Annotated in this window: 43 protein-coding genes; 31 read left to right on the top strand and 12 right to left on the bottom strand. The window is 66.3% G+C overall.

Going from position 1 to position 47,225, the window contains the following annotated elements:
* On the bottom strand, positions 1 to 993 hold a 993-nt coding region (locus NUU27_RS11685), incomplete at its 3' end, for a murein L,D-transpeptidase family protein (RefSeq protein ID WP_257762280.1).
* A gap of 428 nt (positions 994 to 1,421) precedes the next feature.
* Between NUU27_RS11685 and NUU27_RS11680 the strand changes: the two genes are divergently transcribed.
* The 3 genes from NUU27_RS11680 to NUU27_RS11670 all read left to right on the top strand — a co-directional run bounded on the left by NUU27_RS11680 (position 1,422) and on the right by NUU27_RS11670 (position 3,779).
* Positions 1,422 to 2,165, top strand: a complete 744-nt coding sequence (locus NUU27_RS11680) for an amino acid ABC transporter substrate-binding protein (RefSeq protein WP_257762279.1) — start codon at positions 1,422 to 1,424, stop codon at positions 2,163 to 2,165.
* A gap of 211 nt (positions 2,166 to 2,376) precedes the next feature.
* Positions 2,377 to 3,051, top strand: a complete 675-nt coding sequence (locus NUU27_RS11675) for an amino acid ABC transporter permease (protein ID WP_257762278.1) — start codon at positions 2,377 to 2,379, stop codon at positions 3,049 to 3,051.
* Positions 3,048 to 3,779, top strand: a complete 732-nt coding sequence (locus NUU27_RS11670; protein WP_257762277.1) for an amino acid ABC transporter ATP-binding protein — start codon at positions 3,048 to 3,050, stop codon at positions 3,777 to 3,779. The genes NUU27_RS11675 and NUU27_RS11670 overlap by 4 nt, the downstream gene beginning before the upstream one ends.
* Before the next feature lie 33 nt (positions 3,780 to 3,812).
* Here the strand turns inward: NUU27_RS11670 and NUU27_RS11665 are convergent, their stop codons facing one another.
* The 3 genes from NUU27_RS11665 to NUU27_RS11655 are packed head-to-tail and all read right to left on the bottom strand — an operon-like array spanning position 3,813 to position 5,469.
* Complete coding sequence (locus NUU27_RS11665; RefSeq protein WP_257762276.1) at positions 3,813 to 4,175, bottom strand: SHOCT domain-containing protein; 363 nt, start codon at positions 4,173 to 4,175, stop codon at positions 3,813 to 3,815.
* Positions 4,176 to 4,222: 47 nt separating this feature from the next.
* Complete coding sequence (locus NUU27_RS11660) at positions 4,223 to 4,621, bottom strand: rhodanese-like domain-containing protein (RefSeq protein ID WP_257762275.1); 399 nt, start codon at positions 4,619 to 4,621, stop codon at positions 4,223 to 4,225.
* The gene (locus NUU27_RS11655) at positions 4,618 to 5,469 is read right to left on the bottom strand and encodes a sterol desaturase family protein (protein ID WP_257762274.1); all 852 of its coding nucleotides are present in this window, start codon (positions 5,467 to 5,469) and stop codon (positions 4,618 to 4,620) included. The genes NUU27_RS11660 and NUU27_RS11655 overlap by 4 nt, the downstream gene beginning before the upstream one ends.
* 98 nt (positions 5,470 to 5,567) lie before the next feature.
* On the opposite strand from NUU27_RS11655, the gene NUU27_RS11650 reads away from it, so the two are divergent.
* The 3 genes from NUU27_RS11650 (at position 5,568) to NUU27_RS11640 (ending at position 7,747) form a co-directional block, all read left to right on the top strand.
* Positions 5,568 to 6,227: a metalloregulator ArsR/SmtB family transcription factor gene (locus tag NUU27_RS11650; protein ID WP_257762273.1), complete on the top strand. Its 660-nt coding sequence runs from the start codon at positions 5,568 to 5,570 to the stop codon at positions 6,225 to 6,227.
* Between the two features lie 275 nt (positions 6,228 to 6,502).
* Positions 6,503 to 7,168: a hypothetical protein gene (locus NUU27_RS11645; protein ID WP_257762272.1), complete on the top strand. Its 666-nt coding sequence runs from the start codon at positions 6,503 to 6,505 to the stop codon at positions 7,166 to 7,168.
* A gap of 87 nt (positions 7,169 to 7,255) precedes the next feature.
* Positions 7,256 to 7,747 carry a GNAT family acetyltransferase gene (locus NUU27_RS11640; protein ID WP_257762271.1) on the top strand — a complete coding sequence of 164 codons (492 nt, stop codon included), beginning with the start codon at positions 7,256 to 7,258 and terminating at the stop codon, positions 7,745 to 7,747.
* A gap of 170 nt (positions 7,748 to 7,917) precedes the next feature.
* On the opposite strand, the gene NUU27_RS11635 is transcribed toward NUU27_RS11640, so the two are convergent.
* The 4 genes from NUU27_RS11635 to NUU27_RS11620 form a co-directional block, all read right to left on the bottom strand.
* Positions 7,918 to 8,157: a hypothetical protein gene (locus tag NUU27_RS11635; protein WP_257762270.1), complete on the bottom strand. Its 240-nt coding sequence runs from the start codon at positions 8,155 to 8,157 to the stop codon at positions 7,918 to 7,920.
* A 285-nt stretch (positions 8,158 to 8,442) separates the two neighbouring features.
* A complete protein-coding gene (locus tag NUU27_RS11630) occupies positions 8,443 to 9,393 on the bottom strand; it encodes an acetyl-CoA carboxylase carboxyltransferase subunit alpha (protein WP_257762269.1) in 951 nt (316 codons plus the stop codon).
* A gap of 96 nt (positions 9,394 to 9,489) precedes the next feature.
* The gene (gene xerD, locus NUU27_RS11625) at positions 9,490 to 10,416 is read right to left on the bottom strand and encodes a site-specific tyrosine recombinase XerD (RefSeq protein WP_257762281.1); all 927 of its coding nucleotides are present in this window, start codon (positions 10,414 to 10,416) and stop codon (positions 9,490 to 9,492) included.
* Between the two features lie 8 nt (positions 10,417 to 10,424).
* Positions 10,425 to 10,574 carry a histidine kinase gene (locus NUU27_RS11620; protein WP_257762268.1) on the bottom strand — a complete coding sequence of 50 codons (150 nt, stop codon included), beginning with the start codon at positions 10,572 to 10,574 and terminating at the stop codon, positions 10,425 to 10,427.
* 149 nt (positions 10,575 to 10,723) lie between these two features.
* Between NUU27_RS11620 and NUU27_RS11615 the strand changes: the two genes are divergently transcribed.
* The 3 genes from NUU27_RS11615 to NUU27_RS11605 are packed head-to-tail and all read left to right on the top strand — an operon-like array spanning position 10,724 to position 13,733.
* The gene (locus NUU27_RS11615; protein ID WP_257762267.1) at positions 10,724 to 11,347 is read left to right on the top strand and encodes a shikimate kinase; all 624 of its coding nucleotides are present in this window, start codon (positions 10,724 to 10,726) and stop codon (positions 11,345 to 11,347) included.
* Positions 11,344 to 12,471, top strand: coding sequence for a 3-dehydroquinate synthase (gene aroB, locus NUU27_RS11610; RefSeq protein WP_257762266.1), 1,128 nt, complete (start codon positions 11,344 to 11,346; stop codon positions 12,469 to 12,471). Before NUU27_RS11615 ends, aroB begins: the two co-directional genes overlap by 4 nt.
* On the top strand, positions 12,468 to 13,733 hold the full coding sequence (locus NUU27_RS11605; RefSeq protein ID WP_257762265.1) for an HlyC/CorC family transporter: 1,266 nt from the start codon (positions 12,468 to 12,470) through the stop codon (positions 13,731 to 13,733). The genes aroB and NUU27_RS11605 overlap by 4 nt, the downstream gene beginning before the upstream one ends.
* A 67-nt stretch (positions 13,734 to 13,800) precedes the next feature.
* On the opposite strand, the gene NUU27_RS11600 is transcribed toward NUU27_RS11605, so the two are convergent.
* Entirely contained in the window at positions 13,801 to 14,082 is a 282-nt protein-coding gene (locus NUU27_RS11600) for a BolA family transcriptional regulator (protein ID WP_257762264.1), read from the bottom strand.
* 147 nt (positions 14,083 to 14,229) lie between these two features.
* Here NUU27_RS11600 and NUU27_RS11595 point away from each other — a divergent pair, with 147 nt between their 5' ends.
* The 5 genes from NUU27_RS11595 (at position 14,230) to NUU27_RS11575 (ending at position 19,174) form a co-directional block, all read left to right on the top strand.
* Positions 14,230 to 14,847, top strand: coding sequence for a J domain-containing protein (locus NUU27_RS11595; RefSeq protein ID WP_257762263.1), 618 nt, complete (start codon positions 14,230 to 14,232; stop codon positions 14,845 to 14,847).
* Positions 14,848 to 14,924: 77 nt separating this feature from the next.
* Entirely contained in the window at positions 14,925 to 15,911 is a 987-nt protein-coding gene (gene cobS, locus NUU27_RS11590; RefSeq protein ID WP_257762262.1) for a cobaltochelatase subunit CobS, read from the top strand.
* A gap of 10 nt (positions 15,912 to 15,921) precedes the next feature.
* Complete coding sequence (locus NUU27_RS11585) at positions 15,922 to 16,269, top strand: GFA family protein (RefSeq protein WP_257762261.1); 348 nt, start codon at positions 15,922 to 15,924, stop codon at positions 16,267 to 16,269.
* Positions 16,270 to 16,290: 21 nt separating this feature from the next.
* Entirely contained in the window at positions 16,291 to 18,174 is a 1,884-nt protein-coding gene (gene cobT / locus NUU27_RS11580; protein WP_257762260.1) for a cobaltochelatase subunit CobT, read from the top strand.
* Between the two features lie 7 nt (positions 18,175 to 18,181).
* The gene (locus tag NUU27_RS11575; RefSeq protein WP_257762259.1) at positions 18,182 to 19,174 is read left to right on the top strand and encodes an esterase-like activity of phytase family protein; all 993 of its coding nucleotides are present in this window, start codon (positions 18,182 to 18,184) and stop codon (positions 19,172 to 19,174) included.
* Between the two features lie 148 nt (positions 19,175 to 19,322).
* Here NUU27_RS11575 and NUU27_RS11570 read toward each other — a convergent pair whose 3' ends face one another.
* The gene (locus NUU27_RS11570; protein ID WP_257762258.1) at positions 19,323 to 21,074 is read right to left on the bottom strand and encodes a hydantoinase B/oxoprolinase family protein; all 1,752 of its coding nucleotides are present in this window, start codon (positions 21,072 to 21,074) and stop codon (positions 19,323 to 19,325) included.
* Positions 21,074 to 23,161, bottom strand: coding sequence for a hydantoinase/oxoprolinase family protein (locus NUU27_RS11565; protein WP_257762257.1), 2,088 nt, complete (start codon positions 23,159 to 23,161; stop codon positions 21,074 to 21,076). Before NUU27_RS11565 ends, NUU27_RS11570 begins: the two co-directional genes overlap by 1 nt.
* Positions 23,162 to 23,370: 209 nt before the next feature.
* Between NUU27_RS11565 and NUU27_RS11560 the strand changes: the two genes are divergently transcribed.
* The 8 genes from NUU27_RS11560 (at position 23,371) to NUU27_RS11525 (ending at position 32,597) form a co-directional block, all read left to right on the top strand.
* On the top strand, positions 23,371 to 24,198 hold the full coding sequence (locus NUU27_RS11560; RefSeq protein WP_257762256.1) for a ferredoxin--NADP reductase: 828 nt from the start codon (positions 23,371 to 23,373) through the stop codon (positions 24,196 to 24,198).
* Between the two features lie 259 nt (positions 24,199 to 24,457).
* On the top strand, positions 24,458 to 26,263 hold the full coding sequence (locus NUU27_RS11555) for a DEAD/DEAH box helicase (protein WP_257762255.1): 1,806 nt from the start codon (positions 24,458 to 24,460) through the stop codon (positions 26,261 to 26,263).
* Positions 26,264 to 26,394: 131 nt separating this feature from the next.
* A complete protein-coding gene (locus NUU27_RS11550; RefSeq protein ID WP_257762254.1) occupies positions 26,395 to 27,561 on the top strand; it encodes a diphosphate--fructose-6-phosphate 1-phosphotransferase in 1,167 nt (388 codons plus the stop codon).
* A 239-nt stretch (positions 27,562 to 27,800) separates the two neighbouring features.
* A complete protein-coding gene (cml, locus tag NUU27_RS11545; RefSeq protein ID WP_257762253.1) occupies positions 27,801 to 29,003 on the top strand; it encodes a CmlA/FloR family chloramphenicol efflux MFS transporter in 1,203 nt (400 codons plus the stop codon).
* A 123-nt stretch (positions 29,004 to 29,126) separates the two neighbouring features.
* Complete coding sequence (locus NUU27_RS11540; RefSeq protein ID WP_257762252.1) at positions 29,127 to 30,665, top strand: sensor histidine kinase; 1,539 nt, start codon at positions 29,127 to 29,129, stop codon at positions 30,663 to 30,665.
* Positions 30,662 to 31,261 carry a response regulator transcription factor gene (locus NUU27_RS11535; RefSeq protein WP_257762251.1) on the top strand — a complete coding sequence of 200 codons (600 nt, stop codon included), beginning with the start codon at positions 30,662 to 30,664 and terminating at the stop codon, positions 31,259 to 31,261. The genes NUU27_RS11540 and NUU27_RS11535 overlap by 4 nt, the downstream gene beginning before the upstream one ends.
* A gap of 98 nt (positions 31,262 to 31,359) precedes the next feature.
* A complete protein-coding gene (locus NUU27_RS11530) occupies positions 31,360 to 31,842 on the top strand; it encodes a heme-binding protein (protein WP_257762250.1) in 483 nt (160 codons plus the stop codon).
* Positions 31,843 to 31,922: 80 nt separating this feature from the next.
* Positions 31,923 to 32,597 (top strand): ankyrin repeat domain-containing protein, encoded by a 675-nt coding sequence (locus NUU27_RS11525; protein ID WP_257762249.1) that lies wholly within the window; start codon positions 31,923 to 31,925, stop codon positions 32,595 to 32,597.
* Positions 32,598 to 32,640: 43 nt separating this feature from the next.
* On the opposite strand, the gene NUU27_RS11520 is transcribed toward NUU27_RS11525, so the two are convergent.
* A complete protein-coding gene (locus tag NUU27_RS11520) occupies positions 32,641 to 33,522 on the bottom strand; it encodes a LysR family transcriptional regulator (RefSeq protein WP_257762248.1) in 882 nt (293 codons plus the stop codon).
* 223 nt (positions 33,523 to 33,745) lie between these two features.
* Between NUU27_RS11520 and NUU27_RS11515 the strand changes: the two genes are divergently transcribed.
* From NUU27_RS11515 to NUU27_RS11475, 9 genes are all read left to right on the top strand, one after another.
* Complete coding sequence (locus NUU27_RS11515; RefSeq protein ID WP_257762247.1) at positions 33,746 to 35,242, top strand: CoA-acylating methylmalonate-semialdehyde dehydrogenase; 1,497 nt, start codon at positions 33,746 to 33,748, stop codon at positions 35,240 to 35,242.
* Positions 35,243 to 35,605: 363 nt separating this feature from the next.
* Positions 35,606 to 36,535, top strand: coding sequence for a branched-chain amino acid ABC transporter permease LivH (locus NUU27_RS11510; protein ID WP_257762246.1), 930 nt, complete (start codon positions 35,606 to 35,608; stop codon positions 36,533 to 36,535).
* Positions 36,535 to 37,986 (top strand): high-affinity branched-chain amino acid ABC transporter permease LivM, encoded by a 1,452-nt coding sequence (livM, locus tag NUU27_RS11505; protein WP_257762245.1) that lies wholly within the window; start codon positions 36,535 to 36,537, stop codon positions 37,984 to 37,986. Before NUU27_RS11510 ends, livM begins: the two co-directional genes overlap by 1 nt.
* Positions 37,986 to 39,551: an ATP-binding cassette domain-containing protein gene (locus tag NUU27_RS11500; RefSeq protein WP_374566519.1), complete on the top strand. Its 1,566-nt coding sequence runs from the start codon at positions 37,986 to 37,988 to the stop codon at positions 39,549 to 39,551. The genes livM and NUU27_RS11500 overlap by 1 nt, the downstream gene beginning before the upstream one ends.
* The gene (locus tag NUU27_RS11495) at positions 39,548 to 40,282 is read left to right on the top strand and encodes an ABC transporter ATP-binding protein (RefSeq protein ID WP_257762243.1); all 735 of its coding nucleotides are present in this window, start codon (positions 39,548 to 39,550) and stop codon (positions 40,280 to 40,282) included. The genes NUU27_RS11500 and NUU27_RS11495 overlap by 4 nt, the downstream gene beginning before the upstream one ends.
* The gene (locus tag NUU27_RS11490) at positions 40,282 to 40,638 is read left to right on the top strand and encodes a DUF6867 family protein (protein WP_257762242.1); all 357 of its coding nucleotides are present in this window, start codon (positions 40,282 to 40,284) and stop codon (positions 40,636 to 40,638) included. The genes NUU27_RS11495 and NUU27_RS11490 overlap by 1 nt, the downstream gene beginning before the upstream one ends.
* 156 nt (positions 40,639 to 40,794) lie before the next feature.
* Positions 40,795 to 41,895 (top strand): branched-chain amino acid ABC transporter substrate-binding protein, encoded by a 1,101-nt coding sequence (locus NUU27_RS11485; protein ID WP_257762241.1) that lies wholly within the window; start codon positions 40,795 to 40,797, stop codon positions 41,893 to 41,895.
* A gap of 251 nt (positions 41,896 to 42,146) precedes the next feature.
* Entirely contained in the window at positions 42,147 to 45,614 is a 3,468-nt protein-coding gene (pyc, locus tag NUU27_RS11480) for a pyruvate carboxylase (RefSeq protein ID WP_257762240.1), read from the top strand.
* A 402-nt stretch (positions 45,615 to 46,016) separates the two neighbouring features.
* Positions 46,017 to 47,189, top strand: coding sequence for an MFS transporter (locus NUU27_RS11475; protein WP_257762239.1), 1,173 nt, complete (start codon positions 46,017 to 46,019; stop codon positions 47,187 to 47,189).
* Positions 47,190 to 47,225 lie beyond the last annotated feature (36 nt).

The following is a 47,225-nucleotide window of genomic DNA, read 5'->3' as shown; positions in this document are numbered from 1 at the left end:
CTCGGGTGCCGCCGCCACCGCAGCGGGCACGGGCGTCAGGCTCGGCGGCTCGCGCGAGACGCGTTCGCCGCGGGCGCGGCGCTTGCTCCAGTCGGCGACAAGAAGGGCCTCCTTGTGGCCGGCGATCGACGGGGCTGGGCCGCTTTTGGTGCGGGCGCCGAGCGCTGTGGAGAATGCCTTGTCATATTGGGTCTGGTACTGCTGATACGCCATCATCAGCGATTCGGGCTGGCTCGTCGGCGGGCAGGCACCGGTGGGCGAGAAGCTTTCGCCTTCGGGCGCCTGGCGGTTGAACACGTAGCGCTTCTCGCAGACGTCGACCTTCGGCGGCAGCTTGGTCAGCTCGAAATGATCGTAGCCTTCCTTCAGCATCTTCCAGAAGGCGTAATTCGGGTCGTCGCGGTAGCGCGCCATGTTCTCGGCGGTCATGCGGAAGGGGAAGGCCTGGATCTGGAACTCGCGCTGGCCGCCCTTGAAGGAGTCGCGCGCGAAGGCGTAGATCTCGGCGACCTGCTCGTCGGTCATCGAATAGCAGCCGGCCGAAGAGCAGGCGCCATGCACCATCAGATGCTGGCCGGTGCGGCCGTTGGCCTGGTCGTAGGCGTTCGGAAAGCCCATGTTGAACGACAGGTAGTAGCTCGACTTCGGGTTCATCTGCGCCGGGCGGACCGTGTAGAAACCCTCCGGCGCCTGGCGGTCGCCTTCGGTGAATTTGGGGCCGAGCTTGCCCGACCATTTGCAGATGTCGTAGCTGGCGATCAGGTCGTAGCGACCGGTCTGCTTGGCTTTCCAGACCTCCAGCTTTCCCTCTTCCTTGAAGATGCGCATCATGACGGGAGAGCCCTTGCTCATCCCCTTGGCCTTCATGGCCAGCACGATGCGCTCGGGCAGTTGCCGGTCGGCCTTGGGCGAGATGTCCTCGAGCGTCTCGTTGCAGCCGGCAAGTGCCAGCGCCGCAGACAGAAAGAGTGCGTGTATGACCAGGCGTTTCATAAGTGGCTTTGTGTCCCGCCTTAAATGGCGCCCTCGCGCAGAGATTCTAGAATGGCAGTTCGCTTATAGAAAATGAAGCGTCATGCTTTAAAAATCATTACCCGCACCGTTAGGCTTTTCGCCGAACCAGAGGTCTTACCGGGGCATTTTTCGGTAGTTTGTGGCGATTTCACGGCTTCTATTGGACCATGGCCTGGAACACAATCCCCACTCCGGGGGTTGATCGGCATCGCGGCGGAGATGCCCGGTGATGAAATGGCGATCGTCGGGATGCAGAAAATGAAAATTCCATCCTACGATGCGGCTTCTAATCGCTATCGATTTTCTTTTTTCTGGTTCCAATCGCCTCAGGCATGGAAAAAACTACTCAAAGCACTATTTTCGCCGCGCTTGTCAATCAGATGCGCTGCAGCGCGATGGAGATTTCGATGCGTAAACTGGCACTCGCCGCGGCGGTCCTCGCCGCCACCCTTTCGGCCTCTCAGGCGGAGACCATCCGTGTCGGCATGTCCGGCGGCTATTTTCCTTTCACCTTCGTCAAGCAGGATAAGCTGCAGGGATTCGAAGTGGATTTCATGAACGCCGTCGCCGAAGAGACCGGCGACACGGTGGACTTCGTCACGATGAGCTTTTCCGGCCTTGTGGGCGCGCTCGAATCGAAGCGCATCGACACGATCGCCAACCAGATCACCATCACGCCGGAACGCGAGGCGAAATTCGCCTTTTCCCAGCCCTATGTGATCGACGGTGCGCAGGTCGTGGTCAAGAAGGGCAACGAGGGCGAGATCACCGGTCCGGAAAGCCTCAAGGGCCGCTCGGTCGCCGTCAACCTGGGCTCGAACTTCGAGCAGCTGCTGCGCGATCTTCCCTATGCGGACGAGATCGACATCAAGACCTATGAGAGCAATCTCGAGCAGGACACGGCGCTCGGCCGCGTCGATGCCTTCGTCATGGACCGGGTGAGTGCCACCCAGGTGATCAAGGAGACGCCACTGCCGCTGGCGCTGGCCGGCGAGCCCTTCTCGGAGATCCGCAACGCGCTGCCCTTCCGCAACGACGACGAGGGCAAGGCCCTGCGCGACCGCATCGACGCGGCGATCACCAAGCTGAAGGAAAGCGGCAAGCTCAGCGAGATCTCGCAAAAGTGGTTCGGCGCCGATATCACCAAATAGGGGCTTGCGCCAAGGCTGCGGATGACGGGTGAGGCGATTGCCCGTTCCGGCATGGACCCTCAGGCCCCGACCCGAGGGTCCATGCCGGAACGGCAAATCTCCCGCGCCGGCGCCGCCTTTCCTCAACCCGCATCGATGAGGGGCAGCACCGGCATTTGCTGCTATGGTGCGACCGATTCCACGCTGCTCCGCCACGAAAGAAGCCAGGCCCGTGAGACCGCTTGATCTGGAATACATGCTGGGGCTCGTCCCCGTGCTCCTGAAATATGTGCCGCTGACGCTGGGCATGGCATCGGTGGCCATGCTGCTGGCATTGGCGCTCGCTTCGCTGATGGCCATCGTCAGGGTGCTGCGCGTGCCCGTGCTCGACGGCTTCACCCAGGTCTTCATCAGCTTCTTCCGCGGCACGCCGCTGCTGGTGCAGCTCTTCCTGTTCTATTACGGCCTGCCGCAGGTCTTCTCCTTCCTCACCGCCATCAACGGCGTGACGGCGGCCATCATGGGGCTGACGCTGCATTTCGCCGCCTATATGGCCGAGAGCATCCGCGCCGCCATCATCGGCGTCGACCGGTCGCAATGGGAAGCCTCGCTGTCGGTCGGCATGACGACGCCGCAGATGATGCGCCGCATCATCCTGCCGCAGGCGGCGCGGGTCGCCGCCCCGACGCTGGTCAATTACTTCGTCGACATCATCAAGAGCACCTCGCTCGCCTTCACGCTGGGCGTGACGGAGCTGATGGGCGCGGCGCAGAAGGAGGCGGCCGGCAGCTTCCTCTATTTCGAGGCGTTCATTCTCGTAGCGGTCATCTACTGGGTCATCGTCGAGGCGCTGACGGTGGTGCAGCGCCAGCTCGAGGCGCGGCTTGGAAAGGCACATGCGCGATGATCTCGGTCAGGGGCCTCATCAAGCGCTTCGGCGCCAACACCGTGCTCGACGGGATCGACCTCGACATCGGCCCGGGCGAGCGGGTGGCCATCATCGGGCCGTCCGGCACCGGCAAGTCGACGCTGCTGCGCTCGCTCAACTTCCTGGAAAAGCCCGACGAGGGACAGATCACCATCGGCTCGGTCGCCGTCGATGCGAAAACGGCGACACCGGCCGAGCAGAGGGCACTGCGGCGGCAGACCTCCTTCGTCTTCCAGAACTATGCGCTTTTCGCCAACAAGACCGCGCGCGACAACATCGCCGAAGGCCTGGTCACGGTGCGCGGCTGGAGCAGGGCGAAGGCGCACCAGCGTGCCGACGAGATCCTGGCGACGATCGGGCTGTCGGAGAAGGCGCACAGCTATCCGGCGGCGCTGTCCGGCGGCCAGCAGCAGCGTGTCGGCATCGGCCGGGCGATGGCGGCGGATGCGGAGATCATGCTGATCGACGAGCCGACCTCGGCGCTCGATCCTGAATGGGTGGACGAGGTGCTGCAGCTTCTCAAGCGCGTCGCGGACGCGCGCCAGACGATGCTGATCGTGACGCACGAGATGCAGTTCGCCCGCGACATCGCCGACCGGGTCCTGTTCATGGATGGCGGCCGCATCGTCGAGGAGGGACCGCCCGACGTGATGTTCACCGCGCCCAAGGATCCGCGCACCCGGGCTTTTCTCAGGAAGGTGCTTTAGGGTCAGGATTCAAGCGCCGGTTCGGCCGAGGGCTCATTCGCCGAGGATGCGGCGGCGCTCCTCGAAATCCTCCTTGTCGATCTCGCCGCGTGCGAAACGCTCCTTCAGAAGATCGAGTGGCGTGCGGGCCGACGGCGGCGGATAGGGCGCGAAGCTGTGCCACGATCCGCCGAGCCAGCGCACGAGGAGCACGGCAAAGGCGATCACCAGGGCCAGCACCAGGATCATGAAGATCGGGCCGAAGATCATCCCGAACCATCCACCGCCCCACCCCATCATGTGCGGGCCCCAGCCATAGCGTTCGAAGTCCGGCGATGCCTGTGACCATGCGTGCGCGGGCAGAAGCGTTGTGGCGATGCCCGTCAGGGCTGCGATCGAAATCGGGGTTTGCGTCATTTCCGTGCTCCTTCAGGCATTGCGCCGGAAGGCGACCGTTCGGCCGACTATTCGGCGGTGGCTGCACCGCCTTTCCCGACCGGTCTGCCGTCCCGGTTCCATTGCTCCATGCCGCCGCGCAGGACGCTGAGATCGCTGAAGCCGGCATCTTCGAGCAGAGCTACGGCGGTGACGGAACGCTTGTCCGTCCTACACACCAGCATGACAGGCATGCCTTGAAGCGCCTTGATCTCGGTCAAGCGGCCGGGCAGCTCGCCGATGGGGATGTTGACGGCGTTTTCGAGGTGGCCCAACGGGCCGGTGAACTCCTCCGGCGAGCGGACGTCGATGATGGCAAGGCTGTCCTTGCTCGGCCGGTCTGCCAGCGTCTCGGCATCGATCCAGCGCACGGTCCTGCCGCGACGCTGCCGGCGGACCAGCCGCGGCAGAAGACGCCACGGGTTCACAGCCGGTCTTCCTTCTCCTTCCGCCGGTTGATCGGGTAATCGCTTGCCGGGCCGCGCAGCGGCTGGATCAGCATGCGATCCAGCCAGAGATCGCGCCGGGTGCGGAACTGCTCGATGCCGATGGTCATGCCCTCGTGGCCTTCGCGCGGTTGCGGCCGGTATGTGCCGAGCAGCCGGTCCCACCAGGGCAGGTTGAAGCCGAAGTTGGAATTGGTCTCGTTCGGATGGATCGAGTGGTGGACCCGGTGCATGTCGGGCGTCACCACGAAAAGCCGCAGGACGCGGTCGATGCGCGCCGGAAGGCGGATGTTGGAGTGGTTGAACATCGAGCTGGCGTTCAGCACCACCTCGAACACGAGCACGGCGAGGGCCGGCGGTCCGAGAGCCGCGACCACGGCCAGCTTGATGCCCATCGACAGCAGTATCTCAACCGGGTGGAACCGCAGACCGGTGGACACGTCGAACTCGAGGTCGGCGTGATGCATGCGGTGCAGCCGCCAGAGCGCCGGTACGGCATGGAACATGACATGCTGCAGATAGATGGCCAGATCGAGCGCCAGCAGCGAAACCACGAAGGCGATCCAGGCGGGCGTCTCGACTATGTTGAACACGCCCCAGCCGCGCTCTTCGGCCAGCACGGCAAGCCCCACCGCCGCGACCGGAAAGGTGAGGCGCACCAGCAGCGTGTCGACGACGACGACGCCGAGATTGTTGCTCCAGCGGATCAGGCGCGGGATCTCCCGCCGCCGGCGTGGCGCCGCCACCTCCCACAGCGCCATCGCCAGAAGGACGCCGACAAAGAAGGCCATGCGGATCAGCGGTTCGTTCGTCAAAAGCAGCTCGCTCATCGGGTGTCACGGGCCTTGTATCATCAACCTTGCCAGACTGGTCTGAGCCGGTTACATTCAATAAATTAATTGAATGATGTAATATCAGGTGTCGGAGAATGTCAATCGGCCCGAAGCAGGCGCTCTATGCCGCGTTCGCCAGCGTCGCCCGCGCGCTCGGCTCGCAGCACCGCCTGGAAATCGTCGAGCATCTGGCCCAGGGCGAGCGTGGCGTGGAATCGCTGGCGGAGCGCGTCGGGCTGTCGATCGCCAACGCTTCGCAGCATTTGCAGCATTTGCGGCGCGCCGGGCTGGTGGCTTCGCGCCGCGACGGCAAATATGTGCTTTACCGGCTGGCGGACGAGTCCGTGCTCGGGCTGACGGCGGCGATCTCCGGCGTTGCGGAACGCCATCTCGCCGAGGTTGATCGCATCCGGCGCAGCTATTTCGACGATCGTGACGGCATGGAGCCGGTGTCGCGCGAGGAACTGTTGCGGCGGACGCGCGAGGGCCTTGTCACGGTGCTCGACGTTCGTCCGCTCGACGAGTTCGAGGCCGGACATCTGCCCGGCGCCGTCAACATCCCCTTGAGCGAGCTGGAGGCCCGGCTCGCCGAGCTCGATCCGGATCAGGAGATCGTCGCCTATTGCCGCGGCCCATGGTGCGTGCTCTCCTTCGAGGCCGTGGCGGCACTCAGGGCCCGCGGCTTCAAGGTCCGCCGCCTTGAGGACGGCCTGCCCGAATGGCGTGCGGCCGGGCTTCCCGTCGAGGGGGCCTGACGGCCGGATCGGCTTTGGCGCCGGTCATAGTCGCCGGGCATCCGGTTCCCTCTTCGCATCCTGCCAGGCGCCGGCCGCAATCGCCGGCCGGCTGGGGAACACATCCGCGAGCGAGGGGTTGGGGCATCCGAAGCACCACTCCGCAAACGCCGAGCCGAGGAGCGAGCGCCATGGCCCAAGCGACTGCCGCCGACATTACCGGGACCGTGCATTGCGCATGGTGAAGTCCAGGCATCCGATCGAGCCGCCGTCCGAAGGCAAACGGGATTAGGACGATGCCATCCAGACCCGACACGGTGCGCGTCCTGCTCGACCTCAACGGCCGCACCTACTCTTCCGAACTCGGCATCGATGTCGAGCGCAACACGCCCTCGCCGCTTTATCGGTGGCTGGTCGCCTGCACGCTGTTCAGCGCCCGCATCAGCCAGGCCCTGGCCCTGTCGGCGGCGAAAGCCCTGTCCCAACATAAATGGAACACGCCGCAGAAGATGGCGGCCAGCACCTGGGCCCAGCGCACGAAGGTCCTCAACCAGTCCGGCTATGCCCGTTATGACGAGAGCACATCGCGCATGCTCGGCGATGCCGCCGGACATCTGCTCGACGCTTATGGCGGCGATCTGCGCCGGCTGCGCGAGGCGGCCGGCCGTGACCCGCGGCGGGAGCGGGCCCTCCTGAAGGAGTTCAAGGGCATCGGCGATGTCGGTGCGGACATATTCTTCCGCGAGGTCCAGACCGTGTGGGACGAGCTTTATCCGTTCGTCGACAAGAAGGCGCTGGCCGCCGCCAAGCGGCTCGGTCTGCCGGCAAGCGGGCGGGAGCTGGCGAAACTGGTTCCGCGGCGCGACCTGCCGCGGCTTCTCTCGGCGCTCGTGAGAACGGATCTGGCGAAGGATGGCTATGAAGCCGTGAAAGAGCGTGCCGGGCAGGAAAAGGCCGGCTGAACGGGAACGGCCTGTGCCACCTGCGGATCGCGGCCTCGGCCCGTTCCGCGATCCGATGAAACGACCATGGCGGGGATGGAGACGCCGATGGACAGGTTCTATTCGATGATCGCCCTCGTATATTTCGTCGCGGCCACGGTCGTGCTCTTGGCGCTGGCCTTCCTGCTGCTGGCGATTGCGGTGAAGGTCGCCGTTGACACGTTGTGGGGCGGCGATCTCGTCGGTTCCGCCCTGAGCAGCATCAGCCTTCTGGTGATCGGCTTCGCCGTCGTGGAGACGGCGAAGTTCATCGCCGAGGAGGAGATCCTGCGCAAGCGGGAGCTGCGTTCTTCCAGGGAGTCGCGCCGGTCGATCACCAAATTCATCACCATCATCGTCATCGCCGCCAGCCTGGAGGCCCTGGTGATGGTGTTCCAGGCGACCAGGGAAGGCATACAATACGCCATCTATCCCGCCAGCCTGTTCGTGGCCGCGATGGTCGCGCTGATCGCTCTTGGCGTTTATCAGTGGCTGTCCAGTCGCATCGAGCACAACGGAAACACTTCCGACCACGGCAACGACGGAGACCCTGACTCGTGACCGCGCGTCACAAGCGGTCGGGCATCAGCCAGCGATGGGCATAGCAGGCACGCCGCCTTTCGTCGGACAGATTCAGCGTTTGGCCTCCTCTTCGCGGCAGATCTCGTCGCACACCCGTGCCGTTTCGTTGTCGCCCGCCCCGCAGCCATGGCCGGTCGCGGGGCTGAACTCTATCCGATGCGCAAGCGGCATCTGCCATCAAACAGGATTGGCCGCTTCGAGCATTCCATGATCTCTTTCGCAAGCAGGTCCTCGAGCTCGCCGTCTTCGATCTGTAGCTCCGGCATGATGTAGCGAACCCTCGCCATCAGGTCGGAGAGCGCCACGGGAACTGTGGTCGGGCCTTTCGATATGTAGTGTCTAAGGCCAGCGCTCAACCGGGGCGGAAGCACGTTTCGGTTGACCTTCATCGTCAGCCTCCGTTCCGCTGGTTGTTCACTGTGCGCCTGCCATACCGGTGTGGCGAATCACCTATTGTTTTAACGGCCGGATGTGAATGAGCGGCGCGGCCGTTCCACGCGTTGAAAAGATCGCGCGCCGGAAGATCGCGGGACGAGGGAACATGGGAGCGGCGCGATCGTTGGGAGCATGCCCGGCGAGATGCTCCTCAACTCACCGGGTGTCCCTTCGCCAAGACGGACCCCGCGGCCTTTTCGGGTCGCGGGGTCGAATCATCGGGCTGCCCGGCGGCAATCTTACAGCGTCCGGCCGATCGCCAGGAACTTCTCGCGGCGGTGCTCGCGGTAGTCCATGTTGCCGGTCGCCAGCTCCGAGAAGCCTTTCTCGATCTGCTCGCCGGTGGCCCTGACCACGGCTTCGCGGGCGCGGTGCGCGCCGCCGATGGGCTCGGCGATGATGCCGTCGATGATCTTCAGGCCCATGAGATCCTGGGCGGTGATCTTCATGTTGGTGGCGGCGTCCCTGGCGCGGGCCGCGTCGCGCCACAGGATGGATGCGGCGCCTTCCGGCGAGATCACCGAATAGATCGAGTGCTCCAGCATGTAGACGAGGTTGGCCGTGGCGATGGCGATGGCGCCGCCGGACCCGCCTTCGCCGATGATGACGGCGACGTTCGGCACGGTGAGGCTGAGGCATTTCGAGGTCGAGCGGGCGATGGCCTCCGCCTGGCCGCGCTCCTCGGCGCCGATGCCGGGATAGGCGCCGGCCGTGTCGACCAGGCTGATCAGCGGGATGCCGAAACGCTCGGCAAGCTCCATCACGCGCACCGCCTTGCGGTAGCCCTCGGGCCGCGCCATGCCGAAATTGTGCTTCAGGCGGCTCTGCGTGTCGTTGCCCTTCTCCTGGCCGACAATGGCGACGGATTCGCCCTTGAAGCGGGCAAAGCCGGCGACGACGGCTTCATCCTCGCCGAAGGCGCGATCGCCGGCGAGCGGGGTGAAGTCGGTGAAGAGCGCGCGGACGTAATCGAGGCAGTGCGGTCTGTCGGGGTGGCGTGCGACCTGCGCCTTCTGCCACGGGGTGAGGGAGCGGTAGAGGTCGCTCAGCGCATCCTTGGAGCGCTTTTCAAGGCGGGCGATCTCGTCGGCGACATCCACGGCTTCGCCATTGTCGGCAAGCTTCTTCAGTTCGAGGATCTGGCCTTCAAGATCGGCAACCGGCTTTTCAAAATCGAGATAGTTGTACATTCATTCGCCAAATCGGAACGAGATACTGCGAAAAAGGCATCTCACTGTTGAACACGGCTGCGGCCACGAATGAGGCTCCACATAACGGTGATGGAGCTAATCGGCAAGCGGATGGTGCTTTTGAACCAGCTCAGCAAGGCGTTTTTCGAGCACATGGGTGTAAATCTGCGTGGTCGAAATGTCGGAATGGCCGAGCAGTTCCTGCACCGCGCGCAGGTCGGCGCCGTTCTGCAGGAGGTGGCTGGCAAAGGCGTGGCGCAGGACATGCGGCGAGATCTTGGCCGTGGCGATGCCGGCGCGGGCGGCGACCGCCTTCAGCTCGCGCGCGAAGACCTGACGCGGCAGGTGCCCGCTCTGCGAGCCGGCGGGAAAGAGCCAGGGGCTGTCGGCCAGCGCCTCGTGCCTGGCGCGCTCCTCGAGCCACGCCTGCATGGCGGTGCGGGCCTTGGTGGAAAGCGGCACGATGCGCTCCTTTCCGCCCTTGCCGCGCACGGCGAAGAAGCGCTCGTCGCGCAACGCCACGGTGAGCGGCAAGCTCACCAGCTCCGAAACCCTGAGACCCGAGGCATAGAGCACCTCGAGCAAGGCGTGAAGCCGCAGGGCGGCCATACGCGCCGGCGTGCCGGCCGGGGCCTGGCGCGCTTCGGATGCCGCCCGTTCGAGCAGCGTCCCGGTCTCTTCCTCGCTCAGCGTCTTGGGCAGGGGGCGGCCCTTTTTAGGGCTGTCGAGCACGCCGGTCGGGTCGTCGCCGCGCAAACCCTCGGTGTAGAGGAAGTGGAAGAACTGCCTGAGCGCGGAGAGCTTGCGCGTCTGCGTGGTGGTGGCGAAGCCCTGCGCGGCGAGTGCGGCCAGGAACGCGCGCAGATCCTCGGGGCCGGCGTCTGCCAGCGCGGTACCGCGCGCCGCCAGGTGCTGTGCAGCGTCTGCAAGGTCGCGCCGGTAGGAGGCCAGCGTGTTGTCGCTGGCGCCGCGTTCGGCGGCCATCATCTCCAGGAAAGCCTCGATGCGCGCCGCGCTGCCGATCTTCGCCGTCATTCTGGCGGATTCAGTTTTTCCGGCGGGATGCGCACGCTCATCTCGCCGGTCTGCGGCTCGACGAAGGTCGCCAGCGCCAGCATGGCGCCATAGACCAGTCCCGCCAGAACCGCGATGATGACAAGTAGCCGAAAAAGCGTCGGCATGCGTCTCCTGCCCCGTCTTTTGCGTTCCTCGTCCCTTGCCTCGTTTATGGGATGCCGGTCCCTTCAATGCAAGGGCGGCTGCGGATAGCGCTCCGGGCGGCTTGACGCAACAGTGCTTTTGTGTCGAAACCGCACATAAAGGCGCGATCATGACAGTCACCGAAACTCCACCGTCCAAGGATCTTGCAGCGCTCGGCCAGCGGCTGGGCGCGCGATCGATCGTCTTCGTCGGGCTGATGGGCGCCGGCAAGACGGTCATCGGCCGCAAGGTGGCGGAGATGCTGGGGCTGCCCTTCATCGACAGCGACCACGAGATCGAGACGGTGTCGCGCATGACGGTGGCCGAGCTCTTCACCGCCTATGGCGAAGCGGAGTTCCGGTCGCTCGAGCGGCGGGTGATCGCCCGTTTACTGAAATCGGGACCGCGCGTGGTCTCCACCGGCGGCGGCGCCTTCGTCAACGCACAGACGCGGCGGGCGGTCGCGCGGCGTGGCGTTTCCATCTGGCTGAAGGCCGATCTGCCGACGCTGATGGAGCGGGTCGGGCGCAAGCCCACCCGCCCACTGCTCAACAACCAGGATCCGGAAGCGGTCATGAAGCGCCTGATGGACGAGCGCTACCCGCTCTACGCACAAGCCGACTTGGTCGTTCATTCGCGGAACGAACCCAAGGACGTGATTGCCGGCGAGGTGATCGAGGCGCTGCTGCACCATCTGAAGGAGGAAACCCTGAGACCGGAAAACGCACGCGAGCGCGATGGAGACGCCAAATGAACCGCGCCGCCGCTGAGCCGGTCTGTGTCGGGGTTTCTCTCGGCGAGCGTTCCTACGACATCCTGATCGGGGGAGGGCTGATCGGGCGCGCCGGCGCCGAAATCGCCCGGCGCCTGCCCGGCATCCGGGCGGCGATCGTCACCGACGCCAACGTGGCCGAGCGCCATCTTGCGGCGCTCCGCGAGAGCCTTTCGGCGGCCGGCATCGAGACGCAGGCCATCACCGTCGCGCCGGGCGAAAAATCCAAGAGCTTCGACACGCTGCAGCAGGTCGTCTCGGGCATTCTGGAGGCGCGGCTCGAACGCGGGGATGCGGTCATCGCCCTCGGCGGCGGCGTGGTGGGGGACCTGGCGGGGTTTGCCGCGGGCATCGTGCGGCGCGGCATGCTGTTCGTCCAGGCGCCGACCTCGCTCCTGGCGCAGGTGGATTCCTCCGTCGGCGGCAAGACGGGCATCAACACGGCGCACGGCAAGAACCTCGTCGGCGTGTTCCATCAGCCGCGGCTGGTGCTCGCCGACACCGATGTGCTCGACACGCTGCCGGCGCGCGAGTTCCGCGCCGGCTATGCCGAGGTCGCCAAATACGGGTTGATCGACCGGCCGGAATTCTTCGCATGGCTGGAAAAGAACTGGCAGGCCGTCTTTGCCGGCGGGCCGGAGCGCGTGGAGGCGATCGCGCAGTCATGCCGGGCCAAGGCCGACGTGGTGGCGCGCGACGAGCATGAGGCGGGCGACCGCGCCCTGCTCAATCTCGGCCACACCTTCGGCCACGCGCTGGAGGCGGCCACGGGCTACGACAGCGCGCGGCTGGTGCATGGCGAGGGCGTGGCCATCGGCATGGCGCTCGCGCATCGCTTCTCGGCCCGCCTCAACCTGGCGAGCCCGGACGACGCAGCGCGCGTCGAGGCGCATCTTTCGGCGGTCGGCCTGCCGGTGAAGCTTTCCGACGTGCCGGGCGGCCTGCCTGGCGCCGAGCGGCTTTTGACCTATATCGCGCAGGACAAGAAGGTGTCGCGCGGCGCGCTCACCTTCGTGCTCACCCACGGCATCGGCCAGTCCTTCGTGGCGAAGGACGTGCCGGCCAGCCAAGTGCTTTCCTTCCTTGCGGAGAACCTTTCGCCATGACAGCGGAGATGTGGATCACCGGTGGCGTCATCCTCGGCCTGATCGTCCTGTCCTTCCTGTTTTCCGGCACCGAGACGGGCGTGACGGCGGTGTCGCGCGCCCGGCTTCATACGCTGGAGGCGAACGGCAATCAGCGCGCCGGCCTGGTCAGCCGCCTGATCGCCCGCCGCGACCGCCTGGTCGGCGCGCTGCTGATCGGCAACAACCTCGTCAACATCCTTGCTTCGGCGTTGACGACGAGCCTCTTCCTGACGCTGTTCGGCGATGCCGGCGTGATCTACGCCACGGTGGTGATGACCGTGCTGCTGGTCATCTTCTCCGAGATCCTGCCGAAATCCTGGGCGCTGGCCCGGCCCGAGCAGTTCGCCCTCAACGTCGCGCCCTTCGCGCGTGTCGTCGTCCTCCTGTTCGGTTTCCTGTCGTCGATAGCCAACGGCATTGTGCGCCTGCTCCTGTCGGTGTTCGGGGTCAATCTGTCGAGCGGCCAGTCGCTGCTGTCGGCTCACGAGGAGCTGCGTGGCACAGTCGAGGTGCTGCACCGCGAGGGCGCCGTGGTGAAGCAGGACCGCGACCGCGTCGGCGGCCTGCTCGACCTGCACGAGCTCGAAGTGTCCGACGTGATGATCCACCGCACCAACATGCGCTCGGTGAATGCCGACGACCCGCCCGAGACCGTGGTCCGCGAGATCCTGCAGAGCCCCTATACCCGCATCCCGATATGGCGCGGCTCGACCGAGAACATCGTCGGCGTGGTGCACGCCAAGGATCTCCTGCGGGCGCTCGGCGAGGTGGAGAACGATTACGCCAGGATCGACATCGGCAAGGTGGCGTCGAAGCCCTGGTTCGTCCCCGACACGACGACGCTGCAGGACCAGCTTAACGCCTTCCTGCGCAGGAAGGCGCACATCGCCATCGTCGTCGACGAGTATGGCGAGGTGGAAGGCCTGGTGACGCTGGAGGACATCATCGAGGAGATCGTCGGCGACATCGCCGACGAGCACGACGTGGAGGTGCAGGGCGTCAAGCAGGAGGCAGACGGCTCGATCGTCGTCGAGGGTTCGGTGCCGATCCGCGATCTGAACCGCGCGCTCGACTGGGACCTGCCGGACGAGGAGGCGACGACCATCGCCGGCCTCGTCATCCATGAGACGCAGACGATTCCCGACGAGAAGCAGGCCTTCACCTTCTTCGGCAAGCGCTTCATCGTCATGAAGCGCGACAAGAATCGCATCACCCGGCTGAGGATCCGGCCGTTGGCCTGACGGGGAAGGAGTTGCCTTTTAGAGCATTTATGCGATCGTCAGGTGATTCCACCTGACTGCAAATGCTCTACCAGCGCGTCGGCTCGCCGGGTGCCGCCGGCTCGACGGCCAGCGCATGGACGCTGTCCTTCAATTCGTCCGCCAGCAGCGCGTTGACGGCGCGGTGGCGCTCCAGCCGGCTCATGCCGGAAAACGCCTCTGCAACGATGCGCACGCGGAAATGGGTCTCGCCCGTGCCGTCGAAATGCTCCTGATGGCCCGCATGCAGGTGGCTTTCGTTGATGACGGCGAGCCGCTCGGGCGAAAAGGCCCGTGTCAGCTTGGTTTCGATCGCGGACTGGATGGACAATCGGGCCTCCTGATACCATATGGGGACCTGCTCCCCAATTTCCGTTCGATTCAAAGCGCTAGTTCGAACATCGGCGAAAAGTCAATTCTTGTATCGCGGCGACAAGCCGCCATACTTCCTCACTGATTTGGTGTCACGCGGTCCGATATGAAACCCTACTCGAAATATTTCGAGAAAATCCGCATCCGCCCCGATCCGAAGGCGGAGGCGAAGGCGCGCGCGCCGCGCTGCCAGTGGGACGGCTGCGAGGAGGCCGGCCTGCACCGCGCGCCGGTGGGGCGGCACAAGGAAGGCGAATATTTTTGCTTCTGTGTCGATCACGCGCGCGAATACAACAAGAATTACAATTACTTCTCGGGTCTCAACGACACCGAGATCGCGCGCTACCAGAAGGAGGCGCTGACCGGGCACCGTCCGACCTGGAAGATTTCCGGCAGCGGCACGGCACGCGCGGCGCCCGACTATTCGCCGCTGCGCTCGGGGCGCGCCGGCTATCACAACCGCATGGGCGACCCCTTCAACCTGTTCGGCGAGCGCCGCGAGGCGGCGCAGACGCGCCAGCGCAGGCTGCGGCCCCTTGAGGCCAAGGCGCTGGAAACGCTGGGCCTCGGCGCACAAGCGACTGGCGAAGAAATCAAGGCGCGCTATAAGAGCTTGGTGAAGCGTCACCATCCGGATGCAAATGGCGGCGACAGAGGCTCGGAAGACCGGCTCAGAAACGTGCTCGAGGCTTACAGGCTGTTGAAACAGGCGGGTTTCTGTTAAAGACCCCGTCTGTTAAGACGCTCCGGAAAAAGAACAGTTCAAGCGATGCAGGCGAGGGCCTGGCCGCTGGAGGCATGATGAACAGAATTGACCGCGATATCGCCAACCTGCCCGATACGACCGTTTCGGTGAAAGAGACCTTCGGCTTCGAGTCCGATCTGGTCGTGCCCGCCTATTCGGTGGCCGACGCCCACGTGCCGGACGTCGATCCCGACTATCTGTTCGACAAGCCGACCACGCTGGCGATCCTCGCCGGCTTCGCCCACAACCGGCGCGTCATGGTCTCGGGCTATCACGGCACCGGCAAGTCGACCCATATCGAGCAGGTGGCCGCCCGCCTCAATTGGCCCTGCGTGCGCATCAACCTCGACAGCCATGTCAGCCGTATCGACCTCGTCGGCAAGGATGCCATCGTCGTCAAGGAGGGCAAGCAGGTCACCGAGTTCCGCGACGGCATCCTGCCCTGGGCCTATCAGCACAATGTCGCGCTGGTGTTCGACGAATACGACGCGGGCCGCCCCGACGTCATGTTCGTCATCCAGCGCGTCCTGGAATCCTCTGGCCGCCTGACCCTGCTCGACCAGAGCCGCGTCATTCGGCCACATCCGGCCTTCCGCCTGTTCGCCACGGCCAACACGGTCGGCCTCGGCGACACGACCGGCCTCTATCACGGCACGCAGCAGATCAACCAGGCGCAGATGGACCGCTGGTCCATCGTCACCACGCTGAACTATCTGCCCCACGACGACGAGGTGGCCATCGTTCAGGCCAAGAACAAGCACTACCAGAACGACAAGGGCCGCGAGATCGTCTCGCGCATGGTGCGCGTTGCCGACCTGACCCGCTCGGCCTTCATGAACGGCGACCTGTCGACCGTCATGAGCCCGCGCACCGTCATCATGTGGGCCGAGAACGCCGAGATCTTCGGCGATGTCGGCTTTGCCTTCCGGCTGACCTTCCTCAACAAGTGCGACGAGCTGGAGCGTTCGGTGGTGGCCGAGTTCTACCAGCGCGCCTTCGGCGAGGAACTGCCCGAATCGGCAGCCAACGTGGCGCTTAGCTGAAGGATGATCCATGCGGTATGAAGGCGGATGCCATTGCGGTGCGGTGCGCTACAGCGTCGAGGTCGACCTGGCGAATCCGATCACCTGCAACTGTTCCTACTGCAGCAAGCGTGGCAGCATCCTCGCCTTCGCGCCGGCCGGTAACTTCTCGCTTGAGAAGGGCGAGAGCAGCCTGACGGAATACCGCTTCAACACAAAGAGGATCGCCCATCTTTTCTGTTCCACCTGCGGCATGCAGTCCTTCGGCCGCGGTGCGATGCCGGACGGCACGGAGATGGTGGCGGTCAATGTGCGTTGCCTCGACGGCGTCGATCCGAACACGCTGACGACGCAAGAATTTGACGGCCGCTCACGCTGAGTCGGCCAGGATGAGACGATCGTGAGCCATTCCAACCGCAAGCCGGGACAGCCAGCCGAGGCCCCGCTCGATCCCTTCAAGCGGGCCGTGGGCATCTGCATGCGGGCGGTCGCCGGCGATCACGAGTTCGAAGTCTCCTTCTCCAAGGACAAGCCGGCCCTGACGGGCGAGCGGGCGCGCCTGCCGGACCTGCCCAAGAAGCCGTCGGCCGAAGCGCTGCGCGTCACGCGCGGGCTCGGCGATTCAATGGCGTTGCGCCATGCCCGCCACGATGCCAACCTGCACCGCCGCCTGGCGCCGGAAGGCCGCGAGGCGCGGGCGATTTTCGATGCCGTCGAACAGGCCCGCGTCGAGGCGATCGGCGCCAACGCCATGCAGGGCATGGGCGACAATCTGGCGGCGATGCTGGAGGACAAATACGCCCGCGCCAACCTGGCCGAGGTGACCGACAAGGCCGACGCGCCGCTCGAAGAAGCGATCGCGCTGATGGTGCGTGAGAAGCTGACCGGCCGCCCCGTGCCGAGGAGCGGCGAGAAGCTGGTCTCGCTGTGGCGCGGCTGGGTGGAGGACAAGGCCGCCGCCGACATCGACGCCCTGTCGGGGCAGATCAACAATCAGGATGCCTTTGCCCGCGCCGTGCGCGATCTTCTGACCTCCATCGACCTCGGCGAGGAGCTGGCCGAGGAGGAGCAGACCGAGGAGAGCGACGACGACAGCGATGCGCCCGAGGCCCAGGAGCAAGCCGAGGAGAGCCAGGAAGACGATTCCGGCGGCGAGGAGAGTGAGGGCGAGGAGTCGAGCGGCGAGAGCGACGACACCGAGACCGGCGAGAGCGAGGCGGGCGACACGACCGCGGAGGACATCTCCGAGGACGACGAGATGGATTCGGAGACGCCGGGCGAGGCGCGCCGTCCCGACAATCCGTTCGACCAGGCCGCTCGCGAGATCGACTACAAGGTCTTTACCGGCGAGTTCGACGAGACGGTGGGCGCCGAGGAGCTGTGCGACGAGGAAGAGCTCGATCGCCTGCGCGCCTTCCTCGATAAGCAGCTCGCCAATCTCTCGGGTGTCGTCGGCCGGCTTGCCAACCGCCTGCAGCGCCGCCTGATGGCGCAGCAGAACCGTTCCTGGGATTTCGATCTCGAAGAGGGCGTGCTCGACACGGCGCGCTTGCCGCGCCTCGTCATCGACCCGATGCAGCCGCTCTCCTTCAAGCAAGAGCGCGACACCAATTTCCGCGACACCGTGGTGACGCTGGTGCTCGACAATTCGGGCTCCATGCGCGGCCGGCCGATCACCGTCGCAGCCACCTGCGCCGACATCCTCGCCCGCACGCTGGAGCGTTGCGGCGTGCGCGTCGAAATCCTCGGCTTCACCACGCGGGCCTGGAAGGGCGGCCAGGCGCGCGAGAAATGGCTGAAGGAGGGCAAGCCGGCGAATCCGGGCCGTCTCAACGATCTGCGCCACATCATCTACAAAAGCGCCGATGCCCCCTGGCGGCGCGCGCGGCGCAATCTCGGCCTGATGATGCGCGAGGGGCTGCTCAAGGAGAACATCGACGGCGAGGCGCTGCTTTGGGCGCATCAGCGGCTGATCGCCCGGCCCGAGCAGCGCAAGATCCTGATGATGATCTCGGACGGTGCGCCGGTGGACGATTCCACCCTGTCGGTCAATCCTGGCAACTATCTGGAACGGCATCTGCGCGGCGTCATCGAGCTCATCGAGACGCGCTCGCCGGTCGAGCTTCTCGCCATCGGCATCGGCCACGACGTGACGCGCTACTATCGCCGCGCCGTGACCATCGTCGATGCGGAGGAACTGGCCGGGGCGATGACCGAGCAGCTCGCCTCGCTCTTCGAGGAGGAAGGCGCGCGCCGTGGCGGTGCCTTGCGGCGCACTGGCTGACAGGCGAATGCGCCGCGCGCTCCTCTTCGCCGTGGCGTTCCTCGTGGCGACACCGCTGCACGCCGAGGAAGCCGCCATCCCCATGGCGGTCAACGCTGCGCCCATCGCCCATTTCCAGATCGGCTCGCGGGAAACCCGTTTCGGCCCGCTCGAATTCGTCGGCGGCCTTTCCTTGACCTCGCCGGCCGATCATTTCGGAGCCTTCTCGTCCTTCCGCTTCGCAAGTCCGGGCGCCGAGTTCATCGGCGTCGCGGATACGGGCTTCTGGTTCTTCGGCCGCCTCACCCGGGACGCGGCGGGCAAGCCCATCGGCTTTGCCGATTTCAGCATGCAGGCGATGGTCGATGGCAACGGCGCCACCACCCGCGAGAAATGGACCACCGACGCGGAGGGGATCGCGCTCAAGGACGGCCTCGCCACCGTCAGCTTCGAGCGGGTGCAGCGGATAGCCGATTTCCAGGTGGTGCGCGGGGCGATGGGCGCAGCGGTCCGCGATCTCGATTTCCTGGTGCCGCGCCGCGAGCTGCGCAACAATCGCGGCTTCGAGACGATCGCCTATGCGCCGGAGGGCGGGCGGCTCGGCGGTGCGCGCGTCGCCGTCGCCGAGCGCAGCATCGACGGCAAGGGCAATTGCTTCGCCGCCGTGCTCGAAGGGCCGGGCAAGGGCATTTTCACCGTCGCCCGTCACGACGGCTTCGACATCACCGACGGCGCCTTCCTGCCGGACGGCGATCTTCTTCTGCTCGAGCGGCGCTTCTCGCTCGCCGATGGCGTCGCCATGCGGCTGCGGCGCATCGAGGGCGAGGGCATCCGGCCCGGCGCGCTGGCCGACGGCCCGGTGCTTCTCACCGCCGATATGGGCTATCAGATCGACAATATGGAAGCGCTCGACGTGTGGGTGCGCGAGGACGGTGCGACCATGGTGTCGGTCATGTCCGACGACAACCACTCACTCCTGCAGCGCAATCTCTATCTGGAGTTCCGGCTGGTGGAGGAGTAGGCGCCGCCTGCACCAGGCACCCTCGCCCTTCGACAAGCTCAGGATGAGGGTTACTGAGAGGTGGGCGGCCGAACGTCGCGTAGCGCAGCCGTTCCAACAGCCCTCATGGTGAGCTTGTCGAACCACGAGGGCGCTTGGCAAAGCAACCTCAGTCGCCGCGCTTCGCCCGCGTCGCGGCCTCGTCGACGGCCGTCCCATCCCCGCTCAACACCACGCCGAACAGCTCTTCGGCCTCATCCGCCGTGTAGTAGCCCAACGCCACGTCCCGCAGCACCTTTTCCGGGGCGCGCCTGAACGGATCGCCATAGCCGCCGCCGCCGGGCGTGCCGACCGCCACACGGTCGCCGGCCTTCAAGGGAATATCCTGCTCCTTGGAAAGATGCGGCGGCACATGGGGCTTGCCGTCGCGCCACACCGTCACCTCGTTGACCTTGCCATCGGCGCCGCCGAGCACGCCCTGCGGGCCGGTGCGGCCATGGTCCATGACGAAGGAGGCGCGCGCCTCGCCGCGCAGGAGCTCCACCTCGTAGGCGAGGCCGAAACCGCCGCGCTGGGCTCCCGCGCCGCCCGAGCCCTCGCGCAGCGCATAGCGGCGGTAGAGCACGGGGAAGGCCTGTTCCATCACCTCCACGGGCGGCGATTTCGAGATGCCGATGGTCGAGCAGCCATTGGTCAGCCCGTCATGGTCGGCATTGCCGCCATAGCCGCCGCCGGAGATCTGATACATGACGAAGTCGCGGCCGCGCGCCGGGTCGTTTCCGCCGAGCGCGAAATTGCCGCTGGAGCCGGCCGGTGCTGCCGTCACCTTGTCTGGTAGCGCCTTGACCATGGCGGCGAACACGGCTTCGGCGATGCGCTGCGAGACCTCCGCCGCGCAGCCGGACACCGGGCGCGGGTAGCGCGCGTCGAGGAAGGTGCCTTCCGGTCGCTTGACGATCAATGGCTCGAAGGCACCGGCGCTGAGCGGCACTTCCGGGAAGATGTGGCGCATGGCCAGATAGACCGAGGACAGGGTCGTGGCGAGGACGCTGTTCATCGGCCCGGCGCAGGGCGGGCTCGATCCTTCGAAGTCGAAGGTCAGCGTGTCGCCCTTTTTTTCGACAGCCAGCGCGATGGTCAGCGGTGCGTCCACCACGCCGTCCGAATCCACGTAGGCCGCGCCGCGATAGACGCCGTCGGGGATGGGAGCGATGAGCGCCCGCATCTGCGTTGCCGCGCGCTCGCGCAGCTCGGCGATCGCCTGGCGCACGGTGTCGTCGCCATACCGGTCGAGCACCTGCGCCAGCCGCTCGGCGCCGACCTCGAGGGCGGCACCCTGGGCGCGGATGTCGCCGATGCGCTGGTCGGCCACGCGGATGTTGGAGGAGATGATGGCGTGGATCTCCGGGTCGAGCTCTCCCTTCTTGAAGAGCTTGACCGGCGGCAGGCGCAGCCCCTCCTGCTCGACCGCCGTCGCCGAGGCGGAGAAGCCGCCGGGCACGGCGCCGCCGATGTCCGGCCAGTGGCCGGTGTTGGAGAGCCAGCAGAAGATCCTCCCGTCGCGCCACACGGGCATGGCGAAGCGCACGTCCATCAGGTGCGTGCCGCCCAGATAAGGATCGTTGACGATGTAGATGTCGCCGGGCTCCGGAGCCGCCGTCAGGCCCGCCGCGATGCGTTCGACGAGCGTCTTCGTGGAATGCTGCATGACGCCCACGAAGACCGGCAGCCCGCCCGCCCCTTGCGCGATCAGCGCGCCGTCCTCGGCCGCATAGATGCCGTCGGAGCGGTCGTTGGCTTCGGCGATCACCGGCGAGAAGGCGGCGCGCGAGAAGGTCAGATCCATCTCGTCGCACACCTGCTGGAGCGCGGCCTGGATGACGGAGAGGGTGATGGCGTCGAGGGTTGGGTTCGTCACCATCATCCAGCCCTCCCGACGCTGATTAGTATGTTCCCATCCTTGTCCGAAACCGCCCGGTCGCCGGGCTCGATCACCGTCGTCGTGTCGAGCTGCTCGAGGATCGCCGGCCCTTCGATCACCGCGTCGAGCGGCAGTTTCTCGCGGGCGTAGACGGGCGTGTCGTGCCATTGCCCGGTAAACCAGACGCGGCGCGTTTCGCTTTGCGCTTCGGCGACGCTGCCCATGCGCCCGGCCGGATCGATGAGGCTGGCAAGGTCGATGCCGGCGCGCACGCCGATCACCGAGGTGTTGAGGTTGACGAGGTTGGCGCGGATTTCCGGCAGCCGCACCTTGAAACGGGCGAAATAGGCTTCCTCGAACAGGCGCTGCAGCGTCTCGCGGTCGACCTTCGGGCCGGGCAGGGGAACGTTGATGAGATGCGTCTGGCCGACGAACTGCATGTCCGCCGTGTGCACGCAGTCGATGCGCTCGGGCTGCACGGTTTCCTTGGCGATCAGCGCTTCGCCGTCGGCGCGCTGCGCGGTCAGGACGCTGCGCACTAGGTCGAGGTCGAGGCTCGCCACCGGCCGGTTGACGGTGCGCACGAAGTCGTGCCTCAGATCCGCCACCACGCAGCCGAGCGCGTTGGTGATGCCGGGCCGGGCCGGCACCATGACGCGCGGGATGCCGAGCTCGCGGGCAAGGGCCGCCGCATGCAGCGGGCCGGCGCCGCCGAAGGCGAACAGGGCGAAGTCGCGCGGGTCGTGCCCCTTGCCGAGCGACACCATGCGGACGGCGCCGGCCATCTTGATGTTGGCCATGCGCAGCACCGCGCCGGCCGCCTCGACGCCGGACAGGCCAATGGGCTTGCCGAGCCTGTCGGCGAAGATCGCCTCCACATCGGCCACCGAGACCGGATTGTCGACGGAGAGCAGCTTGTTCGGATTCAGCCGGCCAAGCAGCAGGTTGGCATCGGAGATGGTGGGTTCCGTTCCGCCGCGCCCGTAGCAGATCGGGCCCGGCTTGGCACCGGCGCTGCGCGGACCGACCTCCAGGAGCCCGGCATCGTTGACGCGGGCGATCGAGCCGCCGCCGGCGCCTACCGTGTGCACGTCGACCATCGGCACGTGGATGGGCATCGCATATTCGACTTCGATCTCGTTGGAGACGGCGGGCCGTGCGCCGCGCACCAGCGCCACGTCGGTGGAGGTGCCGCCCATGTCGTAGGTGATGAGATTGTCGACGCCTGCCCGGCGCGCCGTGAAGGCCGCCGCCATGACGCCGGAGGCCGGCCCCGACATGACGGTCTTTGCCGCCTCGCGGGCCACATGGGCGGCCGAGATCATGCCGCCATTGCCGTTCATCACCAGAAAGTCGCGGGCGTAGCCGAGACCCTTCAATTCGTTGGAGAGCCGGGCGACGTAGCGCTCAAGGATCGGCTGCACGGCGGCGTTGACGGCGGCCGTCACACCGCGTTCGAACTCGCGCGCCTCCGAAAGCAGCGCATGGCCGGTGGTGATGTAATCGTTGGGCCAGATCTCGGCGGCGATCTCGGCGGCGCGCTTTTCGTGGGCCGGATTGGCGTAGGCGTGCAGGAAGTGGATCACCAGCGACACGCACCCGGCATCGAGCAGCGCCCTGACGGCGTCGCGCACCTGGCCCTCGTCGAGCGGGGTCAGCACGGCGCCGGTGGCATCCATGCGCTCGGCCACCTCCAGGCGCAGGTTGCGCGGGATGACGGGCGTGAACGTGCCGGTCATGCCGTAGGCCTGCGGCCGCGTGCGGCGCCCGAGCTCGATGATGTCACGGAAGCCGGCGGTGGTGATCATGCCGGTCGGCGCGAGCTGCCGCTCCAGAACGGCATTGGTGGTGGTCGTCGTGCCGTGCACGATGAGGCCGATCTGCGAGGCCGGTACACCGGCTGCCTGGATGGCGTTGACGACGCCGAAGGCCTGGTTCTCGACAGTGGTCGGGGTCTTGGCAACGTGGACCCGAGCGCCCATATCCGGACCGGCACGCGTGTCGATGAGGATCAGGTCGGTGAAGGTTCCGCCGACATCTATGCCGGCGACGACAGTACCCGAATTGATGCCTTTTTTCTCATCCATGGGGAAATTCCGGAATAGGAAACCTTTTTTGACCCGCTGATTTGAAATAGGTGTCGGAACCCGTGAACCTTGACCTGAAATTCATTTGTATACTAATAATCTCGGCAGGCAAGGGCTCAGGCAAGAGCTGCCGTCGATGCCGGGTTTGAGGTTTGCATCCGCGTCAGAAACAGGCATACAGATTTCCGACCGAACGAGGGAAGTGATCCATGGACAGCGCCGCGCTTCGCGAGACCCAGGCCGAGAAGGCCCCCGAATTTCCGATACCCGCCGGCTGCCATGCCGAGCGCGTCGTTTCGGTCAAGCACTATACGGATCGCCTCTTCTCGTTCCGCATCACCCGTCCGCAGAGCTTCCGCTTCCGCTCCGGCGAATTCGTGATGATCGGCCTGCCGAACGCGCAGAAGCCGGTCTTCCGCGCCTATTCCATCGCCAGCCCCAACTGGGACGAGGAGATCGAGTTCTTCTCCATCAAGGTGCCGGACGGCCCGCTCACCCAGCATTTGCAGAAGATCCAGCCGGGCGACGTGGTGCTGATGCGCCAGAAGTCCACCGGCACGCTGGTCAACGACGCGCTGACGCCCGGCAAGAACCTCTACATGATCTCGACCGGCACGGGCATCGCGCCCTTCGCCAGCCTCATCCGCGATCCGGAGACCTACGAGAAGTTCGACCGCATCATCCTCACCCACACCTGCCGCGACGTGGCTGAGCTCGACTACGGCAAGGAGCTGGTGGCGGCTCTGAAGGACGATCCGCTGATCGGCGAGCTGGTCGAGGGGCGGCTTACCCATTTCACCTCCACGACGCGTGAGCCCTCGCCGGTCACGGGCCGCATCACCACGCTGATCGAGAATGGCGAGCTGTTCAAGGCGCTCGGCACCGAGCCGTTCAACCGCGAGAACGACCGCGTCATGATCTGCGGCTCGATGGCGATGCTCAAGGACGTCAAGGCGCTGGTCGAGAAGGCCGGGCTCAAGGAAGGCTCCAACGCCGAGCCGGCGGACTTCGTCGTCGAGCGCGCCTTCGTCGGCTGAGCGGCGGCACTCCGCATCGCTGTAGATCCTTGAATCTGCGCATTGTGCTTTCCAAAAATCGATTCCGATGTTCGGGCCGATGCGCTAGGCGGCCGGCCGGCTGAACGGCCGGTGGTCGTCGCCGCGCCGAATTTCCCCGCACCTCCTGTACATTTGCTTCCGGCCCGCGTAGGTACGGCGCAAAGCGTCGGCAAAACGCCGCGCCGCGCGCCCACGAAACCATGCGAGGGGCGCGCCTGCCGTTTCCGGAAGAAGACGAATGACTGAATACGAAGGCATAGTTCCGGCGCTTGGCCGGGCATTGGACAAGCGCGGCTATCGGGAGCTGACCCAGGTCCAGAAGGCGGTTCTCGGGATCGAGCCGCGGGGCGCGGATGCGCTCGTTTCCGCGCAGACCGGCTCGGGCAAGACGGTCGCCTTCGGCATCGCGCTGGCGCCGAGCCTGCTCGACGGGCAGGAGCGTTTCGGCCCCGCCGGCGCGCCGCTCGGGCTCGTCGTCGCGCCGACGCGCGAGCTGGCCCTGCAGGTCAAGCGCGAGATCGAATGGCTCTATGCCGAAACGGGGGCGCTCGTCGCCTCCTGCGTCGGCGGCATGGACATCCGCACCGAGCGCCGGGCGCTCGAACGCGGTGCGCACATCGTCGTCGGCACGCCCGGCCGGCTGTGCGACCACATCCGCCGCGATGCGCTCGACATGTCGAACCTGCGCGCGGTGGTGCTCGACGAGGCCGACGAGATGCTCGATCTCGGCTTCCGCGAGGATCTGGAGTTCATCCTCGACGCGGCTCCCGTCGGACGCCGCACGCTGATGTTCTCGGCCACGGTCTCGCGCACCATCGCCAACCTGGCGAAGAACTATCAGCGCGATGCCGTGCGCATCACCACCGCCGCCGAGCAGAAGCAGCACGGCGACATCGACTATCGCGGCTTCCTCGTCCTGCCGCAGGAGCGGGAAAACGCGATCATCAACGTCTTGCGCTATTACGAGGCCAAGAATGCCCTGGTGTTCTGCAACACGCGTGCCACGGTGAACCACGTCACGGCGCGCTTCAACAACCGCGGCTTCTCCGTCGTGGCGTTGTCGGGCGAGCTCAGCCAGAACGAGCGCTCGCATGCCCTGCAGGCGATGCGCGACGGGCGGGCGCGCGTGTGCGTGGCGACCGACGTGGCGGCGCGCGGCATCGACCTGCCCAATCTCGAGTTGGTCGTCCATGCCGACCTGCCGACCAACAGCGAAACGCTCCTGCATCGCAGCGGCCGCACCGGGCGGGCCGGGCGCAAAGGCGTCAGCGCGCTGATCGTGCCGGTCAACGGCCGGCGCCGCGCCGAGCGGCTGCTGCGCGATGCCAGGATCGAGGTCGCATGGGCCAACCCGCCTTCCGCCGAGGCGGTGCTGCGCCGCGACGATGAACGGCTGATGGCCGATGCGAGCCTGGGTGAGCCGGTGCAGGAGAGCGAGGCCGAGATGGTCGGCGCGCTGCTCGCCGAACATGGCGCCGAGCAGGTGGCGGCCGCCTTCATCCGCCTCCAGCGCGGCAGGCTGTCGGCGCCCGAAGACCTTTCCGAGGTGACCATCCATGAGGCCGGCGGGCGCGAGGAGCGCAAGCCGCGCCGCGAGGATTTTTCCGACGGCGCCTGGTTCTCACTCTCCGTCGGCCGCAAGCAGAATGCGGAGCCGCGCTGGCTCGTTCCGCTCCTGTGCCGCGCCGGGGGCATCACCAAGCGGGAGATCGGCGCCATCAGGATTCAGCCGGAGGAGACCTGCGTCGAGATCGATGCCGCCAGCGTCGAGCGTTTCCTGGAAGCGATCGGCCCGCAGGCGATGCTGGAAGGAAGCATCCGCGTCGCGCGTCTTGCCGGCGCGCCGAGCTTTTCCCCGCGCCCCCGTGCAAAGCCGTATGGCGGCAAGGGCGAGCGCAAGCCTTCCGGCAAGCCGCATCGCAAAGGCGGTCAGGAAAGCGCCGAGGCGAGGCCCTGGGGCGGCAAGGGCAAGAAGGCCGGCAGGCCGAACGCCGACAAGCTTGCTGCGGGCGGCAAGAAGAAGGCGCGCAAGAAGTTCGATTAGAGCTGGCCGCGGCCTTCCCGCTTTGCTGAACCGGGAGGGCCGACCGCCGCGGTTTCGCGCATTTTGCCTTTCCCCGGGTCTGCCTCCCATGCCATGCTTGGGCGGTTCCCACCGCAGAGAGGACGTCCGGTATGAGCGTAACAATCGTCATCGCGCAGGGCGGCGGGCCGACCGCCGTCATCAACCAGACCGTGGTGGGTGCAACGCTGGAGGCGCGCCGGCGTTATCCCGGTTCGCGCGTGCTCGGCGCGCTGCATGGTGTGCGCGGGGTGCGCGACGGCCGCTTCGTCACCCTGTCCGATCTGCCGGAGGCGGAGCTCATGCGCATCGCCGCGACGCCCAGCGCCGCCCTCGGCTCGACGCGTGACAAGCCGGACGCGGCCTATTGCGAGACGATCATGAAAGGGCTGAAGGGGGTCGGCGCGGACGCCTTCATCAACATCGGCGGCAACGACACCTCCGGCACGCAGGCCATCCTGCGCGATGCCTCCGGCGGCGGCATGACCTTCATGCACGCGCCCAAGACCATCGACAACGACCTGATGGAGAGCGACCACACGCCGGGCTTCATCTCCGCCGCCGAGATGGTGGCGGGTGCCTTCCTCAGCGTCGATCTCGACTTCCGCGCCCTGCCGGGCATCTATGTCGGCATCGTCATGGGCCGCCATGCCGGCTTTCTCACCGCCTCGGGCGCCGCCTGGACGCTGGACGAGGAAAGCGGTCCGCATCTCATCTACGTGCCGGAGCGCCCGTTCGAGCGCAAGCGCTTCATCGACGACGTCAAGACCGTGTTCCACCGGCGCGGGCGCTGCATCGTCGCCATGTCGGAGGGCGTTGCCGACGCCGAGGGGCGGTCGCTGGTCGAAACGCTGGTGCCGCCGGAATTGCAGGAGCGCGACGCGCACGGCAATCTCAAATTGTCCGGCAGCGATCTCGGCCAGGCCATTGAGCGCATCCTGGCCGAGGACATGCCCGGCCGCCGCGCCCGTGTCGACACGTTCGGCTATCTGCCGCGCGGCAACATCGCCACCGTCAACGGCACGGATGCGCGCGAGGCTTTCGAGGCCGGCGCCTTCGCCGTTGCCTCCATCGAACAGGGCGACGGTTCCGTGGCCCTAGAGTTCGACGGCGAGAAGACGGTCTGCCGGGCGGTCGATCTCAATGCGGTGGCCGGCAAGACGCGGGTCATGCCGGACGATTTCCTGCATCTCCACGAGAACAGGATCTCGGACACGGGTCGCGCCTATTTCGAGCGGCTCTTGCCGCGGCGCTACGATCCGGCCAGACCGTTCGTCTGAGACGCCGCCGCTTTGTGCGGCAGGGCGATGCTGTTGCCCTGGCCGTGCCGCGCTGGTAGACACGGTTTTTCAAAACCTGAAGATTGCAACCCGCGAAGGGCATGACCATGGGATCCAAGACGTCAGACCGGTAAGCCGCAACAACGCTTCTTGTTGTTGCGGCAGTCTGTTCGGACCCCGATCCCGGATCGTGAGGCAGGCCGCCGCCGAATGTTCATCACTCGAGCGGATGCTTTCCCATGCTTACTCGAAACCCACGGCTGTGGACCCACAGCCTGCCGGTGGCGCTGGTGCTGCTGGCACCCTTCAACCTCCTTGCCTCGCTCGGCATGGATATCTACCTGCCGGTCGTCCCGGCGATGCCCGGCATTCTGAACACGACGCCGGCCGTGGTCCAGCTCACGCTGACCTTCTACATGATCATGCTCGGCGTCGGGCAGATCGTGTTCGGCCCGCTGTCGGACCGCCTGGGCCGGCGCCCGGTGCTGATCGGCGGCGCCGTCGTCTTTGCGGCCTGCTCGTTCGCCCTCGCGGCAACCTCGTCGGCCTATCCGTTCGTGGCGCTGCGTCTTTTGCAGGCGGTCGGGGCGTCGGCGATGCTGGTCGCCCTGTTCGCCACGGTGCGCGACGTCTATGCCGACCGGCCGGAGAGCGCTCTCGTCTACAGCCTGATGAGCGCCATGCTGGCCTTCGTGCCGGCGCTCGGCCCGATCGTGGGAGCGCTCATCGTCAACGCGTTCGGATGGCGCGGCGTCTTCATCGCCCTGGGCGCGCCGGCCGTCGCGATGCTGGCGCTGGTGCTGCCGCAATGGCATGAGACGCGGCCCCGCAACGCTGCGCCGCGCGGGACGGGCTTCCGCCCGGTGTTCGCCAGCATGGCGTTCTGGACCTACACCATGGCGTTCGGCACGGCGATGGGGGCGTTCTTCGTCTTCTTCTCCACCGCGCCGCGTGTCCTGATGGAAGGGGCGGGGCTGACGGAGCTGGAGTTCAGTCTGGCTTTTGCCACCGTGGCCCTGGTTATGATCGCCACGACGCGCTTTGCCAGGCGGTTCGTCGAGCGCTGGGGGATCGCGGGGAGCGTGCGGCGTGGCATGGCGCTGTTCATCCTCGGGGCGGGTCTCCTGATGCTCGGACAACTCGTCCTGGCGCCTTCCTTCCTGCCCTTCATCGTGCCGATGTGGCTGGTGGCTGTCGGCATCGTCTTCACCACCTCCGTCACCGCCAACGGTGCGTTGCAGGCGTTCGGCGAGATCGCGGGGACGGCGGTCGCGCTGCATTTCTGCATCCAGAGCCTGATCGTCGGCGTGATCGGAACCTCGTTCGTCGTGCTCCTGGACGGCGATACCGCCTGGCCGCTGGCCGCATATGTGGCGGCGATGGCGACGGTCACTCTCCTTGCGCAGCTGCGCCTCGGGCGCGGTGCCACCCGGCGGTCGTGACCGCATTCCACGGCGGGCGTCCCCCGTCCGCCGTGGTCGTCGAGAGCGCCGGCATGTCGGCTGCCGGCACGGGCCCGCCCGCAAAGGGCTTGGACGCGGCGTGCGAACTGGTAACTTGTCCCGATGATACGCGACGGTCGCCACATCGGCGGGGTTCGGCTATGGCCGATCCTGCTCTGGGTCCTGCTCCTGCTTCTGGCCGGCGGGGCGCTGGCGGCCTACCAGCGGCTGACCCTGGTCTCGGAGCTCGGGCAGGAGAGCACCATCCTCCACCGGCTGGTGTCCCAGCGGGCCGATCAGCACGACGCGCACATGACGGCATTGTCGGCAATCGCGGTCGCCGGCGAGGGGCGCAGGGCCGATCTGTTTCTCGATGTCGCGGCCACCATCACCCGCTTCTATCCGCGCATCGACAACGTGCAGCTGGTGCCGCTTGCTGAACGGCAGGCGACGATCGGTATCGGATCTCTCCCGCCTGCCGTGGCCGAGGAGATCCGCAACGCCGCGCGCTCCTCCGACGGGCGGATCGTACTGCTCGCCCGCACGGAGCGGCCGAACCATTACATGATGGTCAAGCGCAGCCCCAACACGGATGCCGCGCTCTACGGGCTCGCGCTGGGGATCGACGCCGGCAGGCTGATCGGCGAAGCGGGGCCGTTCTGGTCGCGTCCGAGCGTTTCCCTTCGCCTGTCGCTGCCGGGCGGCGAGAGCCTTTATGGCCCGGCCGTGCTACCGTCCTCGGCCCGCTTCTCCAAGCCGCTGGGCAGCGCCTCGCAGCCGCTCCTTCTGGAAACCGGGATGGAGATCGGGTTCGCCGATCTCTTCCCGCCCTTGCGAACCGCCCTCGTCGCCGCTGCCGTCAGCCTGCTTTATCTCGCGGCGCTGGCGGTCTTCCGCCAGCGCGCCCGCACGCGCGCCGCCATGCGGCAGGCGCGGCTCAGCACGGTGGAGGCGCGCCTTGCCCATGCTTCGCGGGTCAACGCGCTCGGCGAGATGGCCAGCGGCCTGGCGCACGAGCTCACGCAACCGCTGACCGCGATCCTCGCGCAGGCCCAGGCGGGGCGCAGGCTGCTCGGTCGCGGCGACGCAGCGGCTCTGGAAGCGGTGCTCGAAGACACGGTGACCCAGGCGCGCCGGGCATCCGGCATCCTCGAGCGGTTTCGCGACTGGTCGCGCCCGCAACGCGCCGCCCCGTCTGCCTTCGACCTGCGCGAGGCGATCGGCAATGTCGAGGCCCTGATGGCGCAAGCGACCAAGCCGGGCGGCGTGCGGCTGGAGCTCGACATGCCGCGAACACCCGTCCTGGTCGTCGCCGATCCCGTCGAGATGGAGCAGGTGGTGTTCAACCTCGTGCGCAACGCCGTCGAGGCGCTGGAGGGGGCCGACGGGCCGGGCCGGGTGACGGTCGCGCTCGCGCTGGACGGGACCCGGGCCGTGCTGGAGGTCGCCGACAACGGGCCGGGTGTCAGGGACGATCTGCGCCGGCGGCTCTTCACGCCGTTCACGACCACCCGGACCGGCGGGACGGGGCTCGGCCTGGCGCTCAGCCAGCGCCTCGTGGAGCGCGCCGGCGGCGAGATTTCCCTGGTCGATGGCGGGTCGGGGGCGAAGTTCCGCGTCGTCCTGCCGAGCGCCGACGCGATGAAGGAGGCCGCACAATGACCTGTCCCGTCTATCTGGTGGACGACGACGATGCGGTGCGCAGCGCGCTCGGCCTCCTCCTGTCGACGGTGGGGATCAAGGTCACGGGCTTTGCCGATCCGCAGGCGTTTCTGGCCCGGGTCGGGCAGCTTGAGCCCGGGTGCCTCGTTCTCGACATCCGCATGCCGCTGATCTCGGGATTGAAGCTGCAGGAGCGGCTGGCGGAGCAGGGGGTGGACTGGCCGACGATCGTCATCTCCGGCCATGGCGACATCGAGGCCTGTCGCAGGGCCTTCCACAACGGTGCGATCGATTTCCTGTCCAAGCCGGTCGACGAGCAGGATCTGATCGATGCGATCCAGCGCGGCCAGGAGGCGCTGGAGAAAAGCCTGCGTGGCCGCGCCGAGAAGGCGGAGACGCAGGCGCTCCTCGCCGCGCTCACCGCCCGCGAACGGGAGATCCTCGACCGCGTCGCCGAGGGATACACCACACGGCAGATCGCCGAGGGGCTCGGCCTGTCTCCGCGCACGGTGGAAAGCCATCGCGCCGCCATCGGCGCCAAGCTGGGCACCACCTCGCAGGCGGAACTGACCCGCATCTGGCTCGAAGGGCGGTAGAGGTCTCCGTAGAACTACGGACCGCCGTGCAAACCCTACGAATGTTGCGCGCGGCGCGCCGGCGTTAGCTTTTCTCCACCGAAGAAAAGGAGATCCCGATGATCCGTGAATTCGTGTTTGCAGCTTCCGTCCTCGCCCCTGCCGCAGTGGTCGCGCAGGAGCTTCCGCAAGCTCCCTACCTGCCGCTCGACATGGCCGTGACGGCCGCCCAGACGGCGCTCAACGCATGCGCCGCCGAAGGGCACAATGTGAGCGTTGCGGTGGTGGCGCGCGACGGGGCGACCAAGGTGCTGCTCAAGGCGGACCAGTCCGGCCCGCACACCGCCGACAGCGCCAAGGGCAAGGCCTTTGCCTCGGCGGCGATGGGCCGCGACACCGCGGGGCTCGCCGAGTTCATCAGCGCCAATCCGCAGAATGCCGGCCTGCGCGACATGGATGCGCGTCTGGTGATCCAGGCAGGGGGCCTGCCGGTCAGGATCGGCGGCGCTCTCGTCGCCGGCATCGGCGTCGGCGGTGCGCCGTCGGGCGATATCGACGCCACCTGCGCGCGCGCCGGGCTGGACGCCATCGGCGCCGAATGAGCCGCAATGGCCAGACCGGTGGTCCATCCGTCCGGATCGGACCGCCAGCGCGGGCCACAGCCAATGGAGAGGCTTTCGCCATGCTTCGAACGATCCTCATTCCTGCACTTCTCGCACTCGCCTTCCCGGTTCACGCGCAGACAGCGCCGTCGAGCGCGGAGATCGCTGCCTTCACCGGGCTGCATGACGCGGCCCAGCGCGGCGATGTCGAAGACATCCGCCGGCTTGCCGGCACGGCGATTGATGTCAACGGGCGCGACGGCCGAGGCCGCACGCCGGCCCATGTCGCGGCGTTCGCCTCGCATGAGGAGGCGCTGCGTGCCCTCGCCGAAGCGGGCGCTAACATGAACGCGCTGGAGGGCCAGGCCTATGACGTGGTGACCATCGCCGCGGTCGCGGACGATCCGGAACTCATGTCGCTCGCCATCGAGCTCGGCAACGAGCCGGGGCTGGTCACCAGCCCGTACGACGGAACGGCGCTGATCGCCGCCGCCCATCTCGGGCACGTCGAGGTGGTCCGACGCCTGATCGCTGCCGGCGCGCCGCTCGACCACGTCAACAATCTCGGCTGGACCGCCCTGATCGAAGCGGTGATCCTCGGCGATGGCGGTGCGGACCATCAGCAGGTCGTCCGCCTGCTGCTCGATGCCGGCGCGGACCGGTCGATCGCCGACCGCGACGGGGTGACGCCGCTGGAGCACGCCCGTTCGCGGGGCTATTCGCAGATGGTCGAGATGCTGGAGCGGGCCAGCTAGCGCTTCTTTTGCTTGAAGCGGCGGGGCCGATGCGCCGTCCCGTTCACACGAAGCGCTGCCGCTCCTTCTCCACCAGCTCGCCGATGAAGGCGGCGGCGGCCTGGATGCGGCGGGTCGGGCGCATCGATTCGTGGTAGACGAGCCAGTAGCTGCGGCGGATCGGCCCGGCCCAGCCGAGCGGCACCAGGTCGTCATGGCCGCGCGCGATAAAGGTGTGCAGAATGCCGATGCCGGTGCCCGCGCGCACCGCCTCCACCTGGCCCATGGCCGAGGACACGGCGAAATCGGCGCGCCAGTTCTCCCAGATTTCGGTTCCGTAATCGAGCGTCGGGCTGAACACCAGGTCCGGCACGTAGCCGACCAGCCGGTGCGCGGCGAGCTCGCCGGCGCCCTTCGGCAGGCCGTGCTCGGCGGCGTAGGCCCTGGAGGCGTAGAGGCCGAGCGTGTAGTCGACCAGCTTGGCGGCGACGAGCCGCCCTTCTGTCGGCCGGTCGACGGTGATGGCGATGTCGGCCTCGCGCCGCGACAGGGAGAAGGAGCGCGGCACCGGCACGAGCTGCACCGCAAGGCCGGGATGGCGGGCGGTCAGCGCACCCAGCCGCGATGCCAGGAAGGCGACGCCGAAGCCGTCGGGCGCGCCGATGCGCACCGTGCCGGTCACGTCCTCGCTTTCGCCGGCGATCTCGGCACGGGCGGCGATCATGTCGGCCTCCATGCGCTCGGCCGTCGCCAGCAACTGCTCGCCCGCCGCGGTCAGCTCGGTGCCCGTCGTCAGGCGATGGAACAGCTTGGCGCCGACGGCCTCCTCCAGCGCCGCCACCCGCCGTGAGACGGTGGCGTGGTTCAGCTCCAGCCGCCTTGCCGCCCCCAGGATCTGGCCGGCACGCGCCACGGCCAGGAAAATCCGCACGTCGTCCCAGTTCATCTGTCCTCTCAGTGGTCTGATCCACAAGTTGTTGATCTGGTGGGATCATTTTTCCCAACGGATGGGTACCATCTGTTGGAATCGCACCATTGGATAAGCAATTTTCGCACCGAACATTATATGTTTGCATTAAATTTTGCACAACGGCTGCTTTTTCCCTCGCGTTGCAAAGGCGGCCGTGAAGCGGGACAATGCGAAAAATTCCAAACCAGGGAGATGCCTCATGGAGGAGATCGGTCATTTCATCGGCGGCAAGCGTGTCGCCGGCACCAGCGGGCGCAGTCAGGACGTGATGCAGCCCATGGACGGTTCGGTGCGCGGCAGGGTCGCCCTGGCGAGCGCCGCCGAAGTGCGCGCCGCGGTGGAGAACGCCAAGGCCGCGCAGGTCGGCTGGGCGAGGACCAACCCGCAGCGCCGCGTGCGCGTGCTCATGAAGTTCCTCGACCTCGTGCACCGCGAATATGACGCGCTCGCCGAGCTTCTGGCGCGCGAGCACGGCAAGACCATTCCCGACGCCAAGGGCGACATCCAGCGCGGCCTCGAGGTGGTGGAGGTGTGCATCGGCGCCCCGCACATGATGAAGGGCGAGTACACGGAAGGCGCCGGCCCCGGCATCGACGTCTACTCCATGCGCCAGCCGCTCGGCGTCGTCGCCGGCATCACGCCGTTCAACTTCCCCGCCATGATCCCGCTGTGGAAGATCGCTCCGGCGCTCGCCTGCGGCAACGCCTATGTGCTGAAGCCGTCGGAGCGCGATCCGGGCGTGCCGATGCGCATCGCCGAGCTGTTTATCGAGGCGGGCCTGCCGGAAGGCGTCCTCAATGTCGTCAACGGCGACAAGGAGGCCGTCGACGCCATCCTCGACGATCCGGACATCAAGGCGGTCGGCTTCGTCGGCTCGACGCCGATCGCGCAGTACATCTATGGCCGCGCCACCGCCAACGGCAAGCGCGCCCAGTGCTTCGGCGGCGCCAAGAACCATCTGATCATCATGCCCGACGCGGACATGGACCAGACGGTCGACGCGCTGATCGGCGCCGGCTACGGCTCGGCCGGCGAGCGCTGCATGGCCGTCTCGGTCGCCGTGCCCGTCGGCAAGGAGACCGCCGACCGGCTGGTCGAAAAGCTCATCCCGCGCGTCGAGAGCCTCAAGGTCGGCCCGTCGACCGATGCCTCGGCCGATTTCGGCCCGCTGGTGACGGCGCAGGCGCTGGAGCGCGTCAAGGGCTATGTCGATCTCGGCGTGAAGGAAGGCGCCAAGCTGCTGGTCGACGGCCGCGGCTTCAAGATGCAGGGCTACGAGAACGGCTACTATATGGGCGGCTGCCTGTTCGACAACGTCACCAAGGACATGCGCATCTACAAGGAAGAGATCTTCGGGCCGGTCCTCTCCGTCGTGCGCGCCAACACCTATGAGGAGGCGCTGGCGCTGCCCAACGACCACGAATACGGCAACGGCGTCGCCATCTTCACGCGTGACGGCGATGCGGCACGCGATTTCGCCGCGCGCGTCGAGGTCGGCATGGTCGGCGTCAACGTGCCCATCCCGGTGCCGATCGCCTATTATACTTTCGGAGGGTGGAAGGCTTCCGCCTTCGGCGATCTGAACCAGCATGGGCCGGATGCGTTCCGATTCTACACCAAGACCAAGACGGTCACTTCGCGTTGGCCGTCGGGCGTCAAGGACGGTGCGGAGTTCGTCATTCCGACCATGAATTAAGCGGCTTTTCCGCACCATTCGAACAACCGCTGCCTGCCCGCATCGCACGACGATGCGGGCATTTTCACATCCCGCGCAGCATCGGCGATTTTATCGCAAATTTGCAATAATCATGCGCGGATATGGTAGAACGCCGCCTAAATCCCCGAATTTTTCGTGAAATCGCGCCCTCATCGCAATGACATTGCATCGGGCAGGTGCTAGCTTCCCGCGTCAATAGGAGCCGGAGCAACCGGCCCGTGGTGCGAAAACCGGCCGTGGAAAATTTGGCGTTGCAATCGAGCGTCAATTCTCTACGACTAAAAGGGGAAAAGAATAAGAAATGCGCTCGCGGAGCGACATTTCAGGGGAGTTGCTTATCACATGGAATATTTCGTCCAGCAGCTTATCAACGGGCTGACGCTGGGTTCCATCTACGGGCTGATCGCCATCGGTTACACGATGGTTTACGGCATCATCGGAATGATCAACTTCGCCCATGGCGACGTCTTCATGATCGGTTCGTTCATCGCGCTGGCGATGTTCCTGGTCCTGACGACGGTGCTGGGCTTCACGTTCCTGCCCGTGGTGCTGCTCATCGTTCTCATCATCGCGATGCTGTTCACGTCCGCCTGGGGATGGACGGTCGAGCGCCTGGCCTACAGGCCCTTGCGCGGCTCCTTCCGCCTCGCGCCGTTGATCACCGCCATCGGCATGTCGATCGTGCTGCAGAATTTCGTGCAGATCACGCAGGGGGCGCGCGTCAAGCCGCTGCCGCCGCAGATCCGCGGCGGCGTCACACTGATGGAGGGGTCGACCGAGGCCGGCACCATCGTCGTCCAGATGTCCTATATGCAGATGATCATCATCGTCACGACCATCGTGCTGATGGCGGGCTTCACCCTTCTGATCTCGCGCACGCCGCTCGGCCGCGCCCAGCGCGCCTGCGAGCAGGACCGCAAGATGGCCGCCCTGCTCGGCATCAATGTCGACCGCACCATCTCGCTGACCTTCGTGATGGGGGCGGCGCTGGCCGCCGTGGCCGGCCTGATGTTCCTGCTGCTTTACGGCGTGATCGATTTCTACATCGGCTTCCTGGCTGGCGTTAAGGCGTTCACCGCCGCCGTGCTCGGCGGCATCGGCTCGCTGCCGGGCGCCATGCTGGGCGGGCTTCTGATCGGCCTGATCGAGGTCTTCTGGTCCGGCTATTTCTCCGTGGAATACAAGGACGTGGCGGCCTTCTCCATCCTCGCCATCGTGCTGATATTCCTGCCATCCGGCCTGCTCGGCCAACCGGAAGTGGAGAAGGTCTGATGGCTGGCAACACCAACGCACCCACCTCCGACATCACGCCCGTGGGGGCGCAGGCGGAGGCGGAAGCCCGCCGCCTGTCGACGGCCCCCGGGGGCCAGCGCGATCCGAACTCCTTCGCCGAATCGGTCAAGGATGCGCTGGCCGCGGCCTTCCTCGCCGGCGTCCTCGGCTTCTTCTTCATCGGCATCCGCACCGACATCGCGCCGGGCGGCCTCGACCTCAAGATGCGCTGGGGGGCGTGGATCGTGTCGATCCTCATCGTCTTTGCCGGCCGTCTGCTGCTCAACCTGTTTGTCTACAAGACGCACAGGCCCGTCACGCGGCGCATGAAGGTCAAGGCCCCGGGCTCGGGCGATGCTGCCGACCAGGTGGCGAAATGGCTGAAGCGCGCGCTGCTCGCCTTCGCGCTGATCCTGCCCTTCTTCTTCACGATCTTCTTCCCCAACAAGGACCGCCAGTTCATCGACCTGGCCATCCTGATCATGACCTACATCATGCTCGGCTGGGGCCTGAACATCGTCGTCGGCCTCGCCGGCCTGCTCGATCTCGGATACGTCGCCTTCTACGCGGTCGGCGCCTATTCCTTCGCGCTGCTCGCCCAGTATTTCGGCTTCGGCTTCTGGCTCGCCCTGCCGCTCGCCGGCATCCTGGCGGCGTCCTGGGGGCTGATCCTGGGCTTCCCGGTTCTGCGGTTGCGCGGCGATTATCTTGCCATCGTCACGCTGGCCTTCGGCGAGATCATCCGCGTGGTGCTGCTCAACTGGTATGAGTTCACCAATGGCCCGGACGGCATTTCGGGCATTCCGAAACCCACCTTCTTCGGCCTGGAACTGAAGCGCGGCGAGGGCGGTTTCGCCGATTTCTTCGGCATCGCCTACGATCCGATCCAGCGCTTCATCTTCCTCTACTACATCATCCTGGTTCTCGCACTGATCACCAATTTCGTGACGTTGCGGCTTCGCCGCCTGCCCATCGGGCGGGCCTGGGAGGCGCTGCGCGAAGACGAGATCGCCTGCCGTTCGCTCGGCATCAACACCCGCAACACAAAGCTGACGGCCTTCGCCATCGGCGCCATGTTCGGCGGCTTCGCCGGCTCGTTCTTCGCCACGCGGCAGGGCTTCATCTCGCCGGAGAGCTTCACCTTCCTGGAATCGGCCATCATCCTGGCGATCGTCGTTCTCGGCGGCCTCGGCTCGCAGATCGGCGTCGTGATCGCCGCCGTGGTGATGATCGGCGGCATCGAGCTTCTGCGCAATCTGGGCTTCCTGCAGCAGGTCTTCGGCGGCGGGTTCGATCCCGTGCAGTACCGCATGCTGATCTTCGGCCTTGCCATGGTGCTGATCATGGTCTGGAAACCGCGCGGCCTGGTCTCGACACGCGAACCTTCCGCCGTCCTCAAGGAAAAGAAGCGCATTGGCGCCGATCTGGTGGCTCAGGGCGAGGGACACTGATGAACGCGGCGACGAACATGACAACCATCGACGAGACGGCGCCGAACTGGGATCGCGATCCCGTCCTCAGCGTCGAGCACCTGACCATGCGATTCGGCGGCCTCGTGGCCGTCGGCGACCTCTCCTTCAATGTCGGGCGCGGCGACATCACCGCGCTGATCGGCCCCAACGGGGCCGGCAAGACGACGGTCTTCAACTGCGTGACGGGCTTCTACAAGCCCACCGAAGGGCGCATCGTCATGCGCCACGGCCCCGGCCGGCAGGAGGCGACGGTCGGGGAGGTGACGGCCAGCGGCCTGAAGTGGAAGAGCTCCGGCGACGGCTCGGTCTTCCTGCTCGAACGCATGCCCGACCATGAGATCTCGCACAAGGCCCGGGTGGCGCGCACCTTCCAGAACATCCGCCTGTTCGGCGGGATGACGGTGCTCGAAAACCTGCTGGTCGCCCAGCACAACACGCTGATGGTGGCTTCCGGGTTCTCCATCGGCGGCATTCTCGGCCTGCCAAGCTACAAGAAAGCGCAGGACGAGGCGATCCAGAAGGCGGTCTACTGGCTCGAGCGCACGCATCTCATCGACCGCGCCGACGATCCGGCGGCCGATCTTCCCTATGGCGCCCAGCGACGGCTGGAGATCGCCCGTGCCATGTGCATCGGACCGCAGCTCCTGTGCCTCGACGAGCCGGCGGCGGGTCTCAACCCGCGCGAATCGGCCGAACTCAACAACCTGCTCAAATACATCCGCGACGAGCACCAGGTGTCCGTGCTTTTGATCGAGCACGACATGGGCGTGGTGATGGAGATTTCCGACCATGTCGTGGTGCTCGACTACGGCGTCAAGATCTCCGACGGCTCCGCCGGATCCGTGAAGTCGGATCCGAAAGTCATTGCCGCCTATCTCGGCGTCGACGAGGAGGCCGAGATCGACGTGCCGGAAGTGCGCAAGGACGTCAAGAAGGTGGAGCAGGAAGAGGCCGCTGCCGAGCCCGCCAGGAAGCCTGCCCGGCAGCGCAAGGCGAGCACTGCGAAGTCCGCTGCCGCGGCGAAGCCGGCAAAGCGCCAGGCGGCGCCTGCCCAGCCGCTGACGGATGCCGGAGCGCAGAGCGGGGCGGCCGCACGACGGGCCGCGCCCAAGGCGAAGCCGGCGGCCGACAAGGCAAAGGCCGCCTCCACGGCTGCGAGCGAGATCAAGATCGCCAACGCGGCCGATTATCCCGGCAAGCAGCCGCACGGCACCAGAAAGCCGCGCGCCGGCGGCGCCAACAATCTCACGCGCATCAAGGGCGTCGGCCCGGCCAACGAGAAGAAGCTCAACGCGCTCGGCATCTGGCATTTCGACCAGGTGGCGGCCTGGAAGAAAGCCGAGATCGAGTGGGTCGGTGCCTATCTGTCCTTCCCCGGCCGCATCGAGCGCGAGGAATGGGTGAAGCAGGCCAAGGTTCTGGCCAGGGGCGGCGAGACGGAATTCTCCAAGCGCGTCGACAAGGGCGAGGTGCCGACCAGCGTTCCGGGCAAGCGGGGCGCGCAGCCGAAGAAGAAGACCACCGCTAAGGGAGGCAAGGCATGAACGGCGCGGCTGAACTGCTGCTCTCGGTGCGCGGCGTCGAGACCTATTACGGCAACATCGTCGCCCTGCGCGGTGTCGACCTCGACGTGCATCGCGGCGAGATCGTCACGATGATCGGCGTCAACGGAGCCGGCAAGTCGACACTGATGATGACCATCTGCGGCGATCCGCGGGCGCGTACCGGACAGATCGTCTATGACGGCAAGGACATCACGCAGATGCCGACGCACGAGATCGTCAGCCACGGCATCGCCCAGTCGCCGGAAGGCCGTCGCATCTTTCCGCGCATGACGGTTCTAGAGAATCTCCAGATGGGCGCGGCGCTGGTGGATCCGTCGCTGTTCGACGAGGATCTGGCCAAGGTCTTCAAGCTGTTCCCGCGTCTCAAGGAGCGCATCGGCCAGCGCGGCGGCACGCTTTCGGGCGGCGAGCAACAGATGCTGGCGATCGCCCGGGCGCTGATGAGCCGGCCGAAGCTGCTGTTGCTCGACGAGCCCTCGCTTGGCCTTGCGCCGCTCATCGTCAAGCAGATCTTCGACGCGATCCGAGAGCTCAACGAGAAGGAAGGCCTGACCGTCTTCCTGGTCGAGCAGAACGCCTTCCACGCGTTGAAGCTCGCCCATCGCGGCTATGTCATGGTCAATGGCGTCATCACCATGAGCGGCACCGGTGCGGAACTGCTCAAGAAGGAAGAGGTACGCGCCGCGTATCTGGAAGGCGGGAGGCACTGATGGAGCACCAGAACACCCTGATCTGGGAAGTCACTTTCTGGGAATTCTTCTTCGTCACCCTGCTTCTGGCCGGCAGCGCCGCCTATCTCACGGGGCGCGCCATGGCGCGCGCCTGGCAGGGAGACGCGCAACTCGCCTTCTACATCGTGCTTTTGGCCGCGGCGACGCGGTTCATCCATTTCGCGTTGTTCGAGGGCACGCTGCTTTCCCTGCAATACTACGTCGTCGACCTGATCGCTCTGCTGATCATCGCCTTCATCGGCAAGCGGATCACGAGAGCCGGGCAAATGTCGACACAGTACAGTTTCGAATATCAGCGCAGCGGGCCGCTCGGCTGGCGGCGCACAGGTGCCTGAGATTCACGATTAACGGGTATGAAGCCTTTATTTCTCTTTTGAATTGGGCTTTCATGCCGGTTAAGCGGGCCGCCAAGCCCGCGCGGGCCAAACCGGAAAACCGAACACCATTTCCGGAGAGCCAAGGGAACTTCTGGTGTTTTTAAGGGAGTAATCATGAAAAAGGCACTTATGGCTGGCGCAGCACTCAGCCTCATGATGACCGGGTCCGCCTGGGCGGACATCACGATTGCCGTCGCCGGTCCCATGACGGGTCAGTACGCTTCGTTCGGCGAGCAGATGAAGGCGGGCGCCGAGCAGGCGGTTGCCGACATCAACGAGGCGGGCGGCGTCAACGGCGAGATGCTGAAGCTGGAAGTGGGCGACGACGCCTGCGATCCCAAGCAGGCCGTGGCCGTTGCCAATCAATTCGCCGGTTCCGGCGTGGTTTTCGTGGCGGGCCATTTCTGCTCGGGCTCCTCGATCCCGGCTTCTTCGGTCTATGCCGAGGAAGGCATCATCGAGATCTCGCCGGCCTCCACCAACCCGGCCTTCACCGACGAGCGCCCGGGACCGGGCGTCTACCGCGTCTGCGGCCGTGACGACCAGCAGGGCGATGTGGCAGGCAAGTTCCTGGTGGAGAATTTCGCCGACAAGAAGGTCGCCTTCGTTCACGACAAGACCGCTTATGGCAAGGGTCTTGCCGACGCGACCAAGGCCGCCTACGAGGCCGCCGGCGGCAAGCCGGCGCTCTACGAAGCCTACACGGCCGGCGAAAAGGACTACAGCGCCCTCGTCTCCAAGCTGAAGCAGGAAGGCATCGGCGTCCTGTATGTGGGCGGCTATCACACCGAGGCCGGCCTGATGGCCCGCCAGATGCGCGAGCAGGGCATGGACACGATCCTCGTTTCCGGCGACGCGCTGGTGACCGACGAGTATTGGGCCATCACCGGTGAGGCCGGCGAGGGCACGCTGATGACGTTCTCGCCCGATCCGCGCAAGAACGAGATCGCCAAGCCCGTGGTCGACAAGCTGCTCGCCGCCGGCAAGACCGCCGAGGGCTACGCGCTCTACACCTATGCGGCGATCCAGGCCTGGGCCGATGCGGTCAAGACCGCCGGCAGCACCGACTACGACCCGGTCGTCAAGGCGCTCGACGATGGCACGTTCTCGACCGTGCTCGGCGATCTCTCCTTCGACGACAAGGGCGACGTGACGCTGCCCGGCTATGTCTTCTACGAGTGGAAGGACGGCAAGTACGACTATCTCGAGCAGTAGTCGTCAAGACATCGTCTTCGAAGCGGCCCGGCATCTGCCGGGCCGTTTTCGTTTGCGCGGAAGGCGAATGAGGGGCTGCGGCACCCGCACGATCCCGGTGCCCGAACCTCGCGCCCTTTGCCGTGACGTCAAGAACGTTTGCGCTGCAGCATCGTCCGCGCTAATCATGGCGCGTCGTTTTGGCGCGGGGGCGGGAACGCGCGCGCCGAAGGCATGCCGCAGCTTCCATTCACCTTCCCGGAGCCTTGCCAGTGCAGATAAAGAAGATCCTCGTCGCCAACCGTTCCGAAATCGCCATCCGCGTGTTTCGCGCCGCAAACGAACTGGGCATCCGAACGGTCGCCATCTGGGCCGAGGAGGACAAATATTCGCTGCACCGTTTCAAGGCCGATGAATCCTATCAGGTCGGGCGTGGTCCGCATCTTGAGCGCGAGCTCGGCCCGATCGAGAGCTATCTGTCGATCGACGAGGTGATCCGCGTCGCCAGGCTCGCGGGCGCCGATGCCATCCACCCGGGCTACGGCCTTCTGTCGGAAAGTCCGGAATTCGCCGAGGCCTGCGCGGCGAACGGCATCGTCTTCATCGGGCCCAGCCCGGACACGATGCGCCGGCTCGGCAACAAGGTCGCCGCCCGCAACCTCGCCATCGAGGTCGGCGTGCCGGTGGTGCCGGCCACCGAGCCGCTGCCGGACGACATGGCGAAGGTCGCCGAGATGGCCGAGGCGATCGGCTTCCCGGTCATGCTCAAGGCTTCCTGGGGCGGCGGCGGGCGCGGCATGCGCGTCATCCGCAGCGCCAAGGACCTCGCCTCCGAGGTCACGGAGGCCAAGCGCGAGGCGAAGGCGGCCTTCGGCAAGGACGAGGTCTATCTCGAAAAGCTCGTGGAACGCGCCCGCCATGTGGAAGTGCAGGTGCTGGGCGACACGCACGGCAACGCCGTCCATCTGTTCGAGCGCGACTGCTCCATCCAGCGGCGCAACCAGAAGGTCGTCGAACGGGCGCCCGCCCCTTATCTCGACGACGCCCAGCGCGCCGAGCTTTGCGGCTATGCGCTGAAGATCGCCGAGGCGACCGACTATGTGGGCGCCGGCACGGTCGAGTTCCTGATGGATGCCGATACGGGGGCCTTTTACTTCATCGAGGTCAATCCGCGCATCCAAGTGGAGCACACCGTGACCGAGGAGGTCACCGGCGTCGACATCGTCAAGGCGCAGATCCACATCCTGGAGGGCGAGAAGATCGGCGACCCGCGCTCGGGCGTGCCGGCGCAGGCCGACATAAGGCTGAATGGCGACGCGCTCCAGTGCCGCATCACCACCGAGGATCCCGAGCAGAACTTCATTCCCGACTACGGCCGCATCACCGCCTATCGCGGCGCCACCGGCTTCGGCATCCGCCTCGACGGCGGCACGGCCTATTCCGGCGCGGTCATCACCCGTTTCTACGATCCGCTCCTGGAAAAGGTCACCGCCTGGGCGCCGACGCCGCAGGAGGCGATCGCCCGCATGGACCGCGCGCTGCGCGAGTTCCGCATCCGCGGCGTGGCAACGAACCTGACCTTTCTTGAGGCTATCATCAGCCATCCGAAGTTTCGCGACGCCTCCTACACGACGCGCTTCATCGACGAGACGCCGGAGCTCTTCACCCAGGTCAGGCGGCAGGACCGCGCCACCAAGCTCCTGAACTACCTCGCCGACGTGACGGTGAACGGCCATCCGGAGGCGCGCGGCCGCCAGCGGCCCAATGCGGAAGCCGCCGCCCCGCGCGTGCCCTATGTGGATGCGCCGGTGCCGGACGGCGCCAGGCAAAAGCTCGCGGCGCTCGGGCCGGAAGGCTTCGCCAGGTGGATGCGCGGCGAAACGCGCGTGCTCGTCACCGACACCACCATGCGCGACGCCCACCAGTCGCTGCTCGCCACGCGCATGCGCACCTTCGACCTGGCGCGCATCGCCGGCGTCTATGCGCGGGCGCTGCCGCAGCTTCTGTCGCTCGAATGCTGGGGCGGGGCGACCTTCGACGTCGCCATGCGCTTCCTGACGGAGGATCCATGGGAGCGCCTTGCGCTGATCCGCGAGGGGGCGCCGAACCTGCTCCTGCAGATGCTGCTGCGTGGGGCAAATGGCGTCGGCTACACCAACTATCCCGACAATGTCGTCAAGCATTTCGTGAAGCAGGCGGCGGCCGGCGGCATCGATCTCTTCCGCGTCTTCGACTGTCTCAACTGGGTCGAGAACATGCGTGTGGCGATGGATGCGGTCGGCGCCGAAGGCAAGCTCGTCGAGGCGGCCATCTGCTACACTGGCGATATCCTCGACCCCCAGCGCGCCAAATACGACCTCAAATACTATGTCGGGCTGGCCAATGAACTGGAGGCGGCCGGCGCTCACATCATCGCCATCAAGGACATGGCGGGCCTGCTCAAGCCGGCCGCCGCCCGGGTTCTCTTCAAGGCGCTGCGCGAGGCCACCGACCTGCCGCTGCATTTCCACACGCACGACACGTCCGGCATCTCGGCGGCCACGGTGCTTGCGGCCGTCGAAAGCGGCGTCGACGCGGTCGACGCGGCGATGGACGCGCTGTCCGGCAACACCTCGCAGCCCTGCCTTGGCTCCATCGTCGAGGCGCTGAAGGGGGACGAACGCGACACGGGCCTCGACCGCGAATGGGTGCGCCGCATCTCCTTCTACTGGGAGGCGGTGCGCAACCAGTATGCGGCGTTCGAGAGCGACCTGAAGGGTCCGGCCTCCGAGGTCTATCTTCACGAAATGCCGGGCGGCCAGTTCACCAACCTGAAGGAGCAGGCCCGCTCGCTGGGGCTGGAGACGCGCTGGCACGAGGTGGCGCGCGCCTATCACGACGCGAACCAGATGTTCGGCGACATCGTCAAGGTGACGCCGTCCTCCAAGGTGGTGGGCGACATGGCGCTGATGATGGTGTCCCAGGATCTGACGGTCGCCGATGTCGTGAACCCGGACAAGGACATCGCCTTCCCGGACTCGGTGGTCTCCATGTTGCGCGGCGATCTCGGCCAGCCGCCCGCCGGCTGGCCTGCGGCGCTGCAGAAGAAGGCGCTGAAGGGGACGAAGCCGATAACGGTGCGGCCCGGCTCGCTGCTCGATGCGGCGGATCTTGCCGAGGATCGCAAAGCACTGGAGGACAAGCTCGGCCGCAAGGTCGACGAGCGCGAGTTCTCCTCCTGGCTCATGTATCCCAAGGTCTTCACGGATTTCGCCGCCGCTTCGGAAAGCTACGGTCCGGTCAGCGTGCTGCCGACGCCGATCTATTTCTACGGCATGCAGCCGGAGGAGGAGATCTTCGTCGACATCGAGCGTGGCAAGACGCTGGTCATCCGCTGCCTCGCCATCGGCGAGGTGGACGAGAAGGGCATGGTCACCGTGTTCTTCGAGCTCAACGGCCAGCCGCGCCGCGTCAAGGTGCCAGACCGCGCCCACGGGGCTTCCGCCTCGGCGGCGCGGCGCAAGGCCGAGGCGGGCAACGAGGCGCATGTGGGCGCGCCGATGCCGGGCGTGGTCTCGACGCTCGCCGTGGCGCCCGGCCAGGCCATCAAGGCGGGCGATGTCCTGCTTTCCATCGAGGCGATGAAGATGGAGACGGCGCTGCACGCCGAGCGCGACGGCACCATCGCCGAAGTGCTGGTCAAGGCTGGCGACCAGATCGATGCCAAGGACCTGCTGGTGGTGTTCGAGAACGGTGATTGAGGGGCGGGTGTCGCCTCTCATCGTTATCGCCTGCCGGCACTTTCTCCTCCTTTGCGGCAATCGCATATGGCAGCCGCAAGACCGCTCAGTTCTTGGCTTGGGGCCCGGCATTCCACATATCGTTCAGAGTTGATGACGGCTTCCTTCTCCCCGCATGCGGGGAGAAGGGGGGCCTTGACCTTTGCGCATCACCTCCACTCGCGTCACCAGCTCAAAGCTCAGAATTGATGACGGAAACGGCTGCATGGTTCTCGATTGCCTGCCGTTTACCGGGAGAAGGTGAGGATGCGGGATGGCGCCGGCGGGTGTGATTGACGAATCGGCCTTAACCGATTCAAATGCGGCCCGATCGACGATCGCTCCCCGGTTCTTTGCGCCATCTCTTCCTTACGGAGCCTGCGAATGTCCATGCAGAATGCGTCCCTGGGCCGCTGGGCGGTGGCTGCCTGTTTCTTCGTCAACGGGTTCATGGTGGGCAGTTGGGCGCCGCAGATCCCGCTGGTGGTCAGCCGTTTCGGCCTCAGCGAGACGGCGCTCGGCCTGTTGATCCTCGTCTTCGGCTCGGGCGCGGTGGCGGTCATGCCGCTCTGCGGCTATCTGATCGGGCATTTGGGCTCCCGCGCCGTCCTGCGCGTTGCTGCGGTCGTCTGTGCGCTGTCCTTCGCCGGCCTGGCGCTTGCCGCCGAGGTCTGGCAGATGGTGGCAGCGCTCGTCTTCTTCGGGGCGTTTCTCGGCGCGATGGACATCTCCATGAACGCCAACGCGGTCGTCGTGGAACGCGGCCTGCGGCGCGCCGTCATGTCCTCCTCGCACGGCTTCTGGAGCCTTGGCGGCTTCGCGGGCGCCGGCGTCGGCGGTCTGATCGTCGAGCGGTTCGGGCACATGGCGCATGCCGGCCTCGTGGTCGCCTTCGCCTTCCTCATCGTCGTGGCGGCACTGCCTTACCTGATCGTCGAGGAAAAGCCGGCTAAGGCCCATGCGGCCGGCCTGCGGCGCGGCCTGCCGCGCAATCCGCTGGTCTATGTCACGGGTGTCATCGCGCTTTTCTGCATGCTGCCCGAGGGGGCGGTGCTCGACTGGGCGGCCCTCTATCTGCGCCAGGAGATGGGGGCGGGCATCGCCGGGGCGAGCCTGGCCTACACCGCATTTTCCGGAACCATGGCGCTGATGCGGTTTGCCGGCGACGGCCTGCGCAACCGGCTCGGCGCCGTCAGGACGCTGCGCTGGTCGGGGATCGTCGCGACGGTCGGCATGCTGGGCGCCGGCCTTGCGCCGTCGCCGCTCGCCGCCACGCTGGCCTTCGCGCTTGCCGGGCTCGGCATCGCCAATATGGTGCCGATCGTCTTTTCCGCCGCCGGCAACCAGCCCGGCCTGTCGCCGGGCGCGGGCATGAGTGTCGCCACCACCATCGGCTATTCGGGAATGCTGGTCGCCCCCTCGCTGGTGGGGTTCGTCGCCGAAAGAACAGGCTTTGCGCCGATTTTCATCGCCTTTGCGGTGATGCTGGCGGTGGTCCTGTCCATGGCGAACCTGGTCCGCTCGGCCGACACGATCGCTTTGCAGCCGAGCGGGTGAAGGCGGCCCGCCTTTCCAGAGCGTCCTTTGTGCGTC

Origin of the sequence: Nitratireductor sp. ZSWI3 (genome assembly GCF_024655565.1) — a bacterium.
Classification (GTDB): domain Bacteria; phylum Pseudomonadota; class Alphaproteobacteria; order Rhizobiales; family Rhizobiaceae; genus Nitratireductor.
Note: the sequence above shows the minus strand (reverse complement) of the source record. Positions and strands in the feature narration are given on the sequence as shown.

What these genes read in the sequence shown, in the direction of transcription:
- NUU27_RS11680 (WP_257762279.1), top strand. Translation starts at nt 1,422, where the DNA reads ATGCGTAAACTGGCACTCGCCGCGGCGGTCCTCGCCGCCACCCTTTCG.
- NUU27_RS11670 (WP_257762277.1), top strand. Translation starts at nt 3,048, where the DNA reads ATGATCTCGGTCAGGGGCCTCATCAAGCGCTTCGGCGCCAACACCGTG.
- NUU27_RS11665 (WP_257762276.1), bottom strand. Translation starts at nt 4,175, where the DNA reads ATGACGCAAACCCCGATTTCGATCGCAGCCCTGACGGGCATCGCCACA.
- NUU27_RS11655 (WP_257762274.1), bottom strand. Translation starts at nt 5,469, where the DNA reads ATGAGCGAGCTGCTTTTGACGAACGAACCGCTGATCCGCATGGCCTTC.
- NUU27_RS11650 (WP_257762273.1), top strand. Translation starts at nt 5,568, where the DNA reads ATGTCAATCGGCCCGAAGCAGGCGCTCTATGCCGCGTTCGCCAGCGTC.
- NUU27_RS11645 (WP_257762272.1), top strand. Translation starts at nt 6,503, where the DNA reads ATGCCATCCAGACCCGACACGGTGCGCGTCCTGCTCGACCTCAACGGC.
- NUU27_RS11640 (WP_257762271.1), top strand. Translation starts at nt 7,256, where the DNA reads ATGGACAGGTTCTATTCGATGATCGCCCTCGTATATTTCGTCGCGGCC.
- NUU27_RS11635 (WP_257762270.1), bottom strand. Translation starts at nt 8,157, where the DNA reads ATGAAGGTCAACCGAAACGTGCTTCCGCCCCGGTTGAGCGCTGGCCTT.
- NUU27_RS11630 (WP_257762269.1), bottom strand. Translation starts at nt 9,393, where the DNA reads ATGTACAACTATCTCGATTTTGAAAAGCCGGTTGCCGATCTTGAAGGC.
- NUU27_RS11620 (WP_257762268.1), bottom strand. Translation starts at nt 10,574, where the DNA reads ATGCCGACGCTTTTTCGGCTACTTGTCATCATCGCGGTTCTGGCGGGA.
- NUU27_RS11615 (WP_257762267.1), top strand. Translation starts at nt 10,724, where the DNA reads ATGACAGTCACCGAAACTCCACCGTCCAAGGATCTTGCAGCGCTCGGC.
- aroB (WP_257762266.1), top strand. Translation starts at nt 11,344, where the DNA reads ATGAACCGCGCCGCCGCTGAGCCGGTCTGTGTCGGGGTTTCTCTCGGC.
- NUU27_RS11605 (WP_257762265.1), top strand. Translation starts at nt 12,468, where the DNA reads ATGACAGCGGAGATGTGGATCACCGGTGGCGTCATCCTCGGCCTGATC.
- NUU27_RS11595 (WP_257762263.1), top strand. Translation starts at nt 14,230, where the DNA reads ATGAAACCCTACTCGAAATATTTCGAGAAAATCCGCATCCGCCCCGAT.
- cobS (WP_257762262.1), top strand. Translation starts at nt 14,925, where the DNA reads ATGAACAGAATTGACCGCGATATCGCCAACCTGCCCGATACGACCGTT.
- NUU27_RS11585 (WP_257762261.1), top strand. Translation starts at nt 15,922, where the DNA reads ATGCGGTATGAAGGCGGATGCCATTGCGGTGCGGTGCGCTACAGCGTC.
- NUU27_RS11575 (WP_257762259.1), top strand. Translation starts at nt 18,182, where the DNA reads ATGCGCCGCGCGCTCCTCTTCGCCGTGGCGTTCCTCGTGGCGACACCG.
- NUU27_RS11570 (WP_257762258.1), bottom strand. Translation starts at nt 21,074, where the DNA reads ATGGTGACGAACCCAACCCTCGACGCCATCACCCTCTCCGTCATCCAG.
- NUU27_RS11565 (WP_257762257.1), bottom strand. Translation starts at nt 23,161, where the DNA reads ATGGATGAGAAAAAAGGCATCAATTCGGGTACTGTCGTCGCCGGCATA.
- NUU27_RS11560 (WP_257762256.1), top strand. Translation starts at nt 23,371, where the DNA reads ATGGACAGCGCCGCGCTTCGCGAGACCCAGGCCGAGAAGGCCCCCGAA.
- NUU27_RS11555 (WP_257762255.1), top strand. Translation starts at nt 24,458, where the DNA reads ATGACTGAATACGAAGGCATAGTTCCGGCGCTTGGCCGGGCATTGGAC.
- NUU27_RS11550 (WP_257762254.1), top strand. Translation starts at nt 26,395, where the DNA reads ATGAGCGTAACAATCGTCATCGCGCAGGGCGGCGGGCCGACCGCCGTC.
- cml (WP_257762253.1), top strand. Translation starts at nt 27,801, where the DNA reads ATGCTTACTCGAAACCCACGGCTGTGGACCCACAGCCTGCCGGTGGCG.
- NUU27_RS11540 (WP_257762252.1), top strand. Translation starts at nt 29,127, where the DNA reads ATGATACGCGACGGTCGCCACATCGGCGGGGTTCGGCTATGGCCGATC.
- NUU27_RS11535 (WP_257762251.1), top strand. Translation starts at nt 30,662, where the DNA reads ATGACCTGTCCCGTCTATCTGGTGGACGACGACGATGCGGTGCGCAGC.
- NUU27_RS11530 (WP_257762250.1), top strand. Translation starts at nt 31,360, where the DNA reads ATGATCCGTGAATTCGTGTTTGCAGCTTCCGTCCTCGCCCCTGCCGCA.
- NUU27_RS11525 (WP_257762249.1), top strand. Translation starts at nt 31,923, where the DNA reads ATGCTTCGAACGATCCTCATTCCTGCACTTCTCGCACTCGCCTTCCCG.
- NUU27_RS11520 (WP_257762248.1), bottom strand. Translation starts at nt 33,522, where the DNA reads ATGAACTGGGACGACGTGCGGATTTTCCTGGCCGTGGCGCGTGCCGGC.
- NUU27_RS11515 (WP_257762247.1), top strand. Translation starts at nt 33,746, where the DNA reads ATGGAGGAGATCGGTCATTTCATCGGCGGCAAGCGTGTCGCCGGCACC.
- NUU27_RS11510 (WP_257762246.1), top strand. Translation starts at nt 35,606, where the DNA reads ATGGAATATTTCGTCCAGCAGCTTATCAACGGGCTGACGCTGGGTTCC.
- livM (WP_257762245.1), top strand. Translation starts at nt 36,535, where the DNA reads ATGGCTGGCAACACCAACGCACCCACCTCCGACATCACGCCCGTGGGG.
- NUU27_RS11500 (WP_374566519.1), top strand. Translation starts at nt 37,986, where the DNA reads ATGAACGCGGCGACGAACATGACAACCATCGACGAGACGGCGCCGAAC.
- NUU27_RS11495 (WP_257762243.1), top strand. Translation starts at nt 39,548, where the DNA reads ATGAACGGCGCGGCTGAACTGCTGCTCTCGGTGCGCGGCGTCGAGACC.
- NUU27_RS11490 (WP_257762242.1), top strand. Translation starts at nt 40,282, where the DNA reads ATGGAGCACCAGAACACCCTGATCTGGGAAGTCACTTTCTGGGAATTC.
- NUU27_RS11485 (WP_257762241.1), top strand. Translation starts at nt 40,795, where the DNA reads ATGAAAAAGGCACTTATGGCTGGCGCAGCACTCAGCCTCATGATGACC.
- NUU27_RS11475 (WP_257762239.1), top strand. Translation starts at nt 46,017, where the DNA reads ATGTCCATGCAGAATGCGTCCCTGGGCCGCTGGGCGGTGGCTGCCTGT.